General features: G+C 38.1%; 52 protein-coding genes, 1 tRNA gene and 2 pseudogenes (1 of these 55 running past the window's edge). 24 read left to right on the top strand and 31 right to left on the bottom strand.

Features of this window, described 5'->3' with window-relative positions:
• The 3 genes from mltB to HYG88_RS06620 all read left to right on the top strand — a co-directional run.
• Nucleotides 1-840: the 3' portion of a lytic murein transglycosylase B gene (gene mltB, locus HYG88_RS06630; protein WP_178882796.1), read on the top strand. Its footprint begins 162 nt before the window's first position; the window shows 840 of its 1,002 coding nt (coding positions 163-1,002); the start codon falls outside the window, past its left edge; the stop codon is at nt 838-840.
• 287 nt (nt 841-1,127) lie between these two features.
• Nucleotides 1,128-1,739, top strand: a complete 612-nt coding sequence (locus tag HYG88_RS06625) for a septal ring lytic transglycosylase RlpA family protein (RefSeq protein WP_178882795.1) — start codon at nt 1,128-1,130, stop codon at nt 1,737-1,739.
• Nucleotides 1,740-1,923: 184 nt separating this feature from the next.
• A complete protein-coding gene (locus HYG88_RS06620; protein ID WP_004662548.1) occupies nt 1,924-2,376 on the top strand; it encodes a DUF962 domain-containing protein in 453 nt (150 codons plus the stop codon).
• Between the two features lie 40 nt (nt 2,377-2,416).
• On the opposite strand, the gene HYG88_RS06615 is transcribed toward HYG88_RS06620, so the two are convergent.
• The gene (locus HYG88_RS06615; protein ID WP_178882794.1) at nt 2,417-2,899 is read right to left on the bottom strand and encodes a DUF3465 domain-containing protein; all 483 of its coding nucleotides are present in this window, start codon (nt 2,897-2,899) and stop codon (nt 2,417-2,419) included.
• 87 nt (nt 2,900-2,986) lie between these two features.
• Entirely contained in the window at nt 2,987-4,402 is a 1,416-nt protein-coding gene (sthA, locus tag HYG88_RS06610; RefSeq protein ID WP_005159656.1) for a Si-specific NAD(P)(+) transhydrogenase, read from the bottom strand.
• 191 nt (nt 4,403-4,593) lie between these two features.
• Between sthA and lipA the strand changes: the two genes are divergently transcribed.
• Both lipA and HYG88_RS06600 read left to right on the top strand, forming a co-directional pair.
• Nucleotides 4,594-5,607 (top strand): lipoyl synthase, encoded by a 1,014-nt coding sequence (lipA, locus tag HYG88_RS06605; protein WP_004662555.1) that lies wholly within the window; start codon nt 4,594-4,596, stop codon nt 5,605-5,607.
• Between the two features lie 389 nt (nt 5,608-5,996).
• On the top strand, nt 5,997-7,700 hold the full coding sequence (locus tag HYG88_RS06600) for a DUF4394 domain-containing protein (protein WP_178882793.1): 1,704 nt from the start codon (nt 5,997-5,999) through the stop codon (nt 7,698-7,700).
• Nucleotides 7,701-7,756: 56 nt separating this feature from the next.
• On the opposite strand, the gene HYG88_RS06595 is transcribed toward HYG88_RS06600, so the two are convergent.
• Together HYG88_RS06595 and hrpA are read right to left on the bottom strand one after the other, a co-directional pair.
• Entirely contained in the window at nt 7,757-8,863 is a 1,107-nt protein-coding gene (locus HYG88_RS06595; RefSeq protein ID WP_005159653.1) for a beta-ketoacyl-ACP synthase III, read from the bottom strand.
• A 46-nt stretch (nt 8,864-8,909) separates the two neighbouring features.
• Nucleotides 8,910-12,764 carry an ATP-dependent RNA helicase HrpA gene (gene hrpA, locus HYG88_RS06590; RefSeq protein WP_005159649.1) on the bottom strand — a complete coding sequence of 1,285 codons (3,855 nt, stop codon included), beginning with the start codon at nt 12,762-12,764 and terminating at the stop codon, nt 8,910-8,912.
• A gap of 475 nt (nt 12,765-13,239) precedes the next feature.
• On the opposite strand from hrpA, the gene ahpC reads away from it, so the two are divergent.
• Entirely contained in the window at nt 13,240-13,803 is a 564-nt protein-coding gene (gene ahpC, locus HYG88_RS06585) for an alkyl hydroperoxide reductase subunit C (RefSeq protein ID WP_004662563.1), read from the top strand.
• A 251-nt stretch (nt 13,804-14,054) separates the two neighbouring features.
• Entirely contained in the window at nt 14,055-14,267 is a 213-nt protein-coding gene (locus HYG88_RS06580) for a KTSC domain-containing protein (RefSeq protein WP_005159645.1), read from the top strand.
• Nucleotides 14,268-14,313: 46 nt separating this feature from the next.
• On the opposite strand, the gene HYG88_RS06575 is transcribed toward HYG88_RS06580, so the two are convergent.
• On the bottom strand, nt 14,314-15,513 hold the full coding sequence (locus HYG88_RS06575) for an alkane 1-monooxygenase (RefSeq protein ID WP_005159642.1): 1,200 nt from the start codon (nt 15,511-15,513) through the stop codon (nt 14,314-14,316).
• 122 nt (nt 15,514-15,635) lie between these two features.
• On the opposite strand from HYG88_RS06575, the gene HYG88_RS06570 reads away from it, so the two are divergent.
• Nucleotides 15,636-16,661, top strand: coding sequence for an AraC family transcriptional regulator (locus HYG88_RS06570; protein ID WP_178882792.1), 1,026 nt, complete (start codon nt 15,636-15,638; stop codon nt 16,659-16,661).
• Nucleotides 16,662-16,666: 5 nt separating this feature from the next.
• On the opposite strand, the gene HYG88_RS06565 is transcribed toward HYG88_RS06570, so the two are convergent.
• Complete coding sequence (locus tag HYG88_RS06565) at nt 16,667-16,885, bottom strand: DUF1653 domain-containing protein (protein WP_039046993.1); 219 nt, start codon at nt 16,883-16,885, stop codon at nt 16,667-16,669.
• 229 nt (nt 16,886-17,114) lie between these two features.
• Between HYG88_RS06565 and ahpF the strand changes: the two genes are divergently transcribed.
• Nucleotides 17,115-18,680 (top strand): alkyl hydroperoxide reductase subunit F, encoded by a 1,566-nt coding sequence (ahpF, locus tag HYG88_RS06560; RefSeq protein WP_178882791.1) that lies wholly within the window; start codon nt 17,115-17,117, stop codon nt 18,678-18,680.
• A 159-nt stretch (nt 18,681-18,839) separates the two neighbouring features.
• Nucleotides 18,840-19,184 (top strand): hypothetical protein, encoded by a 345-nt coding sequence (locus HYG88_RS06555; protein ID WP_178882790.1) that lies wholly within the window; start codon nt 18,840-18,842, stop codon nt 19,182-19,184.
• A 56-nt stretch (nt 19,185-19,240) separates the two neighbouring features.
• Here HYG88_RS06555 and HYG88_RS06550 read toward each other — a convergent pair whose 3' ends face one another.
• Nucleotides 19,241-19,852, bottom strand: coding sequence for a glutathione binding-like protein (locus HYG88_RS06550; RefSeq protein ID WP_004662579.1), 612 nt, complete (start codon nt 19,850-19,852; stop codon nt 19,241-19,243).
• Between the two features lie 238 nt (nt 19,853-20,090).
• The gene (locus HYG88_RS06545) at nt 20,091-22,553 is read right to left on the bottom strand and encodes an ExeM/NucH family extracellular endonuclease (protein ID WP_178882789.1); all 2,463 of its coding nucleotides are present in this window, start codon (nt 22,551-22,553) and stop codon (nt 20,091-20,093) included.
• 184 nt (nt 22,554-22,737) lie between these two features.
• Here HYG88_RS06545 and trmB point away from each other — a divergent pair, with 184 nt between their 5' ends.
• Both trmB and HYG88_RS06535 read left to right on the top strand, forming a co-directional pair.
• On the top strand, nt 22,738-23,454 hold the full coding sequence (trmB, locus tag HYG88_RS06540; protein ID WP_004662584.1) for a tRNA (guanosine(46)-N7)-methyltransferase TrmB: 717 nt from the start codon (nt 22,738-22,740) through the stop codon (nt 23,452-23,454).
• A 347-nt stretch (nt 23,455-23,801) separates the two neighbouring features.
• Nucleotides 23,802-24,161 carry a hypothetical protein gene (locus HYG88_RS06535; RefSeq protein WP_004915115.1) on the top strand — a complete coding sequence of 120 codons (360 nt, stop codon included), beginning with the start codon at nt 23,802-23,804 and terminating at the stop codon, nt 24,159-24,161.
• A 200-nt stretch (nt 24,162-24,361) separates the two neighbouring features.
• Here HYG88_RS06535 and HYG88_RS06530 read toward each other — a convergent pair whose 3' ends face one another.
• The 4 genes from HYG88_RS06530 to HYG88_RS06515 form a co-directional block, all read right to left on the bottom strand.
• Nucleotides 24,362-25,144, bottom strand: coding sequence for a Rossmann-like and DUF2520 domain-containing protein (locus HYG88_RS06530; protein ID WP_005159624.1), 783 nt, complete (start codon nt 25,142-25,144; stop codon nt 24,362-24,364).
• Nucleotides 25,145-25,276: 132 nt separating this feature from the next.
• Complete coding sequence (locus HYG88_RS06525) at nt 25,277-26,509, bottom strand: dihydroorotase (protein WP_005159621.1); 1,233 nt, start codon at nt 26,507-26,509, stop codon at nt 25,277-25,279.
• 12 nt (nt 26,510-26,521) lie between these two features.
• A complete protein-coding gene (locus HYG88_RS06520; protein WP_005159617.1) occupies nt 26,522-27,538 on the bottom strand; it encodes an aspartate carbamoyltransferase catalytic subunit in 1,017 nt (338 codons plus the stop codon).
• Nucleotides 27,539-27,657: 119 nt separating this feature from the next.
• A complete protein-coding gene (locus tag HYG88_RS06515; RefSeq protein ID WP_005159614.1) occupies nt 27,658-28,017 on the bottom strand; it encodes a hypothetical protein in 360 nt (119 codons plus the stop codon).
• A gap of 337 nt (nt 28,018-28,354) precedes the next feature.
• Between HYG88_RS06515 and rlmKL the strand changes: the two genes are divergently transcribed.
• Nucleotides 28,355-30,559 carry a bifunctional 23S rRNA (guanine(2069)-N(7))-methyltransferase RlmK/23S rRNA (guanine(2445)-N(2))-methyltransferase RlmL gene (gene rlmKL, locus HYG88_RS06510; RefSeq protein WP_005159612.1) on the top strand — a complete coding sequence of 735 codons (2,205 nt, stop codon included), beginning with the start codon at nt 28,355-28,357 and terminating at the stop codon, nt 30,557-30,559.
• 16 nt (nt 30,560-30,575) lie between these two features.
• Here rlmKL and HYG88_RS06505 read toward each other — a convergent pair whose 3' ends face one another.
• The gene (locus HYG88_RS06505) at nt 30,576-30,995 is read right to left on the bottom strand and encodes a hypothetical protein (RefSeq protein WP_005159609.1); all 420 of its coding nucleotides are present in this window, start codon (nt 30,993-30,995) and stop codon (nt 30,576-30,578) included.
• A gap of 167 nt (nt 30,996-31,162) precedes the next feature.
• Nucleotides 31,163-33,742, bottom strand: coding sequence for an ATP-dependent chaperone ClpB (gene clpB / locus HYG88_RS06500; protein ID WP_005159607.1), 2,580 nt, complete (start codon nt 33,740-33,742; stop codon nt 31,163-31,165).
• Between the two features lie 262 nt (nt 33,743-34,004).
• On the opposite strand from clpB, the gene HYG88_RS06495 reads away from it, so the two are divergent.
• Nucleotides 34,005-34,805 (top strand): M23 family metallopeptidase, encoded by an 801-nt coding sequence (locus HYG88_RS06495; protein WP_005159605.1) that lies wholly within the window; start codon nt 34,005-34,007, stop codon nt 34,803-34,805.
• 68 nt (nt 34,806-34,873) lie between these two features.
• Here HYG88_RS06495 and HYG88_RS06490 read toward each other — a convergent pair whose 3' ends face one another.
• Complete coding sequence (locus tag HYG88_RS06490; RefSeq protein ID WP_004662601.1) at nt 34,874-35,296, bottom strand: OsmC family protein; 423 nt, start codon at nt 35,294-35,296, stop codon at nt 34,874-34,876.
• A gap of 147 nt (nt 35,297-35,443) precedes the next feature.
• On the opposite strand from HYG88_RS06490, the gene crp reads away from it, so the two are divergent.
• Both crp and HYG88_RS06480 read left to right on the top strand, forming a co-directional pair.
• Nucleotides 35,444-36,151 carry a cAMP-activated global transcriptional regulator CRP gene (gene crp / locus HYG88_RS06485; RefSeq protein ID WP_004662603.1) on the top strand — a complete coding sequence of 236 codons (708 nt, stop codon included), beginning with the start codon at nt 35,444-35,446 and terminating at the stop codon, nt 36,149-36,151.
• A 213-nt stretch (nt 36,152-36,364) separates the two neighbouring features.
• Nucleotides 36,365-37,141: a M48 family metallopeptidase gene (locus HYG88_RS06480; protein ID WP_005159604.1), complete on the top strand. Its 777-nt coding sequence runs from the start codon at nt 36,365-36,367 to the stop codon at nt 37,139-37,141.
• A 73-nt stretch (nt 37,142-37,214) separates the two neighbouring features.
• Here HYG88_RS06480 and HYG88_RS06475 read toward each other — a convergent pair whose 3' ends face one another.
• From HYG88_RS06475 to HYG88_RS06465, 3 genes are read right to left on the bottom strand one after another with little or no spacing between them, the layout of a single operon-like run.
• Nucleotides 37,215-38,942: a biotin carboxylase N-terminal domain-containing protein gene (locus tag HYG88_RS06475; RefSeq protein ID WP_005159603.1), complete on the bottom strand. Its 1,728-nt coding sequence runs from the start codon at nt 38,940-38,942 to the stop codon at nt 37,215-37,217.
• Complete coding sequence (locus HYG88_RS06470; protein ID WP_178882788.1) at nt 38,935-40,518, bottom strand: urea amidolyase family protein; 1,584 nt, start codon at nt 40,516-40,518, stop codon at nt 38,935-38,937. Before HYG88_RS06470 ends, HYG88_RS06475 begins: the two co-directional genes overlap by 8 nt.
• Before the next feature lie 32 nt (nt 40,519-40,550).
• The gene (locus HYG88_RS06465; protein ID WP_178882787.1) at nt 40,551-41,309 is read right to left on the bottom strand and encodes a LamB/YcsF family protein; all 759 of its coding nucleotides are present in this window, start codon (nt 41,307-41,309) and stop codon (nt 40,551-40,553) included.
• 107 nt (nt 41,310-41,416) lie between these two features.
• Here HYG88_RS06465 and HYG88_RS06460 point away from each other — a divergent pair.
• A pseudogene (locus HYG88_RS06460) lies at nt 41,417-41,623 on the top strand (IS3 family transposase); the annotation flags it as partial.
• On the opposite strand, the gene HYG88_RS15250 reads toward HYG88_RS06460, so the two are convergent.
• Both HYG88_RS15250 and HYG88_RS06455 read right to left on the bottom strand, forming a co-directional pair.
• Nucleotides 41,585-41,716, bottom strand: coding sequence for a hypothetical protein (locus HYG88_RS15250; RefSeq protein ID WP_256415116.1), 132 nt, complete (start codon nt 41,714-41,716; stop codon nt 41,585-41,587). The pseudogene HYG88_RS06460 and the gene HYG88_RS15250 sit on opposite strands and share 39 nt — an antisense overlap.
• A gap of 169 nt (nt 41,717-41,885) precedes the next feature.
• The gene (locus HYG88_RS06455) at nt 41,886-42,656 is read right to left on the bottom strand and encodes a 3-hydroxyacyl-CoA dehydrogenase (protein WP_178882786.1); all 771 of its coding nucleotides are present in this window, start codon (nt 42,654-42,656) and stop codon (nt 41,886-41,888) included.
• 143 nt (nt 42,657-42,799) lie between these two features.
• Here HYG88_RS06455 and HYG88_RS06450 point away from each other — a divergent pair, with 143 nt between their 5' ends.
• On the top strand, nt 42,800-43,846 hold the full coding sequence (locus HYG88_RS06450) for an AraC family transcriptional regulator (RefSeq protein WP_178882785.1): 1,047 nt from the start codon (nt 42,800-42,802) through the stop codon (nt 43,844-43,846).
• On the opposite strand, the gene prmC is transcribed toward HYG88_RS06450, so the two are convergent.
• Both prmC and prfA read right to left on the bottom strand, forming a co-directional pair.
• On the bottom strand, nt 43,843-44,661 hold the full coding sequence (gene prmC, locus HYG88_RS06445; RefSeq protein ID WP_005159596.1) for a peptide chain release factor N(5)-glutamine methyltransferase: 819 nt from the start codon (nt 44,659-44,661) through the stop codon (nt 43,843-43,845). The two genes, HYG88_RS06450 and prmC, sit on opposite strands and share 4 nt — an antisense overlap.
• Nucleotides 44,661-45,749, bottom strand: coding sequence for a peptide chain release factor 1 (gene prfA, locus HYG88_RS06440; protein WP_005159595.1), 1,089 nt, complete (start codon nt 45,747-45,749; stop codon nt 44,661-44,663). The genes prmC and prfA overlap by 1 nt, the downstream gene beginning before the upstream one ends.
• Before the next feature lie 249 nt (nt 45,750-45,998).
• Between prfA and yiaA the strand changes: the two genes are divergently transcribed.
• The 3 genes from yiaA to HYG88_RS06425 all read left to right on the top strand — a co-directional run bounded on the left by yiaA (nt 45,999) and on the right by HYG88_RS06425 (nt 48,416).
• A complete protein-coding gene (gene yiaA, locus HYG88_RS06435; RefSeq protein ID WP_005159592.1) occupies nt 45,999-46,466 on the top strand; it encodes an inner membrane protein YiaA in 468 nt (155 codons plus the stop codon).
• Between the two features lie 234 nt (nt 46,467-46,700).
• Nucleotides 46,701-47,132, top strand: coding sequence for a hypothetical protein (locus tag HYG88_RS06430; protein ID WP_005159589.1), 432 nt, complete (start codon nt 46,701-46,703; stop codon nt 47,130-47,132).
• Nucleotides 47,133-47,243: 111 nt separating this feature from the next.
• Nucleotides 47,244-48,416 carry an IS4 family transposase gene (locus HYG88_RS06425; RefSeq protein WP_034602824.1) on the top strand — a complete coding sequence of 391 codons (1,173 nt, stop codon included), beginning with the start codon at nt 47,244-47,246 and terminating at the stop codon, nt 48,414-48,416.
• Nucleotides 48,417-48,784: 368 nt separating this feature from the next.
• Here the strand turns inward: HYG88_RS06425 and HYG88_RS06420 are convergent, their stop codons facing one another.
• The 5 genes from HYG88_RS06420 to HYG88_RS06400 form a co-directional block, all read right to left on the bottom strand.
• Nucleotides 48,785-49,003 carry a cold-shock protein gene (locus HYG88_RS06420; RefSeq protein ID WP_005159584.1) on the bottom strand — a complete coding sequence of 73 codons (219 nt, stop codon included), beginning with the start codon at nt 49,001-49,003 and terminating at the stop codon, nt 48,785-48,787.
• Nucleotides 49,004-49,399: 396 nt separating this feature from the next.
• Nucleotides 49,400-49,609, bottom strand: coding sequence for a cold-shock protein (locus HYG88_RS06415; protein WP_004661817.1), 210 nt, complete (start codon nt 49,607-49,609; stop codon nt 49,400-49,402).
• Between the two features lie 492 nt (nt 49,610-50,101).
• Nucleotides 50,102-50,311: a cold-shock protein gene (locus tag HYG88_RS06410; RefSeq protein WP_004661816.1), complete on the bottom strand. Its 210-nt coding sequence runs from the start codon at nt 50,309-50,311 to the stop codon at nt 50,102-50,104.
• Nucleotides 50,312-50,418: 107 nt separating this feature from the next.
• Nucleotides 50,419-50,652, bottom strand: a complete 234-nt coding sequence (locus tag HYG88_RS06405) for a hypothetical protein (protein WP_005159582.1) — start codon at nt 50,650-50,652, stop codon at nt 50,419-50,421.
• A 188-nt stretch (nt 50,653-50,840) separates the two neighbouring features.
• A tRNA-Met gene (locus HYG88_RS06400) sits at nt 50,841-50,917 on the bottom strand.
• 320 nt (nt 50,918-51,237) lie between these two features.
• Between HYG88_RS06400 and ruvC the strand changes: the two genes are divergently transcribed.
• Nucleotides 51,238-51,783 (top strand): crossover junction endodeoxyribonuclease RuvC, encoded by a 546-nt coding sequence (gene ruvC, locus HYG88_RS06395; protein WP_005159580.1) that lies wholly within the window; start codon nt 51,238-51,240, stop codon nt 51,781-51,783.
• Here the strand turns inward: ruvC and HYG88_RS06390 are convergent.
• Nucleotides 51,780-53,273, bottom strand: coding sequence for an NAD(P)H-hydrate dehydratase (locus HYG88_RS06390; RefSeq protein ID WP_178882784.1), 1,494 nt, complete (start codon nt 53,271-53,273; stop codon nt 51,780-51,782). The two genes, ruvC and HYG88_RS06390, sit on opposite strands and share 4 nt — an antisense overlap.
• A gap of 22 nt (nt 53,274-53,295) precedes the next feature.
• Here HYG88_RS06390 and queG point away from each other — a divergent pair, with 22 nt between their 5' ends.
• Both queG and bioB read left to right on the top strand, forming a co-directional pair.
• Entirely contained in the window at nt 53,296-54,411 is a 1,116-nt protein-coding gene (gene queG, locus HYG88_RS06385; protein WP_178882808.1) for a tRNA epoxyqueuosine(34) reductase QueG, read from the top strand.
• A gap of 87 nt (nt 54,412-54,498) precedes the next feature.
• Nucleotides 54,499-55,488 (top strand): biotin synthase BioB, encoded by a 990-nt coding sequence (bioB, locus tag HYG88_RS06380; RefSeq protein WP_178882783.1) that lies wholly within the window; start codon nt 54,499-54,501, stop codon nt 55,486-55,488.
• Between the two features lie 44 nt (nt 55,489-55,532).
• Here the strand turns inward: bioB and HYG88_RS06375 are convergent, their stop codons facing one another.
• The 3 genes and pseudogenes from HYG88_RS06375 to HYG88_RS06365 form a co-directional block, all read right to left on the bottom strand.
• On the bottom strand, nt 55,533-55,745 hold the full coding sequence (locus tag HYG88_RS06375) for a hypothetical protein (RefSeq protein WP_004661803.1): 213 nt from the start codon (nt 55,743-55,745) through the stop codon (nt 55,533-55,535).
• Between the two features lie 131 nt (nt 55,746-55,876).
• A complete protein-coding gene (locus HYG88_RS06370) occupies nt 55,877-56,224 on the bottom strand; it encodes a hypothetical protein (protein WP_178882782.1) in 348 nt (115 codons plus the stop codon).
• 456 nt (nt 56,225-56,680) lie between these two features.
• Nucleotides 56,681-57,320 (bottom strand): annotated as a pseudogene (locus HYG88_RS06365) (IS5 family transposase).
• Between the last annotated feature and the right edge of the window lie 351 nt (nt 57,321-57,671).

Raw genomic sequence — 57,671 nt, 5'->3', positions numbered from 1 at the left:
ATTGATGCAGCCATGAGTGGCGCTAAGGATTTACCTAATATTCTCAATATCATGACTCGCCCAGGTGAAAGTAAACCTTGGTATGAATATCGTTCAATGTTTCTTGTTGATGGCACTATTCAACGCGGGGCAAACTTTAAAAATCAATATCAAGATGCATTGAATCGTGCTGAACAGCAGTTTGGCGTACCTAAAACAGTCATTCTGGGCATTTTAGGTGTAGAAACAGGTTATGGTGCGAATAAGGGCTCTTTCGTCACTAGAGATGCACTTGCGACACTCGCTTTCGGTTATCCTCGTCGAGCAGACTATTTTAGTGATGAATTAGCGGCCTTGATCGCTTGGACTTATAAAGAAGGTTATCCAACAAATAGTATTGTTGGTTCATATGCAGGTGCTATTGGTTATCCGCAATTTATGCCAAGCAATATTCAAAAGTTGGGCGTAGATTATGATGGAAATGGTCACATTGATTTAAGAAATTCAGCAACAGATGCTATTGGCTCTATTGCTAACTATTTAGCTCAACATGGTTGGCAGCGCGATCGACCAATTGGGTTTCCAGCCCGTTACTTAGGCAACAACCCAGATAGTATTATTTCCAAGGATTTAACCCAACCTATTCCCTATGGAGAATTGAAAAGACTAGGGGTTTCCCCTGTTGACCCTTTGGTAAAAATTGATGATTTAGACTTAGTCAATGTCATTCAATTACAAGACCAATTTGGTCCAATTTACTATATTACTTATCCAAATTTCCAAGTGATTACGACTTATAATAAAAGTCGTATGTATGCAACAGCAGTATGGTTATTGGGCACCGAAGTAGCTAGTCGATAGACTAGCTTTTTTATAACATTCTGAAAAGTCAATAAAAAAATAAAGCGAAAAGATCACATATTCAGCAAAAAATATATTTTGTTACAATATTGATTATTTTTTAACCGCAAACTGTAAGTTTTTGCCCTTTTTGTAACTATTAATCGTTAAAGACTAGACACACTTCGTAAGCGATGAATATTATCCACTCAAGTAAAGTAATTGCAAAAGTGAATAATTAGACATGTGCACTATGTTTCAAAGTTGTTTTTTGAAATAGAAAAGCATGTTCTCTAGGAGTTTATACAATGCAGTTTTCGCTAAAATATATTCTAGCGCTGACGGCAGGCTTAAGTTTAAGCCCGTTACATGCGGAAATGGTACAATCGACATCAATGAATAATGATGTGGATGGTTCTAATTTAGCTGCCCGCGTACTAAGCAAAGATTCTCAAAATTTTAATTCGCGTTTTTCAAACGTTAATAGTCTTTCAATCACTGAGCGTTCAGGTGACCAAATCCGTCGCCAAACGATTGCTGCAAAAATCGATATTCCTGAAGACGAGCCTTCAGTGATTGAAAAACTGAATACTGTTGCTTCGAACACAGTTCGTAAATTCAGCCAAAGTGGCGTTGCATCTTGGTATGGACGTCAGTTTCATGGTCGTAAAACAGCAAGCGGTGAAACATTCGATATGAATGGATTAACTGCAGCTCACCGTAGCCTTCCTTTAAACTGTTATATCCGTGTAACAAATAAAGACAACGGCAAGAGTGTTGTAGTAAAAGTAAATGATCGTGGTCCATTCCATGGTAACCGAGTACTAGATTTATCTTATGGTGCTGCAAAGCAACTTGGTATGTCTGGTTCTGGTACTGGTAATGTGAGCATCGAACGAGTTGATGGACCTAGTTCTTAATAACTTAGTTTTACACTCTCCAAAAAAAGCCACCTAGTGTGGCTTTTTTTATTATGAGACAAAAGAATTTAGAAATTACAGTTATTCTTTAGAGCAACATCATATCCGCGAATGATTTTGACCCTTTTTATTTAATTCGTTATATTGAGCAAATAAAAATGAATACAGTAAAGGAAGAATTAACATGAAGTCAATTGATACGTGGTTTGATGAGTATAGTGACAGCCATCAAAATCAAACCAATAAAAAAATTCATTGGGTTTGTGTCCCAGCTATTCTTTTTTCAATTATTGGTATTTTGGCTCATTTTAGCACCCTACTCACCGCTTTGCTTCTTGTACTCACTTTAGTATTTTATGCTCGTTTGGATATTGTTTTGGCTGTTGCAATGGCTGCACTGTTAGCCGTTATGGCATGGCTCATTATTATTTTACCTGTAGGCGTAGGATTCTATATTGGTGTCTTTGTGATAGCTTGGATTGGCCAATTTTATGGTCACAAAGTTGAAGGGAAAAAGCCTTCTTTCTTTAAAGACTTACAATTCCTCCTCATTGGCCCTGTATGGTGCATGGACGCTTATTTAGCTAAAGTCCTACCTAAATGGAAATCTCGTCAGAAATTAGCGCTTACAAGCTGATTGAGAACATACAAATAGAATGAGTGATAAAGGGAAAATATCATTGATATATTTTCCCTTTATATTTTAACCATCCGTCAATATGTTTTCTTTGTGGATCATGATGGGTCCAATGAATCACACCGCCTTTTGGGTTATATTCATATTCACCAAAAAACTCAAGCTGATCACCTTTTTTAAGCCCGTCTATTCTTGGGGCTAAATCAATATTATGTGCAATCAAAACCGTTAAACCATTCTCAAGTTTAAGAATCATTTTCTGATGTTTTGAACCTTGATTGTCATCTGGTAAAACTGCTTTCACAATACCCTGCGCTTGAACTTGAATATTGCTTCTTTGCTGTTGATAAGCCTGCATGATCTTGTTTTGATCATCGACAGAAATATTAGTATCTGAAACTGAAGTTTGTGTGGTGCTGCTAGTAATTCTAGTATTTTGCTTTTCTTTAAAATCGAAACTCAAATAAGCTGCAAGCAACAAAATGATTACTACAAGAATTAGATTATTTATTTTAGTTTTCATCGCAAATTTCCTGACCAAATCCAGATAACAAAATGCCAATCAAGTTGATTGGCATTTAGGTGCTTATCGAACTAAATCCATCGCCATTTAAAACAAACGATTCATACCATTCAAAGCTGCTACACGATATGCTTCTGCCATCGTTGGATAGTTGAATGTCGTTTCAACGAAGTACTTCAACGTATTGTTTGGACTATGCATCACCACTTGCCCAATGTGAATAATCTCTGCCGCATTATTACCAAAGCAGTGAATACCTAGTACTTCTAAAGTATCGCGATGGAACAAGATTTTTAATTCACCGACAGTATCACCCGTAATTTGGGCGCGAGCTAGATGACGGAATGAAGCCTGACCTACTTCATAAGGTACTTTTTCTTCAGTTAATTGCTGCTCGTTCTTACCAATTGAAGAAATTTCTGGGATTGTATAAATACCTGTTGGTACATCTTTAATTGGCTTAACATTTTTCTCACCAACCATATTTGCACCTGCACAACGCCCTTGGTCATAAGCAGCCGATGCAAGTGATGGCCAACCAATAACATCCCCTGCAGCATAGATGTTATCAACTTCAGTTTGGTATTGATCATTGACCATCAGCTGACCACGGTTATTCGGTGTTAGACCGACATTTTCCAAACCAAGACCATCTGTATTACCAGAACGACCATTACACCATAAGATGGCATCAGCTTTAATCTTCTTACCGCTCAGCAAATGTAAAACCACATGATCATCGAAAGTTTCTAAGCGATCAATTTGTTCATTGTGCCGAATCAATACACCTTGCTCTCGCAAGTGATATGACAATGCATCTGCGATTTCATCATCAAGGTAGCTTAAAAGCTTTTGTTGAGTATTGATCAAATCAACTTTATGGTCTAAACCAATGAAAATCGAGGCATATTCGCAACCGATCACACCAGCACCATAAATAATGATTTTTTGAATTGAATAATCCAAATCAAGAATTTTATCTGAATCAAATACACGCGGATGATTGAAATCTAAACCTTGTGGTTGATAAGGACGACTACCTGTTGCAATCACGATTTGCTTACAAATGATCGTATCTTTGATTCCGTCCTGACCAAAAATCAAAACCGTATTTTTATCTTGGATATAAGCACGTCCATGAAACACATCAATTTTGTTGCGATCATAGAAACGTGTATGCGTATCAACTTGCTGTTGAATTACCTTATGTGCATTACGTAGCACTTGTTTCATGGTGAATTGTTTCCACTCACCGACCTTTTGAAACATTGGGTCACGTTGATATCGAATAATACTTGATACTGTTTGACGTAATGCTTTACTCGGAATTGTTCCTACGTGAGCACAATTACCACCAAGTTGATCACGTATATCAACGATCGCTACACGTCTACCTGCTTTAGCTAGCTTCATTGCCGCGCCTTCACCAGCTGGGCCAGAACCGAGAATTACTGCATCAAATTTTACAACATTCCCACCAACGACCTCTTTCTTACGTGGCATTCAAAGCTCCTTTGTCTCTTCGCTGTTTACTTCTATATATATGATAACTAATATGCTATGGCTTGATGTATTTCTCAACCATATATTTTTATATATTTACATTTTCAAAATGAATACCTAATTCGTCCTATAAACCAATAAATTTGACTATAATAATCGAATATCTCAAGCAATAGGTTGTAGAAAATAATATGTCTGAACACCGTAAACCTGAACAGGGCATAAAACTTCGTGGCGCAGAAAAAGTCGCAAGAATTCCTGTAAAAGTTATACCTACGGTTGAAGTGCCTCGTAAACCAGACTGGATTCGCGTCAAAATGACTGCACCTGAAGAGGTTCAGCGTATAAAAACAACTCTACGTTCGCAAAAACTCCATACTGTTTGTGAAGAAGCTGCCTGCCCTAACCTCCCTGAGTGTTTTGGTGGTGGCACTGCTACTTTTATGATCATGGGTGATATTTGTACTCGCCGGTGCCCGTTTTGTGACGTGGCGCATGGTCGGCCAAATGCATTAGACCCTGATGAACCACGCCACATGGCTGAAACCATTTCTAACTTAGGTCTTAAGTATGCAGTGATTACTTCTGTAGACCGTGATGATCTATTAGATGGTGGTGCTCAACACTTTGTGGATTGTATTAAAGAAGCTCGCGCACTCAGTCCAAAAACTTTATTAGAAATTTTAGTTCCAGATTTCCGTGGGCGTATGGATATTGCCTTACGCATCATGACCGAATGTCCACCCGATGTTTTCAATCATAATATCGAGACTGTTCCTCGCTTATACAAAGCAATGCGCCCAGGTTCTGACTATCAACATTCTTTAAATCTTTTAAAAATGTTTAAAGAATACTGTCCTGACGTACCAACGAAATGTGGTTTGATGGTGGGGATTGGTGAAACAGAAGAGGAAGTGATTGCTTTACTCGATGATCTTCGTGCGCACGACGTAGATTACGTGACTATTGGTCAATATCTACAACCTTCTAAACAGCATGCACCTATTGATCGTTTTGTTACACCAGAAGAGTTTGAGCGTTATGCTGAACATGGTCGTAAATTAGGTTTTAGAAATATTTGGTCAGCGCCGATGGTTCGTTCGAGCTATTTCGCAGATCGTCAATATCACGGCGAACCTGTTCCAGCAGTACGACGTAAAGTCGATCCTGCAAAAAAAATCACAGTACAAACTGTCGAAGCGTAAGCAATAAATATATCGAAATCGAGAGAGTTTTAAAATTCTCTCGATTTTTTATTTTTGAGTTTTAAAGATTATATTTTTTCATAACAATTACTTTAATAATTTAGAGTTTCTTAGCTGCCGTGAAGTTGGTGTGAATAATTACAACTCAAAACTAAAATACGAAAAAATCAATTAAAAACACTAGTTTACTTTCAAGCTTGCCCCACTTAATCTAACAAAAGTAAATATAAGATTTTTAAATTATTCATTTAAAAATAAAAGTCGAAATCTTTTTCTAAGGCTAGACCCCATTACAGCAATCCAATAACAAGAAGCTCAGAGTTAATAAATAACAGGGGATCCTTCTCAAAAGCTTCTTATAACCAAAATATGTATCAGGATAAACGACTATGAATAAACGAGCATTAACTTTGACCGCAGCAACTCTGGGTAGCCTAATATTATTGGGTTGTAATAATGATTCTAACAACGATACAGAAACTACAAATACGAATACAGGTGACACATTAATCTTAACCAACAACGGTATGATCAGTTCAATAGACCGAATGATGCCAAATAAAATCGTGTCAAATCTTAAAATAACAGGTCTACAAACAGATGATGAACTCGTTGGAATCGATTATCGTCCGAAAGATGGAAAACTTTATGCGGTGGGATTATTAGGTAATATCTACACTTTGAATCCTGCAACTGGTTCAGCCACTTTTATAAAAAAATTAATGGCTGACCCTACTGATACGACTGATGGAAATGCAGCATTTACAAAGATTTTAGGGGATGCGAATCTGATTACTGTGAACTTCAATCCAGTTGCAGATCGTTTGAGGGTTATAACAAATACGGGACAAAACCTTCGAATTAATGTGGATACTGGCGCAACGATTACTGATGGCGCTATCAATTCGACAGAAAGCAACCCTACCATTGTCGCTGGTGCATATACCAATGCATTTGCAGGAACTGGATCAACCAAACTCTATAGTATTGACCAAAATAGTGATCGAATTTATATCCAAAATGCGAATGCTGGAACATTGGGTGTTTCAGCTGCGTTGGGAGCAGATATAAACATTAATGGCGGTGGTGGATTTGACATCGATCCTGTGAGTAACGTCGGCTTCGCAGCGCTAAAACTCAATACTGGTGGTTATAAATTCTTTCAACTTAATCTAGCAAACGTAGGAACAAGCAATGATGCCATTTTTGCATCTGGTGACCTAAATAGTAACTTTAATAGCATGGGAATTCGCGGTATCGCATTAAAAAGAGCAAGTGATGCCACCGCTCAAGCTTATGGATTGACAGCCAATAATAAATTATTGAACTTTGCTTTAAATAATCCAAATGCGGTGATGGAAAAAACCATCACAGGTTTACTCGTTGATGAGAAATTTATTGGAATTGATTACAGACTCAGAACCACTATGACCAATTCTGGAAAACTTTATGGTCTTACCAATAAAGCAAACTTGTATACTATAAATACAGACACTGGTTTAGCAAGCCTTATCACTGCACTCAAACCAGCTACTGGTAGCACTTTCACAAACCTAGATGGTACAAGTTTCGCAGTTGATTTCAACCCTACAGCAGATCGACTCCGCATAATCAGCAATAATGGACAGAACTTAAGAATTAACGTCGATACTGGCGATACTATAAAAGATGGTGATATTAATGGGATTTCTGATGCTAAAGTCACTGCAGCAGCATATACCAATAGTTTTGCAACACCAGTTTCAACGCTTGCTACTGAACTATTTGATCTTGATCAAACAGGCAAAACTCTCACTAAACAGAATCCACCAAACGCAGGCACATTAAACCTGATCGGTAATTTAGGAGTCAACTTAGGTATAGATAATGGCTTTGATATTGCGGGTGGTGATAATGGCTTAGCTTTAGCAGCAGTCTCAGGTGCTTCTGGACCTTCTGTGTTATATCGTATAGATCTAAATAGTGACACGACTATTACAACTCCAAGAGCACGTTTAGCAATTAATGTGGATGGAACACCAAATCTAGCAGCTTCAACTATTGGTGGTAACACGACTCCACAAGTCATCGACCTAGCGATCTTACTTAAATAAGCTGAAATCAAAAAAACCGCATCATTGATGCGGTTTTTTATTTTTGCCTATAAAATTTAAGCAATATGTTTTTGTACGATAATCGAACCAACCGAATATCCTGCACCAAATGAAGAGATCACAGCATATTCGCCATTATTGACTTGCTCACCTGTACGATGCATCGCAATAATTACACCTGCTGAAGATGTATTGGCAAACTCATCTAAAATAATAGGTGCGCGTTCTAAATCAGCTTCTTTACCCACAACGAGTTTTAAAATGAGTTCATTCATATTGGCATTGGCTTGATGTAACCAGAAACGCTTCACTTGTTCAGGAGTTAATTCAAGTTTTTCTAACTGTGCAGTAATGATTTTTGCGACCAATGGACATACTTCTTTAAAGACTTTACGACCATCTTGGCGGAACAATTTGTCATCAACCACAGCATCTTCACTGCGGTTTAAGAAACCAAAGTTATTACGAATGTTATTTGAGAATTGAGTAAACAAATGAATATCTAAGATTTCATAGCCTGATTTAGTTTCAGTCTCTTCGATAATTGAAGCCGTTGCAACATCACCGAAAATGAAATGTGCATCACGGGTACGGTAGTCTAAATGACCTGAGGTAATTTCAACATTGAGTAATAATACACGGCGTGCGCCACATTTCACTGCATCATAGGCTTGCTTCAAACCGAATGTTGCAGCAGAACAAGCCACATTCATGTCATAAGCATAACCTTGGATGCCCAAAGCTGACTGAATTTCAATTGCAACCGCTGGGTAGGCACGTTGCATATTTGAACAAGCTAAGATGACAACATCGATATCTTCTGCGGTAACACCTGCATTTTCCATCGCTTGTTTTGCAGCAATGACGCCCCACTCCGCTTGAAGTGAAAGCTCATCATTACTACGCTCTTGTAAACGTGGACGTAAGCGTTTTGGATCAAGAATACCCGATTTTTCGACCACATAACGACGTTGGATACCAGAAGCTTTTTCAATAAATTCTGGGCTTGAACCACGCAATGCTTCGATCTCACCTGCTGCAATTTTGTCAGCATTTTCTTGATTAAATTGTTCTACATAAGCATTTAAACTTTCAACCAACTCTTCATTAGAAATAGATTCGGTTGGGTGAAATAACCCTGTACCTGTTATACGAATGCCCATGTAAAACTCCTGTAAAGAATGCTTCTAACTTTCATTATTGCTCAGTTTAACCGATTGCTAATCGATCCCATAGTTTTTGCAATCTAGTTGGTGAAATTGGCATCTTTGTTTTCATCGGTTGAGAAAACAAGGAAATTCTAAGTTCTTCCAACATCAAATACAATTCTTTGATTTTAGGATCATTTTTAAATTTAAATACTTTGTCCATCCATGGATCAATATCGTCAATTGCAGCGAGGTCACGTTGTAGATTATTTGGCAAACGATCCAAACGCAATAGCAATGCTTTTAAAAACCGTGGGTATTCCTGCCAAATCTCAACAGGTTTACTGTAGACAAAGTTCGCCAACGACATTAAATCAAGTTGGTCTTCTATGTCATCCACACTTCGACCAAAGATATCCTGATCTAAAACCAATAACTCGCGACGAATTTGCTGCCATTGAGTAAAAATCTCAGTAATATCAATTAAAACTTTTTGACCATCTGCTAAGAATTGCTTTTTTACATCAGCCATTAGCTGATTAAATTCCGCTGTATCTTTAGGCAAGGATTTTATTGAAACTTGTAAGGTTGCATAAACCAGCATTTGTTCCAACTTCGCCCGATCACCTAAAGGCGAATATGCCAAAGCTAATGGTTTGGAAATCTGTTTTTTCAATTGACGAATTAAATCCCCCAATTGCATGTGTAAAAGACGAATCACGCCTTCACGATGTTGCTTAATTGCTTCATCCTGATCATTAAAGGTTTGAATCACCACACCCGACTCATCTTTAACATCAAGTTCAGCAAAAACTTTACTTGGAACCAAAGCCTGATATTGCTTTACGACCACTCCCGTGACTTTTTGAGACGCTTCAAATACAAAATTTTCAGGAAAAGTCTGGAACTCACCCTTTTGCTGCTTCACAGGACGATGAGTTTCGACACGACAACGCGCTTTGAGTTCGTCTAAATCACGTCCTTGCGCAATGAGTTTGCCTTTTTCATCCACAACTTTAATAAAAGGTACAAGATATTGATCAATTCGTTCAAAAGAAAAATCTTTTTCAGTAATTTGCTCACCGCGCAGAGCAAAAGCCAAGTAACTAAACAGATGTTCACGCAAATGTACTGCATCGACACCTTGCATCAGTTTTTTCGCAGTATCTGGAATCGGAACTAAATTACGACGTTTGTCTTTAGGCAACGCCTTGAGCAAAGCCTCAATTAAATCCTGACGCCACCCAGGAATCCCCCATGACCATTGTTTTTCATCTACTTGTGGCAAAGCCTGCACAGGAATTTTAACCGTTGCACCATCTTCATCATGGCTTGGATCAAAACGATAGCTCGCAGCTAAACGCAATTGTCCATTATGTAAATAATCTGGGAATTGCTGTGTGGTTGGTCGATCATTCATCCATAAGGCATCATCTTCTACAAAAAGATAACGCGGATGATCTGGCTCTACTGTTGCACGCCAATCTTCAAAACTACGGCGGCTGGCAATTTCTTCTGGGACTTTCGCTGCATAAAATTGATAAATAGTTTCTTCATCGACCACTAAATCACGACGACGCAGTTTATCTTCAACACGCTCAACTTCTTCAAGTTTAAGTAAGTTGTGTTTTAAAAATGGCGGTGTAATACCCAAATTACCAGTCGTTAAGGCATCCCGTAAAAAGATTTCATGGGCTGCGGCTTGATCAACTTTCTCAAAATTCACCATACGTTTTGGTTCAATAATTAAACCAAACAATGAAATTTGCGCATAGGCATTCACAATGCCTGCTTTTTTCGACCAATGTGGTTCGAAATAGTGATATTTCAATAGCTCACGTGCAGCTAATAAAATCCATTCAGGATCAATTTTTGCTAAAGTTCGTAAATACACTTGAGAAGTTTCCACCATCTCAAATGCCATCACCCAAGCAGTATTGGTCTTATGCAGTGTACTGGCAGGAAATACTTTGGCTTTCTGCTGACGTACCGCCATAAAGGTATTACGTTCATCGGTTTTATTGGCGATAAATGACAGTAAACCTGTTAATAATGCTCGATGTAAATTTTCGTAATTGGCTGCCTTTTCATTAAAGCTCAGCTTTAATCCTTCAGCCAACTCAACTAATTGCTGATGGGTTTGCTTCCATTCCCGTAAACGTAACCAACTTAAAAAATGTTGACGCGCAAATTGACGGCGCTTATTTTCAGTTTGTGTTTCAGGACTGGTTTGCAGCGTATTCCAAAGTTTTAAATAGAATAAAAAGTCTGAGTCCGCTTCTTTGAATAAGGCATGCTTCTGATCGGCCTGCATTTGCTTGTCCGCAGGACGCTCACGTGGATCTTGAATCGCCAAGGCACTGACAATAATTAAAGTTTCTTTCAGTACACCAAAATGAGCGCCACCAATCAGCATACGTGCTAATCGTGGATCAATCGGCATGCGTGCCATCATTTGACCGACTTTAGTTAAATCGTTCTTACGTTCGCTTAATGCACCTAACTCAATCAAAAGCTTGCGTCCATCATTCACCAAACGAAAATCAGGCGGCTCAATAAAGTCAAAAGCTTCTAAACTACCTAAACCAAGACTTTGCATCTGCAAAATAACAGAAGCTAAGTTAGTTCGTTTGATCTCTGGTTCGGTAAACTCAGGACGACTTAAAAAATCTTCTTCACTGTATAGACGAATACACACACCCGCAGCAATACGACCACAACGACCTTTACGCTGATTGGCTGCTGCCTGTGAAATCGCTTCAATCGGTAAGCGTTGCACACGTGAACGGTAGTTATAACGTGAAATACGAGCAAAACCGCTATCAATCACATACCGAATATTAGGAACGGTTAATGCTGTTTCAGCAACGTTGGTTGCAATAATGATACGGCGACCTTTACCGCTTGGACTGAAAATCTTTTGCTGCTCGGCGAGTGCCAAACGCGCATATAAAGGCAACACTTCAGTATGCCGAGGACCATACTTCTGTAAGGTTTCTTGTAATTCACGGATTTCTTGCTCTGTACTGGCAAAAATCAATATATCAGCATGTTCTGGATGCCCTTTACTCTCAGCATCAGCAAAACACTCTTCGACCGCTTGTACAACAGCACGTGGTAAGTTCTCTTCAAAATCATCAAACTCATCATCATCACTACCAATAATACTGAGTTCCGAAATTGGACGATAACGTACTTCAACAGGGAAGCTGCGCCCTTCTACTTCAAAAATCGGTGCATCATTAAAGTATTGGCTAAAGCGGTTTACGTCTAGAGTTGCTGAGGTGACGATGACTTTTAAATCAGGACGCTTTGGTAATAACTGTTTGAGATAACCCATGATGAAATCGATATTCAGTGAACGCTCATGGGCTTCATCGATAATGATTGTGTCGTATTTTGAAAGGAAGCGGTCGTTCGTCAGCTCAGCCAACAAAATACCATCCGTCATCAAACGCACGATAGAATCTTGCGATCCCTGCTCATTAAAACGGATTTTAAAGCCAATCGCCTCACCCAGTTTCTGCCCAACTTCTTCTGCAATACGTTGCGAGACACTACGAGCAGCTAAACGTCGCGGCTGAGTATGCCCAATCATCCCAGTGAGACCACGACCAGCGAGCATAGCAATTTGTGGTAACTGTGTGGTTTTACCCGAACCCGTTTCACCCGCCACAATAATCACTTGATGCTTTTGTATTGCGGCAATCAAACGATCTGCATACTGAGTAACAGGTAAATCTTGATTGAGTTTAATTTGGGGAATACGCGCTAAGCGTTGTTTGACTTTGTCATTTGACTGTTGAAAAAGTTTTTCGATTTCTGCTAGTGGTGTTTTTTTATCTTTGCGCAGTCGATTTAAACGGTGACGGTCACGTGCCATAACCCATTGATCTACATTTAAATGACTCTGCACTGAACAGCTTTCCTAACAATAAAAATAATCAGCTATTTTACGCCTTAAAGCGTTGCTATGCAAAGCAACCACATTTAGTTCTTTTCAAAAACATGCACTATTCAATTGATACACAGAGGTACTTTTGTATTTTCTTATTTTTAAACCAAGCAAAACATAGGTAAAAATCTAAGTGTATATCTTGGTTTTCTCTATATTTTTTAGATTTTTTCAATTTTACCCTTGAATTTTAATACTATCGACTGCATGTTGTTATGCAAGTTAGTTTTAGGTATTCGTCATATTTGCTTCATCTTATTGGAGTCAAATAGGCTTATATCTTAGGGTGAAAATCGTTTTATATTGATTCATTCAATTTTCCGATTTTAGTCATGTAAAAATACTATTTCCCCAATAACTAAAAATTATTTATTCTTAACCTCGTAAACAAATAAGGCCTTAGCCTCTCAATAAAACCTCAATCATGGAGACAATGATGAGCTTAATTAATACTGAAGTTAAACCATTTAAAGCTGATGCATTCCGTAACGGTGAATTCATTCAAGTCACTGATGCTGATCTTAAAGGCAAATGGTCTGTTCTTATTTTTATGCCTGCTGCATTTACTTTCAACTGTCCTACTGAAGTTGAAGATGCTGCTGAGAACTACGAAGAATTCAAAAAAGCTGGTGCAGAAGTTTATATCGTAACAACTGATACTCATTTCTCTCACAAAGTATGGCACGAAACTTCTCCTGCTGTAGGTAAAGCTCAATTCCCATTAGTTGGTGATCCTACACATCAATTAACACGTGCTTTTGATGTGCATATCGAAGAAGCTGGTTTAGCTTTACGTGGTACGTTCATCATCAACCCAGAAGGCGTAATTAAAACTGCTGAAATTCACGACAATGCAATTGCACGTGATGTTTCAGAAACTTTACGTAAGCTTAAAGCTGCTCAATTCGTAGCAAGCCACCCAGGCGAAGTTTGCCCAGCTAAATGGAAAGAAGGTGAAGCGACTCTTGCTCCATCGATCGACCTCGTTGGTAAAATCTAATTTTTAGATTTAACAATGTTGAAAAGAAACCACTCTAAAAGAGTGGTTTCTTTTTATTTGTCATTTGCTCACTTTTTGCGATACATCGATCTCAATTCAATACTAAATTTTTACAATTCTTATACTTATAAATTTATAACGAAATTCATTTGTCAATTGTCAGCCTGCTTTACATGGAGTAATGTCAAATTATGAAACATAAAGAGTTTTTCGTATGTACTAAATGATCAAACTAAAATGGGGGAAAATATATGGAAAAAACTGTTGTTGTAACCTTTTGGAAATATGATATTTCTTCACGCTACTTAAAAATTTTTTACAGCAATGGCACAGCCGAGCTTTATCATCCTGTTCCAGAATTTATCTATGACAATTTGCTACGCACAACTGATAAGACTGCTTTTGTCCATAAATACCTTGAGTTTGATCTGCATTTTAAACGACTTTATCTTTTAGCCTCATAAATAAAAAAACCAGCCTAGATTAAGGCTGGTTTTTTATTTAAATTTATTAAGCAGCTTCGACTTCAACTTGTTCAGCATACTTCTCTAATATTTTCTCTTTTGCGTCTGGATGAATATTAATTTTCTCCATATTGCCTTTGTAATGCTCTACTACTCGATCATCCATAATTTTTGACCACCATGAAGGAATAAAGGCTGGTAAAATCATCGCTCCATAGCCCGCTGGTAACTGTGGTGCATTTTCAAAATGACGTAGAGTTTGGAAGCTACGTGTTGGATTTGCATGATGATCTGAGTGACGCTGTAATTGATACAAGAACAAGTTAGTCACTACATTGTTATTGTTCCAACTATGCTCAGGTAAAGTACGCTCATATTGACCATTGGCTTTCTTTTCACGTTTTAAACCATAATGCTCAATATAATTTACTGATTCAAACAAAGTAATTGCATAGGCAGCCTGTGTCACTTGGAACGGTGCTGAACGCACTCCAAATTTGCTAAACATAGCAGCATGGTACACGGCAGACATCGCCCAACCATGAATCAATTCATTCTCTTTACAGAAGAATGGCAATTTTTTACGCTCTAAACGATTTTTCTCAATTTCGATCGCCGATTTGAAACTACCAATCACTGTACGCGGTAAAAATTTCCAGAAAGTTTCACCAAGTCGAGATGATGCTGGATCTTCTGGCGTTGCAACACGGCGGTGATGACCATATGGATGCTCAATACGGAAGTGATTATAGCCCGATGGAGCTAATGCCAAATGTGATAAATAATGTTCGAGACGACCACTTTTATGACTCAATTCATGCGCCGTATTGATGGCAATACCATTCACCATCCCCACCAAAGTACCCAATAACGCTTGATCTGCAAGTGATGTACCTTTACGACTTGCCAAATAAGTGCCGTAAATATTGGTCGCATATTGCAATGGAATAAAAAGTTTAACAATTCGAGAATAATATGGATCAGCTTCTAAATCTGCAATCGCATCAAGTGGTGGATTTTCTGTGTCCTCACCAATTAACTTATCCAGTGCAGGAATAACACCATGAATAAATAATGGGCCAAAAGAGGCAAAGAATTTTTTGGTTTTTTTCGGTCCAAATTGATAACCTGCTAAACCACTCATTGCAATGGTCGGTACTGCCAAACCCAATAACCACAAATGACGTTTTTTATCTTTAAAAGTTGTTGTTGCTTGCTCTACATCCAGTTGAGTATGCATATTCATTAGAAACTCCTCAATCAAACACAAAATGTTTTGCTTGAATTGATTGTGTTCTTTTGCAGTCACTCTATATTATCATTTTAAGACTTGATATTATCATTTTAAGACTTTGGTGGTTTTTTATTGTGCAAAAACAGCAAATCCCTGTTATTCCGTCTCGTTATTATTTGCGGTTGATCGAAATTCTGATTGGTACTCATCAATATGATCATCAAGTATTAAACGCATTTCATAACGAACTTTCTAAAACTGAGCTTTTATCAATTCAACAAATTGAACAATTTATTGCACTTGGCCTGAGCCTACCTAATACAGAAGATTTGGCTTTTGAACTCGGTAAAAATCTAAAACTCAGTTCGCATAGTTTGGTTGGATATGCATTAATGACCAGTCCAAATTTAGAACATGCATTGAAATTAATTGCACAATATTTTCGGCTAATTATGCCGAGCTTTAAGCTATCGATTCAATTTCCAACTCATCAACATAAGGTTGAGTTATTACTTGAACCAATCTTACAAATGAATAAGCAATGTTTAGCATTTCATATTGAAGCAATTGCCGTTGGATTTTATTACAGCTTATTAGAACTTGCAGGACAACAATTACAACGTTACCAAATTTATTTAAGTATACCCGAGCCTGTTTATGCTGAACGCTATATACATCTCGTTAAAGCAAATTTTCATTTTAATTACACATGGATATCAGGTATACGCGTTCTGATTGATCAACAACAGTTGGCACTTTCCTTACCTTTGGCGGACGCTCATAGCCTAAAAGTGGTTGAACAACGTTGTCAGGAACAGATTCAAAAAATTTACCATCAGGGCGAAATTGTTGAATGGGTCAGCATGATGCTAAGACAAGCCAATCAAGTGCCGACCTTAACCGAATGCGCTAAAGTTCTAAATATTTCTACCAAAACCCTGCAACGCTATTTACAGCAACAGGGTGTCGAGTTTCATGTCTTAAAACAGCAGATCAGCATTGAACGAGCTATCGACCTTCTACAAAATTCAACCTTTACCATCACCCATATTGCCTATGAACTGGGTTATTCCAACCCTGGAAACTTCACCCGTGCATTTAATAAAATGATGGGATGTAGTCCACAACACTATCGCCTATCGCGATGCAAGACCCAATAAAACAATTAAGTGATCTGTATCAATTTGAAACGTGGAATCACCTGTCCATCTTCAAGCTGAACTGTTTCGGTAAACATACTGAGTGGACGTACCCACATCGAGTAATCTCCATATAAGCATTGATACACCACCAATTCTTCTTCGGTTTCGCTATGACGCGCTACGTTGAAAACCTGATAAAGTTGCCCTTTATAGTGTTGGTAGATGCCACGTTGTAATGCCATGCTATTTTTCCTTTAGGCTATGCCATGAAATAATTGCAGTTATATAACAAGTTTGAATATATTCAAATTTTTAGGTATAAAAATCTTCAAAATGTTTATTTTATCTTAAATTCAAAAATCCGATCAAACCCATAAAAACATACTGTTTTACCTATTCATTATTTTTTCGTACTATGGCTTCATTGAATGAATTTAGCTGATTTGAACTGCTTAGAATTTGGAGAAATACATGTTAGATCAAAATATTAAAACGCAATTAAAAGCTTACTTAGAACGTTTAGAAAGTCCAATTGAGTTAGTTGCGGCTTTAGATGAATCAGACAAAGCTGCAAAAATCAAAGAACTCGTGACTGAAATTGCAGAACTTTCTGACCAAGTTACGGCGCGTTTTGACGGTTCAAACGCTCGCCGTCCGAGTTTTGGTGTAGCTAAAGCAGGTGAACAACCACGTGTGTTCTTTGCTGGTCTACCAATGGGACATGAGTTTACCTCTTTGATCTTGGCTTTATTACAAGTGTCAGGTTATGCGCCTAAAGTATCTGATGAAGTATTGAACCAGATCAAAGGCTTAAACTTGAACTCAAACTTTGATGTGTTTGTCTCATTGAGCTGCCATAACTGTCCAGATGTGGTTCAAGCACTCAACTTGATTGCAATCTATAACCCGAATACAACGGCGACCATGATTGATGGTGGTTTCTTCCAAGAAGAAGTCGAAGAACGCAAAATCTTAGCTGTACCGATGGTGTTTCAAGACAATGAACATATTGGACAAGGTCGTATGACTTTGGAAGAAATCGTGGCGAAGCTAGATACCAACTCAGCTGAAAAAGATGCCGCTGCACTCAATGCCAAAGATACTTTTGATGTATTGGTGATTGGTGGTGGCCCTGCAGGTGGTACAGCAGCGATTTATGCAGCACGTAAAGGGATCAAAACAGGTATCGTGGCTGAACGCTTTGGTGGTCAGGTCATGGATACTATGGACATTGAGAACTTCACCACGGTTCAAAAAACTGTAGGTCCGAAGTTCGCTCAAGATATGGAAGCCCATGTACGTGAGTACGGTGTGGATATCATGAATTTACAACGTGTCAGCAAGATCACAGGTGCAGATCAGACTGACAATGGTTTGGTTGAAGTTGAATTGGAAAATGGGGCTAAGCTTGAATCGAAAACCATTATTCTTTCAACAGGCGCACGTTGGAGAGAAATGAATGTACCGGGTGAAGCGGAATACCGTACCCGTGGTGTGGCGTACTGCCCACACTGTGATGGCCCATTATTCAAAGGCAAACGTGTTGCGGTGATTGGTGGTGGTAACTCTGGTGTAGAAGCAGCGATTGACCTTGCAGGAATTGTGGAGCATGTGACGTTGGTTGAGTTTGATACCAAGCTTCGTGCAGATCAAGTGTTGCAAGACAAATTAAACAGCTTACCGAATACCACTGTGATCTTAAATGCGCTCAGTACTGAAGTGGTCGGAGATGGTGCTCAAGTGACGGCGTTGAAATACAAAGATCGCGCGACTGATGTTGAACATACAGTTGAGCTTGCAGGAATCTTTGTACAGATTGGTTTATTACCAAACACAGATTTCTTGAAGAACAGTGCGGTTGAACTCAGCAATCGTGGTGAGATTGTGATCAATGATCGTAATGAAACCAATGTCAAAGGTGTATTTGCTGCGGGTGACTGTACCACCGTGCCTTACAAGCAAATCATCATCGCGACAGGTGAAGGTGCCAAAGCGTCTCTATCCGCTTTTGATTATATGATTCGCTCTGGAGTGTAAGGCCAACATAAAAACTTGTGCACGCACTTACATTTTTCAAATGTAAGTGCGTGTTTTTACAAGTTATCAACAAATTTTCAACTTTATTCGTCAACGTTTTTATGTTTATATTTTGGCTATCCATATAGTATTGGATGCCACAAAGAAAAGGAACGAAAAATGAATAAATTACTTGTTGCATTAGGTCTCGCTGCTACTGTTGCGCTTGTAGGCTGTAATAAAGATAAAGCGCCTGAAACTGGGGCAACTACTGGCGAACATTTAGAAAACGCTGCTGAACAGGCTGGTGCTGACATCAAAGACGCAACAGCAACTGCGACTGACAATGTTGCAACTGCGGTTGATAATGCGGGTGATCAAATCGACGCTGCTGCTGATCATACTGCTCATGCAACTGCTGAAGCTGCTGCTAAAACTGAAGCTGCTGCACGTGATGCAACTGCTAAAGTTGCTGGTGCGGTAGAGTCAGGTGCTGCGGATGTGAAAGAAAAAGCTCAACAATAAGATGGGTTGATGTAAAAAAGCCTCTGGTCACAGAGGCTTTTTTAATGCAGAGAAAACTAACCGAGTAATCCTTCATCACGCATTGCAATTTGTACCGACTGACGTTCAGCGACTTTATTACGCAAAGCGATAATATGAATATATGGTGTTAAATCGTGTTCAATATGATTTGACCAATTTGTAAGTACAAATAAATACGCATCTGCTGGACCAAAATTATCATCTACTAAATAATCATATTCTGATTCAGCTAAATAATTGTCGATATATTTCAGTAAACGATCTACCTCAGCATATGCTTTGGTTTTTTCATCATCCGTTAACTTACCACTAAAGAAAACTGCATAAGCATCATGCAACTCAGAATTTAAATAACCTAACCATTCAAGGACTTTGGCACGCCCCATGCCCGATGGTGGGATTAAATCCTGTTTAGGATCGTGTTGTGCCAGAAACGGTAAAATTGCAACGTTCTCAGTTAAGATTAAACCAGGATTAATCTCTAAAGCTGGAACATAACCTTTCGGGTTAATTTCATAATAATCTACCCCTTTCGAGGTTTTATGTGTTTTTAGATCAACGCGTTCTAAATCAAAATCTACATTTATTTCATTTAAAATAATATGCGCTGCCAATGAGCAAGCACCAGGTGAGTAATACAACTTCATAATTGATCCTTGTTATCTAACTCTTATGTTCTAGAATGCTTTACCATAATTTGCAAAATGTGTTTCCACAAATTTGTCAAAAAAAGTAAAAAATACTGAATGATCTGACTATTAGTGAAATTACATGATTTTGCAAGTAGTCTTATGTCAACTTTTTATTATCATCGTATATATCCTGCTCAAATAGATCATTTTTTGAGGAGAATAGATTACTTCTATCCTCCTCTTTTTGCATAGATCACACTTTATCTTTTCTCGAGCGCTTGGAAAAACTTGCAAGACCCAAAAGACCTAAGATCGATAACCATCCAAAACTCCCCGATGAAGTATTTGACGGTGAAGGTTTATTCTCGGCATCACTCATATCAAGATCAACAATTACAGGATCATGATCTGAAGAGCGATAAGCATCTTCTGAGAAAAATAATGCTTTTTGTGCATCGGTTTTATATTCTTCGTTGTAATCTAAGACTGTTGGTTCATCTGCATTGATATGCCAAGTAAATGCTTTTTTTACTTTACTATATAAATTTGCATCAGCGATTGCGTGATCTAAATTGCCTGCGCCGCCATAGCCTTCCGCATTACTTGATACACCAAACACATAGCTATAAGCCTGCTCACCTTGCCCTACAACTTTGTCATTTAATAGAACTTTGTAATTTGCCTTTTCAAACACCTGAATCGGATCTTCTTTAGCATAACTATTCATATCCCCCAAAACTAAGATGTTTGGCTTTTCAACCTGAGTTGGATTTTTTGCCATCCATTGAACGAGTTGTTCAACAGCTTTCACACGTGTTGGGTTCCAACAACCCTGCCCATCTTTTTGATCAGCATCTGTTGTATTCGTATCAACACCTGTACATCCTTTAGATTTCAAGTGATTAGGAATAATCGTGAACATTTGCTTTCCAGAAATCGGTTGGAAAGTTTGCGCAATCGTCGATCTATTCTTATCACCTAAATCAAGTACAACTGGCTTGTTCACAGGTTTTACACGTTTGCTGTTATAAATAATGGCAACGGCAATCACATCTGTTCCTAAACGATCCTGATTTTCAGGAACTACATATTTCCAATCAGCGCCTAAAGCTTGGGTTAAATATGCAATTGCACTATTTTTATCATAGCCATTGTTTGCAATTTCCATCAAACCGTATACATCGGCATCAATTGCTTTTAAAGCTTTAATAATTTTCAGATGCTGTTTATCAAATTCAGATTGACTAGATGCTCCACGCTCAGTTGGAAATCCTGTTTTGCCATTGTCATAATTTAAGACATTAAATGCTGCTGCACGAATCAACCGCGTATCTTTAGAGGCGACATTTGGTCTTGATGGTGTTTTAGCGACCAATTCTGGAAGACTACGCCCCTGAATAGGCTGAATGCGCCAATCATTAAAACGGTATTCTAAAATCCCTTCAATGTTCTTAAGTTGATCACCAGAGCGCAAACTATTTGTTGCACTGAAGCTCTGCGGCAACCAAGGCGTTCTGTTTTGATTGTTATAACCATCATCTAAAATAATCTTCGATAATAAGTTTTTCTGTGCTAATGCTTTTGCCTCAGCAGATAAAGGTGAATATAAGTTTGTTGGAATAAATAATCGCTCCTTACTCAGTGACAGCTCACCAAAGCGACCATAGTTATAATTTTCACTGATGGTTAAAGTTTGCGGTAGTTTTACCAACATCCCTTGATAAAGTTGCGGTGAATTTGCAGTTAATTCAGTCAAACTATGAAACGGTAAATCAACACTTTTTGGCTGTACCTGATTTGCCATATTGCTATTACAAGTCAAAATATCTTGCTGTAACTGATCAATCTGTAATTGGTTTTGATACGCAGTCAAACGTCCTCGTAAGATCACTTCATCCCCAACTTGCCCGCCTTTAACAGAGCTACTCGCTGGAATATAAACAAAAATCGCATTACTCACGTTTGGTTTAGCTTTACTATCAATAGTTTGAATATAAAAACCAGAGAAACCATTTTCATAACGATAATCAGCAGTGATCACACCACGGAGCGTATAGTTTTGCCCTTGAGTTGCTTTATTATTTAAATCTGCAATCGCGGTGTCCGTACTTGAGCAACTGACTATTTCAGTAATAGGAGGTGTTGTTGAGCCTGTTAGATTTGAAAAATCATTCCGATCCTTCCATGCACGCCAAGAATTATCAAGATCAAATATAGTTTTAGGATCAACCTCAGCTACAGGATTTACCGTTTGCAAGCGAGTAAAACTATTCGCTTTACTAATTGTTGTTGTGCCCCAGCCACCAGAAGCTGGTTGCTCACCCAATCTTCCAAAACGATCTACCACTTTGCCTTTATAAACCAATAAAATGGCATCATCGCCATTAAACGAAAGTGCAGCGACTTGATTGACCTTATCCCCTAACTCAGTTTGTAAGGCAGTATGTCCAACTAAAAAGCGCCCCTTACTCGCAAGGTTTCCGACTAAAGGATAGACAAATGGCTTAGATGCACCACCATTATTAAACTGTTGAATCTCATAATCAGCTAAATTAACGGCTGTTTGATCTGGATTATAAATTTCTAATCCTTTTTTATTATTACTACCATCAATATATTGGCTAAACATCAACTGGGCATGTGCCACAGAAAATACCGAAGAAGCCCCCAATAAGCCGAAACAAATTGCAATCGAATGGAATTTAAAATTTTTCATAAATTTTTACTTAATGTTTAAATCGACATTAGGCTATTCAATCTCTGTGACAAAAACATGAAGATTTTTTTACAAGTTTTTGATCGTTTGGAAAAACAAATGATCAAATAAAATCATTTAAAGATTTGACTTGACCTGATGAACACTTAAAATACTGCATTTCTATATTTATATCTCCAGAATCATGTCAAACGATCAGTTAGAAACGCAAATTACGGAACTCGACAATTTGCCTGAGCACCGTGAAATTGTGACGTTTATGCGTCGTTCAGCTCCGCTTAATACATCACAACGGACTGCTTTAGAAGATTATCGTGATTTAATTTTGGAATACCCCGTTGGTGATTTACGTCAACACTTTGAACATCCTGAACGACCTTTAACTGTTGAAATTGGCTTTGGTATGGGGCGTTCTTTGGTACTCATGGCAAAAGCCAATCCAGAACGTAATTTTGTCGGAATCGAAGTACATGTACCAGGAATTGCACAATGCGTGTATGAAGCTGGTATGGCTGGCTTGAAGAATTTATTTGTACTTGACGCAGATGCGATTCAAGTATTACGTGAAATGCCTGACAACAGCATTAACTGTGTGCAACTGTACTTCCCAGATCCATGGCAGAAGAAGCGTCACTTTAAACGCCGCTTTGTGATTCATGAACGTATGCAACTGGTTGAACAGAAGTTAGAGCTTGGGGGTACCTTCCATGCTGCTACTGATTGGGAGCCATACGCAGAATGGATGCTTGATATTTTAGATAATCGTCCAGACATGGAAAATTTAGCAGGTAAAGGTAATAGCTACCCTCGCCCTGAATGGCGTCCAGTAACCAAATTTGAGCGTCGTGGACTTGAATCTGGTCATAAGATCAATGACTTTATTTTCAAAAAAATAAAGTAGTAATTCATCAAAATTAAAAAATAGCATTAAATATCAACATTTAATGCTATTTCAACCTATTAAAAACCAACTCAATTTTAAATTTCAAATATAAAAGACAAAAAGTGAATTATTAAAACAACTTATAAAAGCTGTACCTATCAAACCTATATGCTTACTTTGTAAAATCAAATGTGTTCAAATTTACAGCCCTCTATTTACATGATCTATAAATATTTTTTATTCATGTTTAGCTAAAATAAATAATGAATCATTTTGATCTCAAATGAAGAAATTATCGTTTCATAAACAATGAGTGCTCTATTCTGTGCAATGATTTAGCCCAAAGATGAAGATAGGTTGGTTTTATGGAAAAAACTCTGCAATGCCCTAAATGTGGTTCTACAGAAATCGAAGTACGTGATCATGACAAATTACTGAAAACTACAGGTGGCGTTTTAATGACTGCTGCTGGCACAACTGCTGGTACAGTAGGTGGTGCAGCAACTGGTGCATCAGTTGGCGCAGCTATAGGAACTGTAGCAGGTCCATTGGGTGTAATTGTTGGTGGAACTATTGGAACTTTCGTGGGTGCAATTAGTGTCGGAATTACAGGTGGCGTAGTTGGTAATATTTTCGGAAAAAAAGCGGGTGTCGTGATCGACAAGAATATTTTTCAAGATTATTTATGTCTAAAATGCAAACATCGTTTTAAACAAAAGAATTGATTAAGTTCAAGACACATTTACCTAATTTCTAAGCTGATATTTAAACAACTCATATCAGCTAAATGTGTTTATAAACAATACTTAAGTTTTCTAATACAGGTATTATTCGATCTGCCCTTCTTATTATTAATTATAAAAAAATGCAAACACGACCGAGCTTAGTTTAGATAAAAAAGATTATACAATTTATACATTTATGGTTATTTACCATGTAAATGACGGGTCTTAATACCTTCACTTAAGAGCTTATAAACCTCAACAAGATCATTTCTTGCATCTTTTTCTAATAACTTATGATGCATTTTTAAAATATTTTCATCACCACGCATGGCTGGACCTGTCTGCATTTCTTTAGGGTCATTGATTGTTGCTTTTTGTGCAGTCTCCAATATCAATGGGTGAAGTAAAGAAAAATCGACCTGTTGTTCATCAACAATTTGTTTAGCAATATCATAACAGTAGTTACTAAAATTACATGCAAAAACAGCAGCCATGTGCAATGTCTGACGCTGTTGAGAACTATATTGGTAAACCTTCTGAGTCAAACTACCTGTTAATGAGGTGAGTAAATCCAAATCATGATTGTTTACAGCCTCGACAAACACAGGCGTTGTTGTCCAGTCAATCTCTCGTTCATAACTAAATGTTTGTAAAGGATAAAATACACCTGATTTGTCGTGTACTACTGAAAGAACTTCTAAACTTGTACTTCCTGAAGTATGTACAATTAATACTTGCTGTAAAGAAGAGCTAATTTTTTTAATAACTTCAGCTATTGCTTGGTCAGAAATAGCGATGATCACTAGATCAATATCAGCACTTAATTGCTCAAAATCACTGATGGCAACAGCATCCACTAAAGATGCTAAACGATTGGCTTTTTCTAAATCACGACTAAAAACTTGTACAATCTGGTGATCATGATGGAGTACTTTTGCTAAATGATAGGCAACACGCCCTGCACCAATGAATGTAATTCTCATTTTTATAGAACCTTTTTAGAAGCGGAATAATGTACCAATAAACTCTTTAAGAAAAGATCACAATAATGAATTAACTAATTGAAATAGTTAAGCAGAATAAGTAACTTGACCTATTCTGCTCAGAAATAAAGTTTAGATAAATGTCTGAAGCACTTTGCCTTTCAAGGTTTGACCTAACAGCGGTGTATTTTTACCTTGAGATAAAATTGTTTCTTTTGAAACAGTCCACTCTAGCCCTGGATCAACCAGTACCCAACCTGATTCTTGTTTCCAACGTTCAGTCATATTGGCAACTTTAGCAGGATTTAAGGTAACTTTTTCGACCCATTCTAAAGCATCAAAAACACCTTCTTGAATAAGCTGAATACCCAAACCGACATAGGTATCGAACGCTGTAATACCTGGCTGAGTTTCTGCAAAAGGCGCCATTTTTGCTGAACTACTTAATGGTTCGTGATGGGTACAGATAGCGTCGATTACGCCCTCTTTTAAACCCTGACGCAACAAAGCTTTGTCTTGTTCAGAGCGTAGTGGCGGACGAACATGTGCTAGAGAGTTAAATCCATCCGTTAATTGTTCAGTTAAATGAAGTTGATGCATTGCTACATCCGCAGTTACTGGCAAACCTTTGGCTTTCGCAGCACGAATCAAATCAATAGACGCACCACATGACAATAAACCAAAATGGGCTTTGACACCTGTTGCTTCAATCATGAGTAAATATTTAGCAATCGCCACAGTTTCAGCAATCGCAGGAATCATTGGCAAACCCTGACGCGATGCAATAAAGCCTTCATGTGCACAACCATCTTTCGCGATTTGCGGCTCTTCTGCGTAAAACACTACTGTTAAATCTAGACCAGCAGCATATTCTAGCGTGCGAATCACGACATCATCATTATCAAATGCGGCATTAGCATTTGAAACCGCAGTACAGCCGCCTTTTTTTAGACCAGCCATATTAGAAGGTTGCTTCCCATTCAAACCTTGAGTTTGTGCACCAATAATATGTAGATAAATACCACCATCTAATTGTGCCTTTTCAATCAGACCATGAATAAGTGCGCCATTATCTTGTACGATAGGTTTTGAGTCTGGTGGAGTAATGACATGTAAAATACCATTTGCACGCGCAGCTTTACCTTCTGACTTTAATGTCCCATGTTGTTGTTGCCCTGGCTCACGTAAGCGTGCGCACAAGTCCACCATAGTGGGCATCAACCATTTACCTTGACCGTCAATCGTTTCATCAATTTGATCTGCGCTATCAACGAATTTACCATTCTTAATATAAACCGTTTGAACTTGATCAGTTTTTTGAATTGGATCGAGCACACGGACATTTTCAATTTTTACAATACTCATGTGATCTATCCTTTAAAGTGCAATCGCTTCAATTAAACCTTGTTCTTGTAACTGCCCTTGCATCGCAAGTGCCAGTACAGCCATTCGTACTGCAATACCGTTGGTTACTTGTTTCAAAATAACTGATTGATCTCCATCCGCAATACTTGAATCAATTTCAACACCACGGTTCATTGGACCAGGATGCATAACGATGCAATCAGGTTTAGCGAGCGCCAAGCGTTCTTTATTAAGTCCATACATTTTGTAAAATTCAGATTGTGAAGATAATGCAGGTGAATCAATACGCTCATTTTGAATTCGTAATGCAATAATCACATCACAGTCTGTTACGCCTGCATCCATTTTATTAAACAGACGTACATTTTCGCCATATTCATTAAAACCAACTGGTAACAGCGTATTTGGTGCAATCACGCGAATATCTTTGCAACCTAGTGTTTGTAAAGCAGCCACATTGGAACGTGCTACACGCGAATGTTTAATATCACCAATAATAGCCACAGTTAAGTCTTCAAATGGCTTCTTGGTTTCACGGCGAATGGTCAGCATATCTAGCATCGCTTGCGTTGGGTGCGCATGACGACCATCACCTGCATTGATAATTGCCACTTTAGGACAAACATCTTTAGCAATAAAATGTGCTGCCCCAGAAGATGAATGACGAACTACGAAAATATCCGCAGCCATCGCTTCCAAATTCCAAAGCGTATCACGTAACGTTTCACCTTTAGAGGTACTTGAACGTGCAATATCGATATTCAGAACATTTGCAGACAAACGTTTTGCAGCTGCCTCAAATGTAGTGCGAGTTCGAGTAGAGTTTTCAAAAAAAAGATTCATTACCGTCAGCCCTTCTAATAACGGACGGTTAATCAAATTATTATTGTCGTCTAAAAAACTTTGTGCGGTATCTAAAATCTTGGTCAGGCTTTCTTTAGAAAGACCTTCAATGGTTAAGAAGTGCTTTAAATTTCCTTGTTGATTCAATTGAACCTGACTTGGTTGATGCAGGGCTGCAATATGCATAAAAGATTCCTATAGGTCGAATCACCAAAACTTGCATAGTGTAGCCCAATTTCTCTACTTTCGCAGAACAACTTTTCACCATTATGTTGCATTAAATGAGAGAGTTGCAACAGATTCGGCTAGCGGAGCGCACCAATATAGTGATGCGATACTTGTGCCCGATAGATTTCCTCTTCAGTGACTTCGGCAAAGTAAAGTTCTTCATCATTTGTTTGCTTTGGTTCTGCTACAAATAATGTTGATTCAGACTCAGGATATAAATCAAGCAAATGACTTAAACGCTCAACATAATGCGCTAATTCGGCATCGCGCGTTTCCAGTGCAATTTGCATAATATATCTAGCATAAGCTTGGTCATGCACCAAATACATCACATCAATCACACGACTACAGACTCGTCTTAAACGCACATACATTTGAGTTGCAACAGAAAAAGCTTCGGCATTTAGTACAAGTTCATGGTTCGTATTTGCTTTCATAAAGTCCTCACATCGTTGGGAGAAGTATTTCTTGATAATCCAGCTTTAGAAAGCAAAATATGTACCAACCATTCAAAACAAATAAAAATTATTTTATGACATGGTGAACTTATCTGATAAGTAAAAAACATATGCTGAAAATTTAAAGCAAAGACGTGATTCAATCTAAATAAGTAATACCGTATTACTAATCCAAAGAGTTTCACAATATGCCTTAGACCACAAATTAGAATTAATCTATGGAACATAATAAGGCTAAACATCAAAAGAAAAACCGTATTTCTCTTCCAAAATCAGTTAAAATAGTCGATTGCTAAAAATGTTTTTGGAAATTTGAATGAACGCTAAACCACGTCTAACAGACTATTGGGTGACCTGTGCTGACGGGCTTGAAACCTTATTACAACAAGAACTTGGGAATTTAGGCATTCAAAATATCCAACGTTTTGCTGGGCGTTTAATATTTAAAGGCACACTTGAGAATGCCTATCGCGTTTGTATGTGGTCTCGTTTAGCCTCTCGTGTGTTGTTACCAATACATACCCATGGACTTGAATTCACACATGACGCGCGTGATGTTGCAGAAGAACTCTACGAGGGTGCGATTAGCTTTGATTGGTCTCTTGTTTTTGCACCACAAAGTACCTTTGCTGTTCGCCTACATGTAGAACGCGAAATTAAAGTCAATACACAGTTTGCTACACTACGAGTTAAAGATGGTGTTGTTGATTCATTTATGGAGGCGGTTGGCAAACGCCCAAGTATTGATATTAAACAACCCGAAATTACACTTTATGTATTGGCTGGCAAAACTGAGCATACTTACTGCCTAGATTTATCAGGTGATTCTCTGCATAAGCGTGGCTATCGCCGTTTTATGACCGATGCGCCAATTAAAGAAAATCTGGCAGCGGCAATTCTACAAAAAGCTCAATTAGCACAATATCAGCCTGACATTATTCTTGACCCAATGTGTGGTTCAGGAACATTCATTATTGAATCATTAATGATTTTAACCGATCGTGCACCAGGCTTAGTACGTCGCTTTGGCTTCAATGGTTGGCATGGACATGATCGTGAATTATGGTTATCACTGAAAGCAGAAGCAGCAGAACGTCATGCAAAGGCTTTAGAGCAACCTCTACCCAAGTTTTATGCCTACGATGCGGATTGGGAAGCGGTTAAAGCCACTCGCCAAAATATCATTGCAGCAGGTTTTGAAAAAATACTCGACCAAATTCAAATTGAAGAACGGACTTTAGCAGATTGGGATGATTTCCATGCTGAAGGTAAAAAAGCCTTTGTTGTCACCAACCCTCCTTATGGGGAACGTTTAGGTGATAAGGCCTCTAGTCGATCATTCTATTTAGGTTTATCAGGATTATTACAGAAGAATTTTCCAAATCAGCCTGTTGCCGTGATTGCAGCACAAATTGAACAAGCAGATGTACTGGCTATCACCGAACCTCAAACTTTACGTTTGATGAATGGTAAATTACCAATCTACGTGCGTTTTGGTACCATCAAGCCAGCAACCGTCACCCAACCTTTTTTGGCAACATGGCAACCTCAGCAATTTGAAAAAATTGAAGGTGCAGAAGACTTTACTAATCGTTTGCAAAAAAATATGCAAGCCTTAAAAAAATGGGCTGTGAAAGAAAATATTTTTTGCTTACGTTTGTATGATGCCGATCTACCTGATTTTAACATTGCCATCGATTTATATGGAGATCGTTTGCATGTTCAGGAATACGCACCACCAAAAACAATTGATCCTGAAAAAGCAAAAAAACGTTTTAATTTGGGTTTAGCTGCCATTCGTGCAGTGACTGGCTTAAATCGTGACGCAATTTTTATCAAAACCCGTGCAAAGCAAACGGGAACCAATCAATATGAGAAACAAAGCACTGCGTCTAAACGTTTTATTGTGCAGGAAGGCAAAGCTAAAATTCTCGTCAATTTAACAGACTATTTAGATACTGGTTTATTTTTAGATCATCGTCAAATTCGTCTAAGAATTGCCAAAGAAGCACGTGGCAAACACTTTCTTAATCTTTATAGCTATACCTCAACTGCTAGCTTACATGCAGCACTTGGCGGTGCAGCAAGTACCACCAGTGTCGACCTATCAAATACTTATTTGAATTGGTCAAAAGAAAATTTTGTATTGAATGGTTTAACGGTAGATCATGCTGATGAACAACATATGTTCTTTTCGAGTGATTGCTTTGAATGGTTAAAAGAAGCTCATGAACAATATGATCTCATCTTCATTGATCCTCCAACTTTCTCTAACTCAAAAAAGTTTTATGGTACATTTGATGTACAGCGCGATCATATTTCCCTGCTTAAACGTGCAATGAATCGTTTAACCAGTGATGGTACTTTGTACTTCTCAAATAACTATCGTGGGTTTGAGTTAGATGAAGAAATCGAAGCAATCTATCATGTCGAAGAAATTACTTCTGAAACGATAGGCTTAGACTTTAAACGTAATCAAAAAATTCATCGTGCTTGGAAAATCCAACATAATCAAATTTAAGGAATGATTTTTCTCATTATTTAAATGTGAATTTGGTTCTTTTTACATTAGGAGAATCAAACTCATAAATCATGAAGTTATCTGGAGCCTCATCATGGGGCTTCATACTTGCTTTCTTCTTTTCCCGCACATCCATTACAGACGTTTTCTTTTGTTCTTCATAAGGTGATAAAGCACCTTCAGCAAGCATACTGATCCTTATTTCACGCAAATTACGGTCACTCAATATGCGTTGAGAACGCCAACGTTCTTCCTCTGGCTTCATCGCATCTCGTTGAGCTTTTTCGATAATATTAGGCAAGGATCTATTTAATGCACCTGTTTGTAAGGCTAAAGTTCCCTCTGTCATCGGCTGTGCAGCCGAACCAATTAATGGTAAAGCCGTAAAGAATACAATTACACCAATATAAGTGTAATAATGCTGCTTATTCTCCATTTTAATTCATCCTGAATTTTTTTCTTATTTATTCCGAAACTAGCAAGCTTTTCATAAAATCGCAATGTCATTGGTAATATTCCTTAAGAAATCAGATAAATTGCACTGATATAAAAAAAGATGGCGATTTTCATCGCCATCTTTTTAGCCAATCATTCAAATTAGATTTAGCTAAGTTTCATTTTATCAAACACAAGCTGACCACTATCACCTTTAATCAGAATATTATCTCCGGGCTGGAATTCACCAGATAAAATTTTCTGAGCCAAGTTATTTTCAACTTGTTGCTGTATTGCACGTTTTAGTGGTCGTGCGCCATAGATTGGATCAAAACCAGCATCAATCAATAGATCAAATGCACTATCATCGACAGTTAAAGCCATATCTCGTTCGCTCAGACGTGAACGTAAACGATCCAATTGAATATCCGCGATACCACGAATTTGACCTTTTTTCAACGAATGGAAAATGACTAATTCATCAATACGGTTAATGAACTCTGGACGGAAATGCTGAGTTACAGCACTCATGACCACTGTTCGAACTTCCTCATCAGTTGCACCTTCACCTAATTCACGTACATCTTGTGAGCCTAAATTAGATGTCATCACAATGACCGTATTTTTAAAATCGATAACACGACCTTGAGAATCAGTTAAGCGACCATCATCCAATACCTGTAACAGGATATTGAATACATCTGGATGAGCTTTTTCCACTTCGTCAAACAACACCACGCTGTATGGTTTACGGCGTACCGCTTCGGTTAAAACACCACCCTCTTCATAGCCCACATAGCCTGGAGGCGCACCGACTAAACGGCTTACCGAGTGTTTTTCCATAAACTCAGACATATCAATACGGATCATGGCGTCATCACTGTCAAACAGGAAGTTGGCCAATGCCTTGGTCAATTCAGTTTTACCCACACCTGTCGGGCCAAGAAACAGGAATGATCCACTTGGGCGGTTCGGGTCAGACAAGCCTGCGCGTGAACGGCGTACCGCATTGGAAACCGCCACCACCGCCTCATCCTGACCCACCACACGGTTATGCAGGAATTCTTCCATCTGGAGTAGTTTTTCACGTTCACCTTGTAGCATTTTCGCCACAGGAATGCCTGTTGCCGCACTCACTACTTCAGCAATTTCATTTTCAGTCACTTTGGTACGAATGAGTTTAGGTTCCTCATTTTCCTCTGCAATTTCTGCCTGTTCCAGACGTTTCTGCAACTCTGGAATTACACCATATTGCAGGCGTGCCGCCTCAGCCAGATCACCCTCACGTTTGGCTTTTTCCAATGCAACCCGCGCCTGATCCAGTTCGATCTGGGCTTTTTTATCACCCTCAACCAGTGTTTTTTCAGCTTTCCAGATTTCTTCCAGATCATTGTATTCTTTTTGCTTTTCAGCAATTTGCTGCTCAAGATGATTGACTTCAGCCTTACTGCCTGCATCCTCATCTTTCTTCACCGCCTCCAACTGCATTTTCAACTGGATGAGACGGCGATCAAGCTTATCCAATGCTTCAGGTTTGGAATCAATCTCCATCTTAATCCGTGAAGCCGCCTCATCAATCAGGTCAATGGCTTTATCTGGCAACTGACGGTCAGTGATGTAACGATGTGACATTTTCGCCGCCGCAATAATCGCGGAATCCAAAATTTGTACGCCGTGATGGGTTGCATATTTCTCTTTAAGACCACGCAAAATCGCAATGGTATCTTCCACACTTGGCTCATCCACCAACACTTTCTGGAAACGGCGTTCAAGTGCAGCATCTTTTTCAATGTACTGACGATACTCATCCAGCGTAGTTGCGCCAACACAGCGCAATTCACCACGCGCCAACGCAGGTTTAAGCATGTTACCTGCATCCATTGCGCCATCGCCCTTACCCGCGCCTACAAGGGTATGCAGCTCATCAATAAACAGGATGATTTCGCCTTCATGTTTGGCAAGGTCTTTCAGCACCGCTTTTAAGCGTTCCTCAAACTCACCACGATATTTTGCACCTGCCAGCAATGAACCCAAATCCAGTGAAAGCACACGTTTATTCTTTAAGCTTTCAGGCACTTCACCATTAACAATACGTTGTGCCAAACCTTCTACAATCGCAGTTTTACCGACCCCAGGCTCACCAATCAGCACAGGGTTATTTTTGGTACGGCGTGACAACACCTGAATGGTACGGCGGATTTCATCATCACGACCAATAACTGGATCAAGCTTACCGGCCAAAGCACGTTCTGTTAAATCAATGGTATATTTATTCAATGAATCGCGTTGATCTTCATGATTATTGCTCATGACTTTGTCATTTCCTCGAATATTTTCAATTACTTTGCGTAAACTATCTGGTGTTACCCCAACGCTGTTTAATATCGTTTTGGTTTCACCCGTTTCCGCTAAACTTAATAACACCCAATCTGTTGATAAGAATTCATCACCTGCTTTTTGCGCATAACGATCAGCTAAATTTAAGATCTTTACCGCTTCAGGATTAAGATTAATATCTCCAGTTGGATTTGATAAAGTCGGTGCATTTCTTATTGCTTGTTCTAACTTTTGTTTTAACTCTGGCAAGCGCGCACCTGATTGCTGCAACAAACTTAAATTGGCAGGCTCATCTAGTAAAGTCGATAAAATATGAATACCCGCAATAGAAGTATGGTCTTTACCCATTGCCAATGATTGTGCATCTGAAAGAGCTTGCTGTAAACGGTTCGTAAATTTTTCAAAGCGCATTCTTGTTATTCCTCACAACAAATTTTTAACTTATCACTAAGATGGGAACACTTTTTAAAATTTCAAATAAAATTTATATATTTTTCAATATTTTGTTTAAATTAAACTTTATAAAACTCAGTAATAATATGGGTATATAAACAATCTATTTCAAGTATATTTTGTATAATTTTCTATCTATTCTGATTTAAACAATATCCATATTGTTATTTTACAGTGAAACTTTTAACTTAAGACTTTACTTCATTTAAAAATGATCGTTATGCATTTAAGAAGAATTGTAATAGCTAGTATTTGCCTTTTCCCTATTCAGATAGCTATCGCTCAATTACCACAGAATTCACGACATGCAGGCGGTATAGCCGTTATTCCAATTCCATCAACGATTACCCAAGTTTTCTATGAGAAAAAACCGATTCTAATTACACAAGAAGGCACTCAACGATACGCTATTTTTGGAATTCCTCTTTCTACCCCATTGGGAACGTTAAGCCTAACAACCAATACTATGCCCATACAGATTGAAATACTGCCATATCAATATGCTGAACAGCACCTCAATGTAAAAAACCAAGACTATGTTAATCCGAATCAAAATCAACTTGATCGATATGCTTCGGAAGCAAAAGAACAAAATGAGATTTATAATTCTTTCAGTCAAAGCTATTGGACTAAATTTCCAAGTTTTATTCCACCAACAGCAGGCAAATTTAGTAACTCATTTGGACGCAAACGTTTCTTTAATAATGAAGAACGCGCCCCACATTCAGGTCTAGACATTCCAGCACCAATTGGCCAAAAAGTTGTAGCGCCAGCAGATGGCATTGTCGTTCAAACTGGTGATTATTTTTTCAATGGTAAGACTGTTTTGATTGATCACGGTCAAGGTTTAATCAGTATGTTCTGCCATCTCAGTAAAATTGAGGTTTCAAAGGGACAACATATTACTCAAGGTGAACTTTTAGGTTTAGTAGGAAATACAGGTCGAGTCACTGGTCCACACTTACATTGGGGAATGAGTTTAAATGATGCACGGGTAGACCCACAATTATTACTGAAATAAAAACTATGTCGATAAAAAAGTGATCTAAACAAATAGATCACTTTTTAGTTAAACTTAATAATTAAGTCTTAATCAGCTTCTACAATTTCAAAGTCATGTGTGATTTCTACACCACCATCAGACAACATTTTGCTCGCAGAACAATATTTTTCTGCTGAAAGCTCAACTGCTTTTTCAACTTGCTTTGCTTTAACCGCTTTACCTGTTACTACGAAATGTAAGTGAATTTTTGTAAACACCGCAGGAATAGAATCAGCTCTCTCCGCTTTTAACTGGCATACAACATCGGTCACATCTTGGCGTGATTTCTTTAAAATAGTCACAATATCAAACGAAGCACACCCACCAAGTCCCATTAAAATCAACTCCATAGGACGTGGTCCACGGTTTTCACCACCATACTCAGCAGAACCATCCATCACTACACTGTGACCACTTTCTGATTTCGCTTCAAAAGCAACATTCTCTAACCAATGTACACTTGTTTGCATTGCAACTACCCGAAAAACGTTATAAATTTACTTCAGTTCTTGTACACTAACATAAAATGAGTTGATAAGGAATTTCATCTCTTCTGTGTAGAAAAGGCTCCATGGGGCCTGTGCGATCGGTTTTATCCAAATTCGGAAATTTTAAGCATGACTTCAAATTTTTCACATCTTAGCACTGATGCTTTGTCTCCAGGTCAATTACCTGAGTCAGTTAAAGCATTGCTAAAACGTGCTCATATTAATAGATACCCTAAACGCACCACGATTGTTGACGCTGGAACGGAATCAAAATCACTGTATTTAATATTAAAAGGTTCAGTGTCAATCATATTACGTGAAGATGATGAGCGTGAGATTGTTGTTGCATATCTCAATCCAGGTGATTTCTTTGGTGAAATGGGGCTGTTTGAAAATAACCCTCAACGTACCGCAGAAGTACGTACACGAGATGTTTGCGAAATTGCAGAAATCTCATATGAAAATTTCCACGAACTCAGCAAGCAATACCCTGACCTGAGCTATGCTGTATTTGCTCAGCTTGTTCGCCGTCTGAAGAATACAACACGTAAAGTCACTGATTTAGCATTTATCGATGTATCTGGTCGTATTGCGCGTTGTTTAATTGACTTATCTGCGCAGCCTGAGGCAATGATTCTACCGAATGGTCGTCAGATTCGTATTACACGTCAAGAAATTGGTCGTATTGTGGGGTGTTCACGTGAAATGGTTGGTCGTGTTTTAAAAACACTTGAAGATCAAGGCATGATTCAAACTGATGGTAAAGCAATTTTAATTTTTGATACTTCTTTAGATGATAACGCATTTTCTGAAGATGAATTTGATGATGAGGATTAATCCCCTCTAGCTTTAAGCTAATTTCAAAGCCAGTGCAAACCACTGGCTTTAATTTTATTCAGATGAAGCTAAGCTATTTAGCTTTTCATCAATTCTGCTTACATAATTACTATGATTATAGAGATAATCAGAATATAAAGCCTTGCAAACTTTTTTTATAATTCTTGTTAATCATGGGTATATTTATAAGATACTGATTTGGAGCAAATAAGTATGAAAAAATTGGCTTTAAGCCTTTGTGCAATGACTTTAATAACGATTTCAGGTTGTGCATCATTTGCAGATATGGCAGGTGCTGACAGTGCCACATTAAATGCTCAGTCCGCTCAAAGCTTTGCAAAGATGACACAGGAAGCTCGTGCCAAGAATCAATTGGATATGAGCTCAAATACTTATCAACGTATTAATTCAGTATTTTTGCGCTTAAAACCGTATGCTGACCAAATGAACCAAACCGGTCAGCGTTTTGATTGGCAGTTAGCAGTACTAAAATCAGATACTGTAAATGCCTATGTAGCGCCAGGTGGGAAAGTCGTTTTCTATACGGGTATTGTGAACAAGCTGAATTTGACCAATGATGAAATCGCAGCAATTATGGGACACGAAATGACCCATGCCTTAGAAGAACATGCCAAAAGTAAAATTGGTGCACAAGCACTTACAAACTTAGCGATTGGGATTGGTACGACTTATGCGGGTGCGAATATTGGTGAAGCAGGTAATGCGGCAATTGCTTTAGGTAGTCAAATTGGTATTGGTTTACCCTATTCTCGTAATTTAGAAAGTCGCGCTGATTTTGGTGGGTTAATGCTGATGGCAAAAGCAGGATATAATCCAAATGCAGCAATTAGTCTTTGGGAAAAAATGGATCGTGTAGATGGTGCTGGTGGTGCATCATTCTTATCAACTCACCCATCAAATAGTCAACGTATTAGTGATATGCGTAAAAATTTACCTGCTGCTCTGGCAGTTTATAATAAACGTCGTTAATTTAGCCAAAGCCATTAGATCTCATTTTAGAGATTTAATGGCTTATCCTTTAACTGTCTTATATACAAAAACTCTAATTTATCTCAGCAATTTTTGAATCCGTTTCAACAGTCTGATTAATCTCTATCAGCTTTTGAATTTTCCCCGTTTGTGGAGCAATCACAGGGACCTCCATTTTCATTGCTTCCATAATTGCAATTGTCTCACCTTGGTTTACATGATCATTTTCTTGAACTTTCCACACGGTGATTACACCACTCATCGGTGCTAAGACACTATTACTACTTGGGTTCTGATCAGAATCATTTTGTTTCTGATTGGGTGGGGGTGTCCCGACTAAACTAAAAAATCCATTTGGTAAGCCAATCTGATGCAACTTTCCATCTATTTCAATTGGATAACGTTGTAATTCAACTTGATTGCTCAGTTTACTACGTGAATAGTGAGGATAATCATGGCGACTATCTTGTTCAATCCAACGTGTATGTACTTTAAATTCATCAATAAAGTCAGCATCTGACAGGATTGCACGATGGAATGGTAATACTGAAGCAATGCCCTCTATTTCAAAATGGGCAAGCGCTCTTTTGGCCCGTTGAATTGCAATCTCGCGGGTTGCACCAGTCACAATTAATTTCGCAATTAAAGAATCAAAATGACTTGAAACAACACTTCCAGTCATCACCCCCGTATCAAGACGAATACCAATTCCTGATGGTGGGTGAAAACGAGTAAGCTGTCCAAATGCTGGGATAAAACCACGTGCTGGATCTTCCGCATTAATTCGGAATTCAATTGCATGTCCTATTGGTTTTGGCATTTCTTGAATCGAAAGTGGTTGACCTAAAGCAATTCGAATTTGTTCGACAACTAAGTCTAGGCCCGTAGTTTGCTCAGTAACTGTGTGCTCAACTTGTAGACGTGTATTAACCTCTAAGAACGAAAGTTGACCATTTTGACTAAGTAAATACTCGACGGTACCTGCCCCGACATAATCTGCAGCGCGGCAAATTGCAATAGCAGATTGCACTAACTGAGCTTCAATATGCTCATTAATAAATGGTGCAGGTGCTTCCTCGACTAGCTTTTGATTACGGCGTTGTAAAGAACAATCTCTCGTTCCTACAACGACAATATGTCCCTGTTGATCAGCAATAACTTGTGCTTCCAAATGCCGAGGCTTATTTAAATATTGTTCAACAAAACATTCTCCTCGACCAAAAGCAGCGAATGCTTCTCGCACAGCCGATTCATATAAATCGGCAACTTCATTCAATTGCCAAGCAACTTTTAAACCACGTCCACCACCACCATACGCAGCTTTTATCGCAATCGGCAGACCATACTGTTTCGCAAAATATAACGCTTCTTGAGCTGATTGAAGTGGTTGTTCAGTACCATGAACCAAAGGTGCATTTACCGACTGTGCAATTTTACGCGCTTGTATTTTGTCACCAAGTTTATGGATAGTTTCAGGAGATGGCCCAATCCAAATCAGCCCCGCATCTATCACAGCTTGGGCAAATTCGGCACGTTCTGATAAAAAACCATAACCAGGATGAATCATGGTCACTTGGGATTTATACGCAATATCAATAATTTTATTGATATCTAAATAAGTGTGCTGTGCTGTTTGTCCTGATAATGCCCAAGCTTCATCTGCAAGTTGAACATGCAAACTGGCAATATCATCATCTGCATAAATCGCCACTGATGTAATATCCATATCTTTACATGCGTGAATAATGCGTACAGCAATTTCTCCACGATTCGCAATCAACAGCTTATGTTTTTTATGCATCTTTTTTGACATCCATGAAATCATAAATTTTACGAAATTGAATATGGCAACCAGCTGGAATCTGTGCAATTAAGTCCAAATGATAGAATGCGACCGCCGCAATCACAGGATAACCCCCTGTAATAGGATGATCATTCATAAATAATACAGGCTGACCATTTGGAGGAATTTGCAAAGCACCTGTACAACAACCTTCGCTCGGTAATTCTTGCTCGAATTGTCGCGTTAAAGGCTGATCACCCACTAATCTCAATCCAATTCGATTACTCTCTGTGCTCACTAACCAAGTTTGTTTAAACAATAAATCAAGGCTTTCTTCGGCAAACCAATCTGTACGCGGCCCTAACACGAGATCTATTTCAATAATCTCATCTCGTTTAGGTAATTTAATCGGTATTTCATTTAAGCTGACAGGCTGCGTTATTAATTGGGCAAAATGAATCTCATCACCCACTTGAATTGGTTTTGTACCCAATTCAGCCAAAGAATCATAACTAGCACTTTCGAGTACTTTCTCAACAGCGATACCACCACGTAGCGCAATATAATTACGAATCCCTGCACTCGGTGCTGAAATATAAATTTCATCACCATAATCTAAAGCAATCGGCTGATACAAAGCCACTTTAACTTTATCCGCGCCAATATAAGTAATCCAGACTTCCGTTTCCGCACCTGTCACAGCAATAACTGTTGCTTCTAAAACCTGTAATCGCAATCCACCATTTAAAACTTCCATGACGGCTGCATTCTGTGGATTGCCAACAATTAAGTTTGCCTGACGAAATGCCTTTTGATCCATAGCACCTGCCCGCCCCACGCCTAGCTCAGCTAAATTTTTACGTCCTTCATCTTGGATCAATACTTGTAAGCCAACATTTTTAACGCGTAACACAGCAGGTTTTTTAATCGATTTTCTTTGAGAAAATCTCTGAGCAGGCACACAAATTTGGGTTGGATTATGACTATCATCCTTGAAGATGACATGATCACTCGGCAGTAATAAAGAAGGCTGTTGTCGATGAATATCCCACAATATCTCATCAGTCTGTCCAATCAACTGCCATCCACCCGGACTATCTTGAGGATAAATACCGCTATATTCGCCTGCTAAACCTACTGCCCCTGCACTAACTTTTTTACGTGGTGATGCTAAGCGTGGAATACTCCTAAATACTTGCTCAGGATTGGTTAGATAAGCAAAGCCGGGAGCAAAGCCAATAAATGCAACTTGCCAATAAGAGTTGGTATGTTTTTGAATGACTTGTTCAGTACTTATTCCTAAATATTCAGCAACATTATTTAAATCAATACCGTTATAGCGCACACCGATAACAATTTCCTTCCCTTGACGCAAAGTATCCTGACTGATTTTTTGGCTTGAAATCCATCGAATGAGTGTATGCATCTCGACCAATAACGAATCAAAATAAATCAGTATGCTACGTGCCGCAGGAATAAGTTCTTTTATATGAGGATGCTGTGCTTGTTTTAAGCAGTAATGAACCGCCATTGTTTCTTCTAAACTTTCAAGCTCAATCAAAAAACAATCTAAATTAACGGATAGAAATCGCATAAAATAGCTCTTTTAAAATGTTTAAAACTCATTCAAAGACTAAAAGCACGAACTTCAATTTTATTTTCTAACAATACTTGGCGAATCTTTTCTGCCATTTGTACCGCCCCAAAGGTATCACCATGCAAACAAATGGTATCTGCCTGAATTGTAGTGAAATCCCCTTCAATCGATTCAATACCTCCGTTCTGAATCATCCTCAGTACACGTTGAGCTACGACTTCTGCATCATGTAAAACAGCACCTTCTAAACGGCGTGAAACTAGTTCACCATTACGATGATAAGCACGATCAGCAAACGCTTCAGAAATAACGCCAACTCCCTGCTTACGAGCAAAATTAATTAAAGGCGAACCCGCCAATGCAACTAACACTAATTTTTTATCTGAATGCTGTATTGCATCAATCACTGCTTGAGCTTGAGTTAAATTGGTGGCAATAGTGTTATATAAAGCACCATGTGGTTTGACGTAAGTCACTTTTGTTCCAGCGACTTGAGCCAACCCTTGCAGCGCTGAGATTTGATAAAGCACGTCTGCGTATAATTCATCATAAGATACATCCATATTACGGCGACCAAAACCAACCCGATCTGGATACGAAACATGCGCTCCCACACTAACATTTTGAGCAGCCGCTTGTTTTAAGGTATTTAACATATTGACAGGATCGCCTGCATGAAAACCGCATGCAATATTGGCACTACTCACAATCGCAAGAATCTGCTCATCATTTCCCATTTTCCAAGCACCATAGCTTTCGCCTAAGTCGCTGTTTAAATCAATATGCATATATAAACCTAATGCTGATTTTATGATCCGATAATTGAGTAATATATTCGAAGTGATTACAAAATCACATATTTTATCGACTTTAACAGCTTATAGCTGTGACTAAGGTTACGGTTTCTTGTGCCTGTAAATGTCTAAGTGTTAGCACTTCGGGATACTATGCTTGGCGAAAGCGACAGATGTATGTCCATCAGAAATATACTGATTTAAAAGCTATTTATTGGCAGCACCATGCTCGCTTAGGGGCACCTTCATTGACGCATGACATGCATGATTTAAGTTACTGCATAAGTGAACGTACAGTTGGAAGAATGAGGATTTGAGTTGCCGCCTGTTGGATTCATATTTCCAACACAACCATTTAAAAACAAGCTAGATGCAGAACAGATCAAAATTGGATATTTCATCTATACACCCCCTATTGAGTGAATGAATGATTTGCAAAATTGTACAAAAACCAGCAGAAATGACTAAAACTCAAAGCTAGTTTATGAATAAACCATATCAAAACAAAACAGTTGTAAATTTTCATTCACAACTGTTTTATAAATAAATCTATAAATGGTTTAAATAAATTTATTTCGCAGCCATACGAATACCACCATCTAAGCGGATCACTTCACCATTTAAATATGAATTTTCAGCAATATGTGCAACCAAACGACCAAATTCTTCAGGACGTCCCAAACGTGATGGATAAGGCACCATTTGCCCTAAGGCATCTTGTACATTTTGCGGTAAGCCTTTCAGCATTGGAGTTTCCATAATCCCTGGTGCAATGGTTAAAACACGAATTTGATGACGTGCTAACTCGCGCGCAATCGGAAGCGTCATCGCAACTACAGCACCTTTTGATGCAGAATAAGCCGCTTGTCCAATTTGCCCATCAAAAGCAGCAACTGAAGCTGTATTTACAATCACCCCACGATCTTCATCGCCTTCAGCAACAATATTTTTACTCATTGCATCTGCTGCGAAACGCAACATGTTAAATGTACCCGTTACGTTGATATGTAAGGTTTTTGAGAACATAGCTAAATCATGTACAGATTCTTTGCCCACAACTTTTGCTGAGGGTCCAATCCCTGCACAGTTGACTAGTCCATATACCGCACCATATTTTGCAACAACATCTTTAAAGAATTGCTCTGCAGCTTGTTCATCAGTTACATCTAATTTTACAAATTCAGCTTGTGCACCTAATGCTTGTACCTGCTGCTCACCCGCTTCAATGTTCATATCGACTAAGGTAACTGTCGCACCTTGTTTAACGAGAACCTCTGCTGTTGCAGCACCTAAACCAGAGCCACCACCAGTAATAACAAAATGTTTTCCTTGAATTTTCATCTAAATTTCCTCGTAAATTAAAGATATAAATTTTTATAAGCGAGAGTAAAGCCAAGTTTTTTCCGATACAATTCCTAAAAGTAGCAAAAGTGATGCGACTTTTGAGCATTCAAACTATTTACTCTTCTATATTTCATTTTTATATGAACAAAAGCACCGATCTCGATCTTAATTCTGCTAAGGATACAATTTCAATTGCTTTAATTCGTGAAGCATTGAGTGTTGCGGCAAGTCGAGGTTTAGATATTCTTCATATCGCTAATCAAGCAGGCGTTTCAGTCGAACTGCTCAGTTCAACCAAAGCCCGTGTTCCAGTGATGCAATGTGCACGATTGTGGATTGAACTAGCAGAACATATGAATGATGAGTTTCTAGGAATGGATCGCCATCCAATGCGTCGAGGAAGCTATAGCTTATTGGCAAAGTTGGCATTCAGTGCAGAAACATTAGAACAAGCTATTCAAGAAATCTTAAAGTTTCTGAGTTTAGTGTTGGATGACATTCAAGGTGAATTGATTCAACAAGGTGCAAAAGCATACTTAATTTTGCATGACCGTGAACGTCCTAAACGAATGTTTACTTATTCGACCTATTTGATGTTAGTCCATAGTTTAATGTGTTGGCTAAGTGACCAGCGCATCCCTTTTCAGAAAATGACCTTTAAATGTCATCAACCTGTCGAAATACAGGATTATCGTGTTCGTTTTTGCGAAGATATTCAATTTAATGCTGATCAAAATCTCATTGAATTTGATGCAAACTACCTCAAACACAAAATCAAAAAAGATAAACAGGCTTTAAATGACTTTCTCAGACAAACGCCTTATAACCTAATTGTTCGCTTTAAAAATGAAAACTCTTTAAGCTTGCAAATACGTCGTCAACTGCTTTTACAACCACCCTCAGAGTGGGATGAACTCAAAGAAATTGCCCAACAACTGAATATGTCAACGGCAACCATTCAACGCCGTTTAAAACTAGAAGGTGTCAGTTATCAGCAGCTAAAAAATGATATTCGCTGCGATATTGCAATTGAACGGCTCAGTAAAAGCAATGATTCAATTCAGAACATCAGTGATGATTTGCATTTCCATGATCCGAGTGCATTTCATCGTGCTTTTAAAAAATGGACAGGCGTCAGTCCAGGTGCTTATCGTGCGAAAACACTATTTAGTAAAATAGAAGCTTAAATAGTTTTTTGTCCTAGACTGACACGGTCATTGCCACCATAATCCTTGATAGTCTGAATCTGCTTAAAACCTTGTTGTTCAAAAATATCTCGTACCGCTTGGCCTTGATCATAACCATGCTCAAGCACAATCCAACCATTGGGTTTAAGCCAATCTTTGCCTTGGGTAATAATGGTTTCAATATCCGCGATACCCTGCTTATCAGCAATCAAAGCACGCTCAGGTTCAGATTTGAGCTTTTGCATATGTACATCTTCAGGATCAATATACGGCGGATTGGAGACAATCAAATCAAACTGTTGCTGCTCTAAAGCCTCGAACCAAGCCCCACAAGCGAACTTCACTTGCATCAGCCCGTGTCGAACTGCATTGTCCTGCGCCACGTCTAAAGTTGGTGCGTATATATCAGTTGCAGTGACTTGCCATTGCGGACGCTCACTTGCGAGCGCCAAAGCAATTGCGCCTGTTCCTGTGCCTAGGTCAACAATATTCGCATGTTGATCGAGTGGCAGTTTGAGCACCGTTTCAACCAAAATTTCGGTATCTGGGCGTGGCACTAGAGTGTCATGGGTGACTTTTAAATCCAACGTCCAAAAAGGTTGTGAACCTGTGACATAAGCCAAAGGCTCACCCTGTTCGATACGTGCAAGCCCTTCTAAAAAAGCCTGTTCCTGTATTTCAGTCAACTCTTGCTCAAGTCTTAATTTGAGTTCTAAAGCATTGATACCTAGTAGGTGTTCAAGTAGCCATGCCGCCTCTTGACGTTCATAGCTATCAATTTCACCTTTGATTTCTAAGGCTTGAGCAATATTCATTAGCCGCCATTTTCCTGTGCAAGCATCGCCAACTGATCCGCCTGATATTCACGATGTAAGCTATCTAACAGTTCGGTTAAATCACCTTCCATAATTGCATCTAACTTATATAAAGTCAGGTTAATACGGTGATCAGTCATACGACCTTGAGGGTAGTTATAGGTACGAATACGTTCAGAACGATCACCTGAACCGACGAGGTCACGGCGCATTTCTGAAGTTGCTGCATCAGCGGCTGCACGTTTAGCATTTTCTAAACGTGAGACTAACAATGCCATCGCTTTGGCTTTATTCTTATGTTGCGAACGCTCTTCCTGACATTCCACTACCACACCCGATGGAATATGGGTAATACGCACCGCAGAATCGGTTTTGTTAATATGCTGACCACCTGCACCTGATGCCCGATAGGTATCAATGCGCAGATCGGCGGGATTGATTTCAACTGTGGTATCCACATCCACTTCCGGCAGAATTGCAACAGTACACGCAGAAGTGTGTACACGACCTTGAGATTCAGTCGCAGGTACACGTTGAACACGGTGTGCACCACTCTCAAATTTCAAACGACCATAGACGCCTTCGCCGTCAATACGGCAAATGATTTCTTTATAACCGCCATGCTCACCTTCATTTTCAGAAAGTACTTCAATACGCCAACTTTGTGTTTCAGCATATTTGCTATACATACGGAATAAATCACCCGAGAAGATCGCAGCTTCATCACCACCTGTACCCGCACGCACCTCAAGATAGGCTGCATTGGCATCATTTGGATCTTTCGGAATCATTAGAACATTTAATTGTTCTTCGAGATTAACGAGAAGCGCTTTATTTTCTTTAATTTCTTCTTCAGCCATATCTTTGAAATCGGGATCTGATTTCATTATTTCAGCCGTTTCAATATCTTCTTCAGCTTGACGATATTTGCTCCAAACCTCAGTGATTTCTGTTAAATCATTATGTTCGCGAGACAATTTACGAAAACGTTTATTGTCCGAAATTACTTCTACATCAGCGAGCAATGCAGTCAGCTCTTCGTGACGATCACAAAGCTGATCCAGTCTTAAACGGAGTGATGCTTTCATGGGCGGAATATCTCAAAACTAAAGACTCAGTGCCGATCAAAATAATGAAGCACGAGCAAAATCAAAAAATTGCGCATAGTTTACAGATTCTAGGGCTTAAAAGACATAGAGAAACTGGTTAACTTACCAATCCCCTATTATTTCATCACAAATTCTGCGTTTTTTTAGTATGTATAGGTTGTTCTCTTCCCTGAGCTTCGATATAAATAATCAAAGATAAATTAGAATGATAAAACAATAGGATAAACCATGAGTAATTTAATAAACCGCCCTACACTCGCCTTCACAGCCGCAAGCTGGCTTGCGGTTCTTATTGGTGTTGTTGGTTTTATGATTGGATTGTGGAATGCAGAAATGCCTCTGCATGAAAAAGGCTATTATTTGATCATTCTATTATATGGACTGTTCTCCACGATCTCACTACAAAAAACATTACGGGATCAATTAGAAGAAATACCTGTAACTATGATTTATGTTGCGCTTTGTTGGGCATCAGTTGGTATTTGCATTGGATTATTACTATTTAGTTTAACTAACGCTACGCTCACTTTAAGTGAAAAAGGGTACTACATTATGTCTTTCTTGCTCAGTTTGTTTGGCGTCACAGCGACCCAAAAGAACATTCGTGATCTCGATCATTTACGTCATCAACAAGAAATAAATTCTCATCAACACAAATTAGAAGAAGAGTCGAGTAAGAAAGTTCCATTAGATTAATTACAAGCCATTAAAGAGTGCTTGTCGTTTAAGCCTCTTTTTGTGAATTAAATCAGTATTTGATTGATTACAAATATTTATTTCACCTTATTCAGGATTGTTATTAACAAAACACTACATTCTCCTTACTAAGTAGTAATAATTTCTGTCGGCATCTCCATATTTTCTTTCTCAAACTTTGTTACATTTGCAGTCATTAAAAAGATGTCCCATTACTGGGAACATGGAGTCAAAATGAAAGCGAATATTTTGTTATTGAGCGCCATTTTAGCAAGCTCAACTCTAGCAACCAGCGTGTATGCTGATAATGCAACACGTGTTGCAGCAACTTCTGCTTTAGGTAGTGTTGTTGGTACAGCAATTGGTAAAGAAATTGGTGGTAATAATGGTGCGATGATTGGCTCTGCTGTCGGTGGTGCTGGCGGTGCGGCGGCTGCAAGTAGCAAACGTACTCGTACTGAAGCTGCGATTGGCGGTGGTCTAGGTGGTGTTGGTGGCTACACTGTAGGTAAAAATGTAGGTGGAACCACAGGTGGATATATCGGAGCGGCAGCTGGTGCAGCGGGCGGTGCAGCATTAGGTCGTCAAGTTGGTCAAGATCGTGATTATGACAATCGCCAAGATAACAAACGTCATTGGAAAAAGAAAAAACATCGTCATCATTAATCATTCTAAAAAGCACCTTAGGTACTGCTATCCCATAGTTAGACTTAAATAAAAAAACCTGAGTCCAAAGTAGTTAAAATATAAGTGCGAACAAACACTTCAACTACAAGGATTCAGGTTTTTTCACATCAGAATACGGTATGTCATCAATTACTCAAGCCCATTTTGAGACAAGATTTTGAACGTCTTGCAAAACAATACCATCAAGGACAAAAATTAAGATCAGCAACACGATGGGATCAATTTATTGCAATATTAATGTCCCAACCATCATGCCGTCAAAGCTTGAGGGATATTGAATCTAATCTCGAATCACAACAGGAAAAGCTTTATCACCTTGGTACCCAAAGAATTGCACGAAGTACGTTAGCAAGAATCAATCAAGAACAACCCGCTCGCTTGTATCAACAATTGTTTATCCAACTACTTCAACATCGTGAAAATTCCAAGATTGCTCATAAATTTCGATTTAAAAATCAACTCTATTCAATTGATGCGAGTCATATTGATCTTTCACTGTCATTGTGTGAATGGGCAAAAGTACATGAGTCCAAAGCAAGCATAAAACTTACAGTTGGATTAAATCATAGCAACACTATTCCTGAGTTTGTTGCGCTTGGTGATGGTATTGAAAATGACATGGTTCAAGGCAGAACACTTAAATTCCCGCCTGGAAGTATCGTTGTATTTGATAAAGGGTATGTTGATTATCAATGGTTTGCAGAAATGACCAACCAAAATTTCAGCTTTGTTACTCGGTTGAGATCAAAGACAGTTTATGAGGTGAAATCAAAACAAGATGTGTTCGCTAGTAAGGGGATTCTTGCGGATGAATATATTGAGTTGAGTAGTGATCATGCTAAAAAGCGTGGTGCACCTAAGCGATTAAGACGTTTAAAGTTTTATGATGAAAAAAAGAAAAGAACGTTTAAGTTTTTAAGTAATAACTTTCATTTAGCTACATCTACCATTGCTGCAATTTATAAAGATCTGTGGAAAGTAGAACTATTTTTTAAAGCGATCAAGCAAAACCTAAAATTGAAATCGTTTCCAGGCCGTAGCCGCAATGCGATACAAACACAAATATGGATTGCACTAATCGCGTATTTACTGGTGAGTTTTGCGAAACATATGGCACAAGAAGGATGGAGTGTTCAAAGATTATTAAGAATTATTCAGGTGAATTTATTTGAAAGGAAACCATTGAAGGCTTTGTTTTTACCTGACAAAAAGTGTAATAAACAAGAAGAACCTCAGTTGAGGTTCTTTTTGTTATATTTGTGAGACAGCAGTCCCCTAAGGTGCTTTTTTCACTAGAAGCTCGTTGCGATCAAAACTAGGAAACTAAACAACAACGTACCTATAGATCGTTTACAATGTACATGAACTTCTTGCTCAAGCCCTTGAGTCAATTGCTCTAAGTTTTCCATAACTTTGCGCTCATTTAATGTACGGCAATTGTTAATTTGCCTAAATAATCCACCAGTTAAAATTAGCAAAAAGTCTAATAATATGCTAGAGCAATTTTTTAACCAATAGGTTAAATTGTGACAAAAATAAGTACATTACAAGAAATAATGATGATTAAAATTTATAGATACTATCCGAAAATTAAAAAAGCTCACTATTGTGAGCTTTTTTAATTCAGATGTTTAGTTTTGAGCAATTACTGTAATATCAGTTGCTTGAGGTCCTTTTTTACCATCAGCAATAGTGAATGAGACACGTTGTCCTTCATGTAAAACCTTAAAACCGTTACTTTGGATTTCACTAAAATGAGCAAATACATCTTGCCCAGAATCCGCATGAATAAAGCCAAAACCTTTAGTTTCATTGAACCATTTAACTGTACCAGTCACAGTGTTAGACATATATTTAACCTATTAGAAATATTTGGAATGCTTAGCAGCAAGTAACTTGGAATCATAAACTCTGAGATTAAATCTGATAACACGAAAGGTTTATCTAAACTACGAGATGAAAGATTTTCTGAATCAACAGTGTTATTCTTCTAGTTATTATTTAATATACACCACTTTACTTTTTCGGCACAAACATTATCTAACTGTAGATGAAAAATTGGGGGCGAATAGTTGTATTACTAAAAAATCCTATTAAAAAACAATCGCTTTTAGCATTTCAAAAATTGTAAAATTTCATTTATCTCAATCAAATAATTATATTTAAAAATTATTTTGATGCTTTTCTCGCACATAAAAAACATCAAAAAAGCCCACATATGTGGGCTTTTTTTACTGGTCTAAAAATTAGATAACAGTGATGAGCGTTGCTTGTGGTCCTTTCTTACCTTGACCAAGTACGAAAGAAACGCGTTGGCCTTCTTGTAATACTTTAAAACCTTTGCTTTGGATTTCGCTGAAGTGAGCAAAAACATCTTGACCAGAATCAGCTTGAATGAAACCAAAACCTTTAGTTTCGTTAAACCACTTAACAGTACCAGTAACTGTATCAGACATACTTTTAAACCTTTTAAAATTTGTTCATTTATAAATTAAATCAAAATTTTCATTCTGATTTAACTTAATCTATCTTTATTTGAAAGATACTGCAAGCATAGCAAATTTTAAGTCATACGAGATAGTGCATCTATGAAAGTATTGAAAGTTTTATCTCTTGAATGAAAAAGGTTGAGCTTTAATAAACCAAATCATGTAAAAATAACATTCTTTGCTAAATCAAAAATTAGCTTTGATAGTGTAGTTACACAACTTATAAAACTTAAGATTTACTGAAAAGAGATCATAAAAAATATTTTATCTTTCCCATTTAAGATTTTCTTATATACAAATTTACTGATTGCTTTCTTATACAAAATTCGGCTTTTAGTCAGAAGATCAACCTCTATAAAGCTTAGAATCTCATGCAAAACACAACTAGAAATCAAAAGATAGTTTTTGGATATAACAAAAAGCCCACATAAAGTGAGCTTTTTTTTTCAAGCAATCTTATTAGATAACTTTAATTGTAGTTGCTTGTGGTCCTTTTTTACCTTGACCAAGTACAAACGAAACGCGTTGGCCTTCGTTTAATACTTTGAATCCATTGCTTTGGATTTCACTGAAGTGAGCAAAAACATCTTGACCAGAATCAGCTTGAATGAAACCAAAACCTTTAGTTTCGTTAAACCACTTAACAGTACCAGTAACTGTATCAGACATACTTTTAAACCTTTAAACTTTGTTCATTTATGAATTAAATCAAATTATGAATATTGATTTAACCCAATCTATCTTTAACCAATAGATACTTCAAGTGCTTAAATTATCTATATTAATCGATAAAGCTGATTAACATCGGTATAGAAGCTTTTCCCATCTAGATTAAAATCGACTTCTCGACCCGACTCTAGCTGGATTTTCTTTCCAACCTCTACCCATTTGAAACCATCCAACGTATTTTGTTGACGTTTCAGCGGGATAATTTGCACACAAATTTCATTGCCATTGCTGGCTTTGGCTACACGCCATTCATTAATAATTTTCAACACAAAATCACTCATTTCTGAGCTCAAGTGATCGATTTGGATTTACTATAACGCTAGATATATGGAGAGAGGTAAACTACAATTCTAGAATCTAATAATTTTTAGCTTTCTTTAGGGTTATTTCAGCTAACTTAATTGCCGTCTAATCTTTCAGATAACAACAATTCAATAATCACAGAGCTAATATTCAATTAACTTTAAAGTGGTAGCGGGAGCTGGATTTGAACCAACGACCTTCGGGTTATGAGCCCGACGAGCTACCAGACTGCTCCATCCCGCATCAACATCTTGATCAATATGTTTGATCAATGAGATGCTTTATACGCCCATCTCCCCCACAATGCAATTTTTTTTTAGAAAAATCACATAATTTACTGCCTAACGCTCAAATTAAATACAAATTGATTAAAAACAAATCAAAATAAGCCTTATTAGTTGATCTATTCAAAAGAGACCGAACTTTGGAATATGTACTTAATAAAACTAACTCTGTTTAATAAATCCACTATTTTCTTATAATTCAAAATCCTACAAAAATATTATGCAGCGAAAAGCCTGCTATGTAACAATATCAACAATCTTTCATTTTTATAGTTCGACATGTCATTAATTATTGGTATTGATCCTGGTTCACGCTTAACAGGTTATGGAATTATCGAAAAAGATGGCAATAAACTACGTTTTGTCGATGCAGGAACCATTCGTACTGAAACGCAAGCAATGCCTGAACGACTAAAACGTATTTTTGCAGGTGTTGAACGTATTGTTAAATTTCACGGGCCTACTGAGGCTGCCGTTGAACAAGTTTTCATGGCGCAGAACCCTGATTCTGCGTTAAAACTTGGACAAGCCCGTGGTGCGGCAATTGCGGCGTTAGTCAATTTAGACCTACAAGTCGCGGAATATACTGCTCGTCAAATCAAACAGTCAGTGGTGGGTTACGGCGCTGCTGAAAAAGAGCAAGTACAAATGATGGTAATGCGTTTATTGAACCTAAGCATTCAACCACAAGCTGATGCAGCCGATGCGTTAGCTGCTGCAATCTGTCATGCCCATGCTTCAGGCAGCATGAGCAAAATGGCGGTGTTAAATGCGCTCGGTGGTATGGCTCGGGGACGGAGTCGTTCAAGTAGTAGAAGGCGTTAGTTTTCTTGATTTACCAGTGTATAAATCATTTTCCCCATGTTATGCGCCTGTAAACCTCTCATGCCATTCTCAGCGAGTAAGTCTCCTGCCTGTGCATGTAGGCTCACAATTTCATGCAATGCAATCTGTTGATGAAACTGAGCCTTTAAACTGGCAATCATCCCTGCCAACACATCACCCATGCCCCCTGTTCCCATCCCTGCATTACCCTGTGTACAGATAAATAATTCATCTTCTAAAATCAGGCTGCCTGCACCTTTAAGCACCCATTGTCCTGTATATTTTTGTTGCAGTTGCTGAATTGCAACGATTCGATCTTGTTCAATATCAGCAGGCTTGCAACCTAACAAAGTCGCAGCTTCACCTGAATGCGGCGTTGCATAGAGATGAGGATTCAATTTTTTCGGATGCTTTGCTAAAAACCAAAGCCCATCTGCATCCAATACCACTTCTAAATGCGAATTTTGGTTGAGTAAATCGAACCATTGCTGATAAATCTGCTCTGCCCATTGATCTCTCCCTAAGCCCATCCCAAAACAGACAGCATCCACATGGTTTAATAAGGTTTGGGTTGCATCTTGATCCAACGAATTAATATCTCGCACCATAATGTTTGGTGAACGCGACAGAATGGCCTGATGGTGTTTGGCATGACAGACCACACTAACTTTCCCTGCTCCAGCATGAAACGCAGCTTCAGCAGACATAATCACCGCTCCGCCCATATCCACATGACCACCAACGACAAGCACATGCCCATAACTTCCTTTATGTCCAAAAGCTTGGCGTTTCGGTAATACAATTTTTTCAGGGGAAAGATAGGCGATTGGTTTTAATTCTGCATCAATTGGGATCAAGCTAACCAAATGCAGCTTTCCCACATATTCCTTGCCTTGCCCAGTAAACAGCCCTACTTTATAACCTAAAATTGTAAAGGTCTGATCGGCTTGTATTACACATGGCAAAGCTTGACCTGTATTGGCATGTAGTCCACTCGGAATATCGATAGCAATCTTTAAACCAATCTGTGAGTTAAATAACTGGATGATCGACTGCCATTTTTGATCTAGCATTCGATTGAGACCTATGCCAAACAGAGCATCAATATGGCAATCAAAAGTTGGAATTTCTTGGTGATTCGCATTTTCCGACAATAAATAATCGATACTTTGAATATCAACTCGATTTAACAGTGCATATTGTACAGCTTGTTTTAAATCTAAAGATTGACCGAGTTCAGCTGCATAAACCGTGATGTGAAATCCATGTTGCTTTAGAAAAGCAGCGATATAGTAACCGTCACCTGCGTTATTACCTTGTCCACACCAAATCGCGATCTTTTGAATTTTATTTTTATTAAATGGTTCAATTAACTGCTGTGAGATTATCCAAGCTGCTTGTTGCATCAGTCCTAAAGATGAATTTTGCTGCGCAAACCAACGCTGCTCCCATGCTTGAATGCTTTGGCTATGGTAAACTGAACGTTGCATGTTATCCCCTAATTATTGGTTTATGGCTTCAACCACATCCTCTGGAAAATCACTTGATAAAATTGAGCTTCAGCAGCTTGATCCTCAAGAACTTAAAACATGGATAAAAACTCAAGCTTTAGACTTGGGCTTTCCTGATTGTGTCATTGCCAAACCTGATGCTCAAGATCAAATGCCACGTTTTAAAGAATATTTAAAACGGGGTTACCATGCTGATATGCACTATTTAGAGGAAAACCTAGAAAAACGTGCTGATCCAACATTGCTTGTACCTGGAACTAAAAGCATTATTTGTGTGCGAATGAATTATCTTGTGGCATCACCTAAGCCCCGTTATGTACCATTTGAACCAAATTCAGCCATTATTGCACGCTACGCGCGTGGACGTGACTATCATAAAGTTATGCGTGGTCGACTTAAAACCTTAGCCAGTCGTATTAAAGAAAAAGTGGGCGATTTCGAATCACGCCCGTTTGCGGACTCAGCACCTATTTTTGAAAAATCACTTGCCGAAAGTGCGGGCATGGGATGGACAGGAAAACATACCTTACTCATTCATAAAAAATCAGGTTCTTTCTTCATTTTAGGTGAACTATTTACTTCTCTTGAATTACCCTTTGATCAACCCGCAACAGCCCATTGTGGCTCATGTACTGCTTGCATCGAGATTTGCCCAACCCAAGCGATTGTTGAACCTTATATGTTGGATGCAAGGAAATGTATTGCTTACTTAACTATTGAATATAAAGGAATCATTCCTGAAGAGTTACGTTCAGGTATAGGTAATCGTATTTTTGGTTGTGATGACTGTCAGCTAATTTGCCCGTGGAACAGCTTTGCTAAAACTGCATCAATTCCAGACTTTGACCCAAGACATAGTTTAGATGACATTAGCTTGTTAGAGATCTGGCAATGGGATGAAGTAACTTTTCTTGCAAAAACAGAAGGTAGTCCAATTCGCCGCACAGGCTATCAATCCTTTAAACGGAATATTGCAATCGGCTTGGGAAATGCTCCATACTCGGCTGAAATCGTGAGCCAATTGCAAGAAGCAAAAGCTCTACACGATGAGATTGTCAATGTACATATTGAGTGGGCAATTCAACAACAATTGCAGCAAATAAACATACCTGAATAGAAAAATGATGTTTTTTGCCCTTTGGCTTTGGCACGATTTCTGTATGATTAATCTCAATGTTTGTAATCAATCATCATGGATATAACAATGACTTTACGTAATGACTGGACTCGTGATGAAATCCAAGCTTTATATGATCAACCTTTTCTAGACTTAGTATTCAAAGCACAAAGTGTTCATCGTGAGCATTTTCAGCCAAATACCATTCAAGTCAGCACACTGCTTTCAATCAAAACAGGTAAATGCCCAGAAGATTGTAAGTATTGCTCGCAATCTGCACATTACGACTCAAAACTAGAAGCAGAAAAGCGTATTGCAGTAGATAAAATCATTCGTGAAGCTCAAACAGCAAAAGATTCTGGTTCTTCACGTTTCTGTATGGGCGCTGCTTGGCGCAATCCACACGAACGAGATATGCCCTATGTATTAGAAATGGTTCGTGAAGTAAAAGCACTCGGTTTAGAAACTTGTATGACTTTAGGTATGCTGAATCAGTCACAAGCTGAACGCTTAAAAGATGCAGGTTTAGATTATTACAACCATAACCTTGACACCTCTCGTGAATACTATTCACATATTATTAGTACGCGTACTTTTGATGATCGTTTAGATACATTAGATCATGTACGTCAAGCGGGTATGAAAGTATGTAGTGGTGGTATCGTTGGCTTAGGTGAAAGTCGTAATGACCGTATTGGTTTATTACAAGAACTTGCAACTATGCCTGTACATCCTGAATCAGTGCCAATCAATATGCTTGTACCGATCGAAGGTACACCGCTTGCTGAAGTTGAAAAGTTAGATGTGACCGAATGGATTCGTACTATTGCTGTTGCTCGCATTATTATGCCTCATAGTTATATTCGATTATCGGCAGGACGCGAATCACTCAGTGATTCAGATCAAGCGCTTGCATTCATGGCAGGTGCAAACTCGCTTTTCTCTGGTGATAAGTTATTGACTACGCCTAATGCTGGAGAAGGTAAAGATCAAATCCTATTTGCTAAATTAGGTTTAACAGCAGAAAAACCGAAACCAACTGTTGCTGAACTCTCCGTAGATGCTATGAGTGCATAAATAAAAAAAGCCTTGTTATTTGACAAGGCTTTTTTTCGATCATATTAAATTGATGTCACTAAAATGCCGTATTTGGCATTTAAAAACATTCCTACACGAATGATATCCACACCTGCTGCATGTGTGACTGACAACTCTTGAGTATGTACATCAAAATGGAAAGAATCAAAAATATCCTGATGCTGCATCAACCATAGAATGGTATCAGTCGTACTTTCATCTACCTTATAAGTTTCTGACTTAAAATCTTTATCCATACTATTCAAATATCTTTGCTTGATCTATTTATCATAAACAATCAATAGCTTTTATGCAGCTTGTAAAAAAAACACTTAGCCAAAGGAGATTAATAGCTAAGTGTATAAAAGAGGAAATGATAATAGATTAATTAAGCTGCCAAAGGACTCACAATAATTTGACCTGCCTTTAAGCTTCCAACCGCTTTAGGATTAAATTCGAGTGTTAATACATGATTATCCAAATGCAAATGATAGCTACGAATCAATGGCTGTGAACCTTCATCAGTTTCAAGTACATATTCATCAGCAATATTTAAAATACCTTCTAAATTCGTAGTGCTGGATGCACGATCATGACTAAACAAATCGCAAATTGTATGTAAGTTAAAACTTGTTTGCTGTTCAAAAGGATGCGCTTTTAGATAACTTTCCAAGAAGAGAACAAACTTATGAGCAAAGAAATAGTAGTTTGGTTTATGTGTATAAAGCATATTCATGAGTAGCTCCTTTCGATGTATTTTTCATCTAATCATGACTAAAAAACTAAGGATTCAACCTTAAAAAATTCTTAAAGAAAGTTTGGCGTTTTTGTTAAGAATGTAATTCTAGTGCTCATTTTTCATTCGTTATTTTGAAGCTGTAATAAAAAATTAATATAAAAAAATGGCTATTTTGAATAAAAAATAAACAAATAGTGCATTATTACTTACAAAATAAGACATTAAATTTCACGTAATTTATCTAAAATTCACAAAACAAAAATCGTTTTAAAAAAGAACTATAAAATAAACAATGAGTTATTTTTTCTAAATTTTTAGCATCAAGCAAAAACACAAAAATGTGACACAGTTTGCGCTTTTTAATTTAAATGATATATTCAATATGTTACTTATTCAGCGCAATAACTAACTGAAAAAGTAGGGTCTGTTGACACTTACTGTTCATAATTAACCCTATAAAGGTAGCCATAAAAATATACAGTCTAAAGCAACAGAACTTTGATAATTTCTTTTGAGCTTGTCATATCGAGTAGCTATTCCTCTGAATTGCTTTAATCTACAAAACATATTTTCAACTAAGTGGTTCTGAATCATAGCCTTTATCTGCGCATACCACTTTTGTCTCTTTTAAATCTAATGTTGATATTAAATCAGGTGCAACTTTAACATCATGTGTGGTTCCATCGCTAATCATGAAATCAATAGGATTGCCATGGGCATCAACAATCAAATGTATTTTTGAGGAGTTACCTCCTACACTTTTAGAAATAGATTGATTCGCTATGCCGGCAGAATGTTGATGAGCACGTACATGAGAGCCATCAATAAAAATCCACTCCATATCGAGGTATGAGGCTAGTAATTTGAATAATCTAAGTAACTTACAGCTGCTTGAGCAACGATTAAAACGTTTGAAAATAGAGTTTGAATGACCAAAACAAGAAGGAATATCTCGCCACGGACAGCCTGTTCTAATTCTATAGAGAATAGCTTCAATAAAATTGCGTAAATTTGAGTTGTGGTGAATGGATAAATTACGCAGAATAACTTTCAACTTTTGCCAATGTTGATCTGTCAACATGGTACGAGGCATAGCGAATAGTAAAATTGGGTTTGGAGATTTGATTTTATTACTTCGCTATTTTTTAAGCTAAAAGTGTCAATACACCCTAATAAAATTATCAATACTTATGAAAATCGTCGTTACCTCCTATACAAGCAAGAACAAAGGTGGACCGACAACCCTTTTTGGCAAGCACATCAAACCGTAGCAAAACAACTTGATTATGCAGTTATGAACGAAGATTTTATGCGCATATTCTTTGTACACGACAAAAAAAGACAACTCATTGAAATAATGGCATAATACTTGTTTTCTGACGACGAATATGATGACACATTTCAATGAGTTACATCTCATCTTAAACAAATATCTAAAGTGGAA

The organism is Acinetobacter sp. SwsAc4, from assembly GCF_013391535.1.
In the GTDB taxonomy this organism is placed as follows: Bacteria; Pseudomonadota; Gammaproteobacteria; order Pseudomonadales; family Moraxellaceae; genus Acinetobacter.
This window is presented reverse-complemented; position numbering and strand designations above follow the sequence as displayed.

What these genes read in the sequence shown, in the direction of transcription:
- HYG88_RS06615 (WP_178882794.1), bottom strand. Translation starts at nt 2,899, where the DNA reads ATGAAAACTAAAATAAATAATCTAATTCTTGTAGTAATCATTTTGTTG.
- sthA (WP_005159656.1), bottom strand. Translation starts at nt 4,402, where the DNA reads ATGCCACGTAAGAAAGAGGTCGTTGGTGGGAATGTTGTAAAATTTGAT.
- queG (WP_178882808.1), top strand. Translation starts at nt 53,296, where the DNA reads ATGGCTTCAACCACATCCTCTGGAAAATCACTTGATAAAATTGAGCTT.
- HYG88_RS06595 (WP_005159653.1), bottom strand. Translation starts at nt 8,863, where the DNA reads ATGGGCATTCGTATAACAGGTACAGGGTTATTTCACCCAACCGAATCT.
- HYG88_RS06415 (WP_004661817.1), bottom strand. Translation starts at nt 49,609, where the DNA reads ATGTCTGATACAGTTACTGGTACTGTTAAGTGGTTTAACGAAACTAAA.
- clpB (WP_005159607.1), bottom strand. Translation starts at nt 33,742, where the DNA reads ATGCGCTTTGAAAAATTTACGAACCGTTTACAGCAAGCTCTTTCAGAT.
- HYG88_RS06620 (WP_004662548.1), top strand. Translation starts at nt 1,924, where the DNA reads ATGAAGTCAATTGATACGTGGTTTGATGAGTATAGTGACAGCCATCAA.
- HYG88_RS06575 (WP_005159642.1), bottom strand. Translation starts at nt 15,513, where the DNA reads ATGAATATGCATACTCAACTGGATGTAGAGCAAGCAACAACAACTTTT.
- HYG88_RS06580 (WP_005159645.1), top strand. Translation starts at nt 14,055, where the DNA reads ATGGAAAAAACTGTTGTTGTAACCTTTTGGAAATATGATATTTCTTCA.
- HYG88_RS06600 (WP_178882793.1), top strand. Translation starts at nt 5,997, where the DNA reads ATGAATAAACGAGCATTAACTTTGACCGCAGCAACTCTGGGTAGCCTA.
- bioB (WP_178882783.1), top strand. Translation starts at nt 54,499, where the DNA reads ATGACTTTACGTAATGACTGGACTCGTGATGAAATCCAAGCTTTATAT.
- HYG88_RS06515 (WP_005159614.1), bottom strand. Translation starts at nt 28,017, where the DNA reads ATGAAAGCAAATACGAACCATGAACTTGTACTAAATGCCGAAGCTTTT.
- HYG88_RS15250 (WP_256415116.1), bottom strand. Translation starts at nt 41,716, where the DNA reads ATGAAATATCCAATTTTGATCTGTTCTGCATCTAGCTTGTTTTTAAAT.
- HYG88_RS06370 (WP_178882782.1), bottom strand. Translation starts at nt 56,224, where the DNA reads ATGAATATGCTTTATACACATAAACCAAACTACTATTTCTTTGCTCAT.
- lipA (WP_004662555.1), top strand. Translation starts at nt 4,594, where the DNA reads ATGTCTGAACACCGTAAACCTGAACAGGGCATAAAACTTCGTGGCGCA.
- HYG88_RS06375 (WP_004661803.1), bottom strand. Translation starts at nt 55,745, where the DNA reads ATGGATAAAGATTTTAAGTCAGAAACTTATAAGGTAGATGAAAGTACG.
- HYG88_RS06420 (WP_005159584.1), bottom strand. Translation starts at nt 49,003, where the DNA reads ATGTCTAACACTGTGACTGGTACAGTTAAATGGTTCAATGAAACTAAA.
- rlmKL (WP_005159612.1), top strand. Translation starts at nt 28,355, where the DNA reads ATGAACGCTAAACCACGTCTAACAGACTATTGGGTGACCTGTGCTGAC.
- HYG88_RS06495 (WP_005159605.1), top strand. Translation starts at nt 34,005, where the DNA reads ATGCATTTAAGAAGAATTGTAATAGCTAGTATTTGCCTTTTCCCTATT.
- HYG88_RS06505 (WP_005159609.1), bottom strand. Translation starts at nt 30,995, where the DNA reads ATGGAGAATAAGCAGCATTATTACACTTATATTGGTGTAATTGTATTC.
- HYG88_RS06550 (WP_004662579.1), bottom strand. Translation starts at nt 19,852, where the DNA reads ATGAAGTTGTATTACTCACCTGGTGCTTGCTCATTGGCAGCGCATATT.
- ahpF (WP_178882791.1), top strand. Translation starts at nt 17,115, where the DNA reads ATGTTAGATCAAAATATTAAAACGCAATTAAAAGCTTACTTAGAACGT.
- yiaA (WP_005159592.1), top strand. Translation starts at nt 45,999, where the DNA reads ATGAGTAATTTAATAAACCGCCCTACACTCGCCTTCACAGCCGCAAGC.
- prmC (WP_005159596.1), bottom strand. Translation starts at nt 44,661, where the DNA reads ATGAATATTGCTCAAGCCTTAGAAATCAAAGGTGAAATTGATAGCTAT.
- crp (WP_004662603.1), top strand. Translation starts at nt 35,444, where the DNA reads ATGACTTCAAATTTTTCACATCTTAGCACTGATGCTTTGTCTCCAGGT.
- HYG88_RS06465 (WP_178882787.1), bottom strand. Translation starts at nt 41,309, where the DNA reads ATGCATATTGATTTAAACAGCGACTTAGGCGAAAGCTATGGTGCTTGG.
- HYG88_RS06390 (WP_178882784.1), bottom strand. Translation starts at nt 53,273, where the DNA reads ATGCAACGTTCAGTTTACCATAGCCAAAGCATTCAAGCATGGGAGCAG.
- ruvC (WP_005159580.1), top strand. Translation starts at nt 51,238, where the DNA reads ATGTCATTAATTATTGGTATTGATCCTGGTTCACGCTTAACAGGTTAT.
- HYG88_RS06530 (WP_005159624.1), bottom strand. Translation starts at nt 25,144, where the DNA reads ATGAGAATTACATTCATTGGTGCAGGGCGTGTTGCCTATCATTTAGCA.
- trmB (WP_004662584.1), top strand. Translation starts at nt 22,738, where the DNA reads ATGTCAAACGATCAGTTAGAAACGCAAATTACGGAACTCGACAATTTG.
- prfA (WP_005159595.1), bottom strand. Translation starts at nt 45,749, where the DNA reads ATGAAAGCATCACTCCGTTTAAGACTGGATCAGCTTTGTGATCGTCAC.
- HYG88_RS06555 (WP_178882790.1), top strand. Translation starts at nt 18,840, where the DNA reads ATGAATAAATTACTTGTTGCATTAGGTCTCGCTGCTACTGTTGCGCTT.
- HYG88_RS06525 (WP_005159621.1), bottom strand. Translation starts at nt 26,509, where the DNA reads ATGAGTATTGTAAAAATTGAAAATGTCCGTGTGCTCGATCCAATTCAA.
- HYG88_RS06475 (WP_005159603.1), bottom strand. Translation starts at nt 38,942, where the DNA reads ATGCATAAAAAACATAAGCTGTTGATTGCGAATCGTGGAGAAATTGCT.
- HYG88_RS06535 (WP_004915115.1), top strand. Translation starts at nt 23,802, where the DNA reads ATGGAAAAAACTCTGCAATGCCCTAAATGTGGTTCTACAGAAATCGAA.
- HYG88_RS06490 (WP_004662601.1), bottom strand. Translation starts at nt 35,296, where the DNA reads ATGCAAACAAGTGTACATTGGTTAGAGAATGTTGCTTTTGAAGCGAAA.
- HYG88_RS06410 (WP_004661816.1), bottom strand. Translation starts at nt 50,311, where the DNA reads ATGTCTGATACAGTTACTGGTACTGTTAAGTGGTTTAACGAAACTAAA.
- HYG88_RS06430 (WP_005159589.1), top strand. Translation starts at nt 46,701, where the DNA reads ATGAAAGCGAATATTTTGTTATTGAGCGCCATTTTAGCAAGCTCAACT.
- HYG88_RS06470 (WP_178882788.1), bottom strand. Translation starts at nt 40,518, where the DNA reads ATGCGATTTCTATCCGTTAATTTAGATTGTTTTTTGATTGAGCTTGAA.
- HYG88_RS06625 (WP_178882795.1), top strand. Translation starts at nt 1,128, where the DNA reads ATGCAGTTTTCGCTAAAATATATTCTAGCGCTGACGGCAGGCTTAAGT.
- HYG88_RS06450 (WP_178882785.1), top strand. Translation starts at nt 42,800, where the DNA reads ATGAACAAAAGCACCGATCTCGATCTTAATTCTGCTAAGGATACAATT.
- HYG88_RS06455 (WP_178882786.1), bottom strand. Translation starts at nt 42,656, where the DNA reads ATGAAAATTCAAGGAAAACATTTTGTTATTACTGGTGGTGGCTCTGGT.
- HYG88_RS06520 (WP_005159617.1), bottom strand. Translation starts at nt 27,538, where the DNA reads ATGCATATTGCAGCCCTGCATCAACCAAGTCAGGTTCAATTGAATCAA.
- ahpC (WP_004662563.1), top strand. Translation starts at nt 13,240, where the DNA reads ATGAGCTTAATTAATACTGAAGTTAAACCATTTAAAGCTGATGCATTC.
- HYG88_RS06405 (WP_005159582.1), bottom strand. Translation starts at nt 50,652, where the DNA reads ATGAGTGATTTTGTGTTGAAAATTATTAATGAATGGCGTGTAGCCAAA.
- HYG88_RS06480 (WP_005159604.1), top strand. Translation starts at nt 36,365, where the DNA reads ATGAAAAAATTGGCTTTAAGCCTTTGTGCAATGACTTTAATAACGATT.
- HYG88_RS06545 (WP_178882789.1), bottom strand. Translation starts at nt 22,553, where the DNA reads ATGAAAAATTTTAAATTCCATTCGATTGCAATTTGTTTCGGCTTATTG.
- HYG88_RS06565 (WP_039046993.1), bottom strand. Translation starts at nt 16,885, where the DNA reads ATGGCATTACAACGTGGCATCTACCAACACTATAAAGGGCAACTTTAT.